We start from the raw sequence: 56,188 nt of genomic DNA, 5'->3' as shown, positions 1-56,188 counted from the left end.
CCGGGTACCGGCGTGATCGCTGGTGGCGCCATGCGCGCGATCTTCGAGGTGATGGGCGTGACGGACGTGGTGGCGAAATCCACCGGCTCGTCGAACCCGTACAACCTGGTGCGCGCTACCCTGGACGGCCTGTCGAAAATCAGTACTGCTGCTGACATCGCTGCGAAACGCGGCAAGTCGGTGGAAGACATCCTGGCTTAAGGGGAAACCACATGAGCACTATCAAAGTACAACTGGTGAAGGGCCTGATCGGCACTCGTCAAGACCACCGCGCCACCGTGCGTGGCCTGGGTCTGCGCCGTGTTAACTCGGTTGCCGAGTTGCAGGACACCCCATCGGTACGCGGCATGATCAACAAGGTCGCCTACCTCGTGAAAGTCGTATCGTAAGCCTTGGCTTATGATCTGGAGAAATCAATGGAACTGAATACCATTCAACCTGCAGAAGGCGCGAAGCACTACAAGCGTCGCGTCGGTCGCGGTATCGGCTCCGGCCTGGGTAAAACCGCCGGCCGTGGCCACAAGGGTCAAAAATCGCGTTCGGGCGGCTTCCACAAAGTCGGCTTCGAAGGCGGTCAAATGCCTCTGCAACGCCGTCTGCCTAAGCGCGGTTTCAAGTCGCTCAACGCCACCTTCAAAGCTGAAGTGCGCCTGTCCGACCTGAACAACCTGCCGACCGGCGAAGTCGACATTCTGGTCCTGAAGCAAGCCGGCGTGCTGGGCGTGCTGGCCCGCGACGTGCGCGTGATCGCCTCCGGCGAAATCACCAAAGCCGTTGTGGTCAAAGGCCTGAAAGTCACCGCGGGCGCGAAAGCGGCCATCGAAGCGGCTGGCGGCTCGGTAGCCTGAGTCAGTAGCTAACAGCTAGATCGGAGCGAAAATTGGCGACCAACCCGCAACTTGCTAAGAGCGCTGCAGCTGGCTTCCCTTGGGGCCGCCTGTGGTTTTTGCTTGGCGCATTGGTGGTGTACCGTATCGGCGCTCACGTTCCTGTGCCGGGTGTAGACCCGGCACAGCTCGCGGCACTGTTCAAGTCGCAGGAAGGCGGCATCCTGGGCATGTTCAACATGTTCTCCGGTGGCGCCCTGTCTCGCTTCACGGTGTTTGCGCTGGGTATCACGCCCTACATCTCGGCCTCGATCATCATGCAGTTGCTGTCGATCGTGTCGCCGCAGATGGAAGCGCTGAAGAAGGAAGGCGAATCCGGCCGCCGCAAGATCACCCAGTACACCCGTTATGCGACGGTGGCACTGGCTCTGTTCCAGGCTCTGGGTGTGTCCGTGGCCCTGGAATCGCAGCCTGGCCTGGTGCTGGATCCTGGCCTGGGCTTCCGCTTCGTGACGATCGTGACGCTGTTGACCGGCACCATGTTCCTGATGTGGCTGGGGGAGCAGATTACCGAGCGCGGTCTCGGTAACGGCATCTCCATCATCATCTTCGCCGGCATCGCCGCCGGTCTGCCGGGCGCGCTGGGTGGCTTGTTCACCCAGGTGTCGACCGGTTCGATCGGCAGCTTCTCGGCGATCCTCATCGTGGCCCTGGTAGCCCTGGTTACCTTCGCCGTGGTGTTCGTGGAGCGTGGACAGCGCAAGATTTTGGTCAACTACGCCAAGCGTCAAGTCGGCAACAAGATCTACGGTGGCCAAACCAGCCACCTGCCGCTGAAGCTGAACATGGCAGGCGTGATCCCGCCGATCTTCGCATCGTCGATTATCTTGTTCCCGGCTACGCTCGTGGACTGGTTCTCGAAGGGGCTCGACAAGTCCAGTCCTGTCGTCAGTTTCATGAAAGACCTGGCGGCATCGCTGGCATCGGGCGAGCCTATCCATGCATTGTTGTACGCCATTGCAATCGTGTTCTTCTGTTTCTTCTATACCGCGCTGGTGTTCAACAGCAAGGAAACAGCGGACAACTTGAAGAAGAGCGGGGCCTTTGTGCCAGGGATACGTCCCGGTGAGCAGACTGCCCGCTACATCGACAAGATCCTGACGCGATTGACCCTGGCCGGCGCCGTCTACATCACGCTGGTGTGTTTGTTGCCGGAGTTTATGAATGCCCAGTGGAAGGTTCCCTTCTACTTTGGCGGCACCTCCCTGTTGATTATTGTGGTTGTGACCATGGATTTCATGGCCCAGGTGCAAAACTATGTGATGTCGCAGCAATATGAATCGCTGCTGCGCAAAGCAAACTTCAAGGGCGGGATTCCGCAGCGATAAGCGCGGCAAACATAACGAAAAATGGCAAAAGACGACGTCATACAGATGCAAGGCGAGATTCTGGAGAATCTCCCCAATGCAACATTTCGAGTGAAGCTGGAAAACGGGCACGTGGTGCTCGGGCATATTTCGGGTAAAATGCGGATGAACTATATCCGCATCCTTCCTGGCGACAAGGTGACGGTCGAACTGACACCTTACGATCTGAGCCGGGCCCGCATCGTGTTCCGGACCAAGTAAATAAACAATCGTACTAGAAGAGAGTGCAAAAATGAAAGTTAACGCTTCAGTCAAGCGCATCTGCCGCAACTGCAAGATCATCAAGCGCAAAGGTGTGGTCCGCGTAATCTGCGTCGAACCGCGTCACAAGCAGCGTCAAGGTTAATAACCGTTATTTATCGAGGAATAACGAATGGCACGTATTGCAGGGGTTAACATCCCAAACCACCAACATACCGTTATCGGCCTGACCGCCATCTACGGTATCGGCCGCCCACGCTCGCAGTTCATCTGCCAGGCGACGGGTGTTCCAACCAACAAGAAGATCAAAGATCTGGACGACAGCGAGCTGGAAAAGCTGCGTGATGAAATCGGCAAGTTCGTAGTGGAAGGCGATCTGCGCCGCGAACTGTCGATGAACATCAAGCGTCTGATGGATCTGGGCTGCTACCGCGGCATGCGTCACCGTAAGGGCCTGCCGGTCCGCGGCCAGCGTACCCGCACCAATGCACGTACCCGCAAGGGCCCGCGCAAAGCCGCTCAATCGCTGAAGAAATAATCTTAGGAAAATATTATGGCTAAGCAACAAAGCAGCGCAGCAGCAGCTCGCGTACGCAAGAAGGTCAAGAAGAACGTTGCCGAAGGTATCGCACACGTTCACGCTTCCTTCAACAACACCATCATCACCATCACCGACCGTCAGGGCAATGCCCTGTCGTGGGCGACCTCCGGTGGCGCTGGCTTCAAGGGTTCGCGTAAATCGACCCCGTTCGCAGCGCAGGTTGCTGCGGAAGCCGCTGGTAAAGTGGCTGTTGAGTGCGGCGTCAAGAATCTGGAAGTGCGTATCAAGGGCCCAGGTCCTGGTCGCGAATCCGCAGTGCGCGCACTGAACAACCTGGGCATCAAGATCACCGAGATCCAGGACGTTACCCCAGTACCGCACAACGGCTGCCGTCCTCCTAAGCGTCGTCGTATCTAATGACGTTGCCGGCGGACCAGTCCGCCGGCGCCGTCCTCTTGGAAGCAAAAAACCGCTGGAACAGTGGGCCGGAAACGGCTATACTGTCCGGCTGTTCTCGCCTGTCGGATCAACTCCGGCGGGTTTTTCGTTTTGAGCCACCGTCCAAGCTGAAAGTGAGCTGGACTAGCGCCTAACCATCCGCACAGCGGCTGGCTGGGGCGTCATTATTTAAAGGAAAGCACCGTGGCACGTTATATCGGACCAAAAGCAAAGCTGTCCCGCCGTGAAGGCACTGATCTGTTCCTGAAGAGCGCACGCCGCTCCCTGGATTCGAAATGCAAACTGGACGTCAAGCCAGGCCAGCACGGCGTGAAATCGGGCGCCCGCACCTCGGACTTCGGCAACCAGCTGCGCGAAAAGCAAAAAGTAAAACGCATGTACGGCATCCTGGAACGCCAGTTCCGCCGCTACTTCGCTGAAGCCGACCGCCGCAAAGGCAACACCGGTGAAACCCTGCTGTCCCTGCTGGAAACCCGCCTGGACAACGTTGCATACCGCATGGGCTTCGGCTCGACCCGCGCCGAAGCGCGCCAGCTGGTATCGCACAAGGCGTTCACCGTGAACGGCAATGTCGTGAACATCGCTTCGTACAACGTGAAAACCGGCGACGTGATCGCTGTGCGCGAAAAAGCCAAAAAGCAAGTGCGTATCGTTGAAGCGCTGTCGCTGGCTGAACAAGTTGGCATGCCAGCTTGGGTGTCGGTAGATTCCAAGAAAATGGAAGGCACCCTGAAATCGCTGCCAGAGCGCAACGAAATCGCCCACGACGTCAACGAATCGCTGATCGTCGAACTGTACTCGCGTTAATCGTAGTCAGTCGTTCCCCGCCCGCTGCCGCAAACGCACAGCGGGCGTTTTCACTAATGCCATCAGCCTTATCGGTGTAATGAGCCGAGGGTATTGAAAAGGACATTTCATGCAAAACAGTTTGTTGAAGCCACGTATTATCGACGTAGAAACCCTGGGCGCCGGCCACGCGAAAGTCGTGATGGAGCCGTTCGAGCGTGGCTACGGCCACACCCTGGGCAACGCGCTGCGCCGCGTGCTGCTGTCGTCCATGATCGGCTACGCGCCGACCGAAGTGACGATCGCCGGCGTGGTGCACGAGTACTCGTCGCTGGACGGCGTCCAGGAAGACGTGGTTGACCTGCTGCTGAACCTGAAGGGCGTGGTCTTCAAAGTCCACAACCGTGACTCCGTCACCCTGACCCTGAAGAAGGAAGGCGAAGGCGCCGTCCTGGCATCGGACATCGACCTGCCGCACGACGTCGAGCTGATCAACCCGGACCACGTGATTGCCCACCTGACCGCAGGCGGCAAGCTGGACATGCAGATCAAAGTGGAAAAAGGCCGCGGCTATGTGCCGGGCAACGTCCGCCGCCTGTCCGAAGACACCAACAAGACCATCGGCCGCATCATCCTGGACGCGTCGTTCTCGCCAGTGCGCCGCGTGTCTTACGCCGTGGAATCGGCCCGTGTGGAACAGCGTACCGACCTGGACAAGCTGATCATCAACATCGAAACCAACGGCGTGATCACGCCGGAAGAAGCGATCCGCCAGTCGGCCCGCGTCCTGGTGGACCAGTTGAATGTGTTCGCCGCCCTGGAAGGCACGGAAGCGGCCGCCGAAGCGCCATCGCGCGCTCCGCTGGTCGATCCTATCCTGCTGCGTCCAGTGGACGACCTGGAGCTGACCGTGCGTTCGGCCAACTGCCTGAAAGCGGAAAACATCTACTACATCGGCGACCTGATCCAGCGTTCGGAAAACGAACTGCTGAAGACGCCGAACCTGGGCCGCAAGTCCTTGAACGAAATCAAGGAAGTGCTGGCTTCGCGTGGTCTGACTCTGGGCATGAAGCTGGAGAACTGGCCGCCTGCAGGTCTGGAGAAGTAATTCTTGTAGCACCCGTCCCCGGCATGTGCCAGGGGCGTTTAACCCTTATGAACCGGTCCGCGCCCTGGTGAGAGCCCTGGCGATCGAAGAACCTGGCATTAAACATCATTGAAAGGAAGTACCATGCGTCACCGTCACGGCCTCCGTAAACTGAATCGTACCTCGTCCCACCGCCTGGCTATGCTGCGCAACATGACCGTTTCCCTGCTGCGTCATGAAGCCATCAAAACCACCGTTCCTAAAGCTAAGGAACTGCGCCGCGTGATCGAGCCGATCCTGACCCTGGGCAAGACCGACACCCTGGCCAACAAGCGTCTGGCCTTCGCTCGCCTGCGCGACCGCGAAATGGTCCTGAAGCTGTTCGCTGAACTGGGCCCACGCTACGCCAACCGCAATGGCGGCTACCTGCGCATCCTGAAAATGGGTTTCCGCGTAGGCGACAACGCTCCTATGGCTTACGTTGAACTGCTGGACCGTCCAGAAGTCACCGAAGCTGTTGAAGTTGCTGACGAAGCGTAATTCACGCCGAGTAAGAAAAAGCCAGGCTCTGCCTGGCTTTTTTTATGCGCCGCTGGTTTGGCGGGTTACGTGGCTGCGCCCCTAACCCGCCCTACGCATCGTCCAGACCCGAGGCGTGGCAAGCGCGTAGGGCGGGTTAGCGGAGCGTAACCCGCCAAGCAGGTGTACCATAGAAAAGTTTTAGTTTTAGAAGGCTGTCATGTTCCGCTTTGCCCACCACCTCGTCCGCCTGCTGCTCCCCTTAACGCTGCTGACGCTGCTGTTCTCCGGCCCGGCCCGCGCCGAAGAGGACTTCCTCGATCCCGCCGTCGCCTTCAAATTCTCGGCCCGCATGCTGGACGCCAAAACCGCCAGCGTCACCTACGAGATCGCGGACGGCTACTATATGTACCGTGAGCGCTTCGCCTTCAAGGCGCAGGGCGCCACGCTGGGCAAGCCGGACATCCCGCCGGGCAAGGTCAAATTCGACGAGACCTTCAACAAGGAAGTCGAAACCTACCGCAAGCACATCACCATCACCATCCCGGTGGACACGGCCGGCCCGTTCACCCTGACCGCCACCTCGCAGGGCTGCTCCGACAAGGGCCTGTGCTACTCGCCGCAGGACGCGCAGGCCAGCCTGATCGGCAGCGGCGGCAGCGGCGCCGCGCCGGCGGCTGACGTGGCTGCGGCATCGCCGCAGGGCGCCGCATCCGGCACCGGCGCCGCCAGCGAGCTGGGCAAGATCGAAGCGGCGCTCAAGGGCGGCCGCCTGCTGGTCATCCTGCCGCTGTTCGCGCTGCTGGGCCTGGGCCTGGCGTTCACGCCCTGCGTGCTGCCCATGGTGCCCATCCTGTCCTCGATTATTGTCGGCGAAGGCCAGCACAGCAGCCGCTCGCGCGGCCTGCTGCTGTCGCTCACCTACGCGCTGGGCATGGCCATCGTCTACACCGCGCTGGGCGTGGCCGCCGGGCTGATCGGCGAAGGACTGGCCGCCGCGCTGCAGAATCCGTGGGTGCTGGGCGCCTTCGGCCTGCTGATGGTGGGCCTGTCGCTGTCCATGTTCGGCGTGTACGAACTGCAGGTGCCGGCCGGCCTGCAAAGCCGCCTGAGCACCGTGTCCAACCGCCAGTCCTCCGGCAAGCTGGCCGGCGTGTTCGCCATGGGCGCCATCTCCGCGCTCATCGTCGGCCCCTGCGTGGCCGCGCCGCTGGCCGGCGCCCTGGTCTACATCAGCCAGACGCGCGACGTGGTTGTCGGCGGCGGCGCGCTGTTCGCCATGGCGGTGGGCATGAGCGTGCCCCTGGTGCTGGTGGGCGTGTCGGCCGGCACCTTGCTGCCGCGCGCGGGCGCCTGGATGGACAATGTGAAGCAATTCTTCGGCGTGCTGCTGCTGGCCATGGCCTTGTGGCTGGTGTCGCCGGTGCTGCCGGCCGCGCTGGCCATGGTGGGCTTCGCGCTGCTGGGCATAGGCTACGGCGTGTATCTGCTGTCCCGCACCGGCCGCAGCCGCGGCATGAACTGGGGCAGCGCGGGCTACGGCTGGCTGGCCAAGGCGGTGGCGGCCGTGTTCATTCTTCTCGGCGGCGTGCAGCTGGTGGGCCTGGCTACCGGGGGCAGGGATGTGCTGGCGCCGCTGGCGCACCTGACCGGCGGCGCGCAGGCGGTGCACTTCACGCGCGTGAAAACCGTGGCCCAGCTGGATGCCGCGCTGGCGCAAACGGGCGGCAAGACCGCCATCCTCGACTTTTATGCCGACTGGTGCGTGTCCTGCAAGGAAATGGAGAAGCTGACCTTCATCGAGCCGGCGGTCAAGGCCAGGCTGGCCAACACCGTGCTGCTGCAGGTGGATGTGACCGCCAATGATGAAGATGATAAGGCTTTGCTGAAGCGTTTCAAGCTGTTTGGTCCGCCGGGCATTATTCTGTTCAATGCGCAAGGGCAGGAGATTCCGGATTCCCGCGTGGTGGGGTTCCAGAATGCGGAAACCTTCCTGAAGTCGCTGGATAAGCTGCAGTAGTTCCGGACGGCGCTTGGCGGGTTACGCAGCGCCGCTGCTAACCCGCCCTACGATATTTTCGCAGGTGCTGAGTCGAGCGTAGGGCGGGTTAGCGCGTGGGCGCGTAACCCGCCTTGCCGGCTTAGCCGTGGCGCATCATCATCCCGCCACCCTGGCCGCCGCGGTGGCCGCCGAAACGGCCGTGGCGGTGCCTGGCTGCCTCGTCGAAGGTCTTTTGCTGCTCAGGCGTCAGCTGCGCGTAGAAGGTCTTCAGCGCGGCCAGGCGGACTTCCTGCTGGGCCAGCATCTGCTTGTGCATTTCCTGGCGTTTTTCCATCAGTTCCGGCGTGCTCAGCTGGGCCAGCGCGGCGCGGTCCGGACGGGCTGCCGGCAGCTTGGGCGCGGTGGCGGCGGTGAAGGCCGCCCAGGCCGGTTCCTGCGCCGCCGTCAGCTTCAGCTTGTCGTGCAGCGCGGCCTGGCGCTTGGCGACCATTTCCTTGAATTTGGCCTGGCGCTCGGCCATTTTGGCGGCGATCTGCTCCTGCGTCAGAGCCTGGCCGTGGCGGCCCGGAGCCGGGGCGTCGGCGGCGTAGGCGGCGCTGCCGGCCACGCCCAGACCGAATACGGTCATGCCGATGATGAGGGATTTGCGTATCGTGTTCATGGTCCATCCTTTGCGTTGGGTTCAGTGGCTTCTGCTTATGTGCACTGCACATGGAACACATCTTGGCAGGGTGGTGTTGCCCCTGCATTGCCCCGCCGGCCGCTTTTGTATCAAACTGTTTCTCCGCCGCCGCTACTTGCTGTGGCGCAGGATATACAAGCCGATACAAACGCTTGTTGGCCTTCCCCCGCCGAACTAAGGATAATTGGAGCATGGAACAAACTTCTACCATCCTGATCGTCGACGACGACCGCGATATCCGCTCCCTGCTGGCCGATTATCTGGAATCCAACGGCTATCGCGCCCAGTGCGCGGCGGACGGCACCGCCATGTGGAAACAGCTCGACGAAGCCCGTCCTGACCTGATCGTGCTGGACCTGAACCTGCCCGGCGACGACGGCCTGAGCCTGTGCCGCAAGCTGCGCGCCACCTCCTCGCTGCCGGTCATCATGCTGACCGCGCGCAACGAGCCGCTGGACCGCATCCTGGGCCTGGAAATGGGCGCCGACGACTACCTGCCGAAACCGTTCGAGCCGCGCGAACTGCTGGCCCGCATCCGCAGCGTGCTGCGCCGCAGCCACGCCATGCCGTCCAATGCCGGCTCCGACAAGGTGCAGCAGATGCGCTTTTCCAACTGGACGCTGGACCTGACCGCGCGCCATCTGGTCAATCCGGACGGCCTGGTCATTATGCTCTCGGGCGCCGAATTCCGCCTGCTGAAAGTGTTCCTGGAACACCCCAACCGCGTGCTCAACCGCGACCAGCTGCTGAACCTGACCCAGGGCCGCGACGCCGACCCCTTCGACCGCTCGATCGACATCCAGATCAGCCGCCTGCGCCAGAAGCTGGGCGAGGACGCGCGCGTGCCGCAAATCATCAAGACCGTGCGCAACGGCGGCTATGTGCTGGCCGGCGCCGTCAGCGTGGAGCCGCTGGCGTGAAAGATTTCCTCAGTTCGATGACGGGCCGTGTTTTTCTGGTGCTGCTGCTGGGCATCGTGGGCTCGGCCGCGCTGACGCATTACCTGGCCGTCACCGAACGCCAGCGCACGCTGGAGCGCTACCGCGACTCCTATGTGCTGGACCGCTCCGATGAAATCATTTCCACCATCAGCGTGGTGGCGCCGGACGCGCGCGCCGCCTACCTGAAAATCGTCAGCCAGGGCGGCCTGCGGCTGGAGGCGAGCGACGCCGCCATCGACACGGCGGCCCAGCCGACGCCGTTTTCCCGCCAGCTGTCCGCCCGCCTGGGCAAGGACTACGTGCTGGCGCCGCAGCCGGGCCGCCCGGCCGCCTGCGACGCGCCGCGCGAGATCAACTCCATCTTCGGCCCGGTCCAGTGGCGCGGCATCTGCGGCGTGGTGCACGTGGGCCTGCACGACGGCCAGGTGCTGCGCCTGACCGTGCTGCCGCCGCGTTCGCCGCCGCCCACCGGCCAGAACGAGCTGTTCAGCATTCTGCCTTTCCTGTTCAGCATAGTCGGCCTGGCCTACCTGGTCACCCGCATGGCCGTGCGCCCGCTGCAGAAGCTGGCGCAGGCCGCGAAAGACCTGGGCAACGACATCAACCATCCGCCGCTGGCCCTGAGCGGCGCCAGCGAAATCCGCCAGGCCAGCGCCGCCTTCAACGCCATGCAGGCGCGCATCCGCCAGCACATTTTCCAGCGCACGCAAATGCTGGCCGCCATCACCCATGACCTGCAGACCCCGCTCACGCGCATGCGCCTGCGGCTGGAAAAAGTCACCGACAGCGACCTGCAGCAAAAGCTGCTGGGCGACCTGTCGGCCACGCAGCAGATGGTGAAAGAGGGCCTGGACCTGGCGCGCAGCATGGACAGCACCGAGAACATGCAGGCGCTGGACCTCGACTCCCTGCTCGACAGCGTGTGCGCCGACGCCGCCGACGCCGGCCAGGACGTGACCCTGAAAGGCCGCGCCGCCATGGCCCTGATGGGCCGCCCGCTGGCGATCCGCCGCTGCCTGGTGAACCTGCTCGACAACGCCGTCAAATACGGCCACAGCGCCAGCGTGACGGTGGAGCGCATGGTGGGCGCGGCGCGCATCCGCATCCACGACGCCGGCCCCGGCATCGCCCCGGACCAGCTGGCCCAGGTGTTTGAACCCTTCTACCGCATCGAAACTTCCCGCTCGCGCGAATCCGGCGGCACCGGCCTCGGCCTGACCATCGCGCGCAACATCGCAGAACAGCACGGCGCCAGCATCGCGCTGGCCAACCACGCCAACGGCGGCCTGGAAGTGACCCTGGTGCTGCCCGAATATTACGCAGGGAAATAATTCCCGCATTGCAATAATCCAAGAAAAACCATGAAAAAGACGACACTGATAGTTCTGGTAGGCGCCGCCGCCGCAATAGGCGCGGGTGGCTGGTATTACGCGCAACCGGCGGCCGAGCCCGCCAAGCAGGCGGCCGGCCAGGGCCAAGGCGCAGGCAAGGGCGGCGGCCAGGGCCAGCAAGGCCCGACCACGGTCAACGTGGTGTCGCCGCAGCGCCAGGACGTGCCGGTGATGCTCACCGCCAACGGCACCGTGTCGCCCATCAGCACCGTGGACCTGCACCCGCAGACCACCAGCACCATCGTCAAGGTGCACATCAAGGAAGGCCAGTTCGTGAAGCAGGGCGAGCTGATGTTCTCGCTCGACAGCCGCAGCGAAAACGCCAATGTGGAAAAAGCCCAGGCCCAGGTGATGCGCGACCGCGCCACGCTGGCCGACCTGGAACGCCAGTACCAGCGCAGCATGGACCTGCTGGCGCAGAAATTCATCGCCCAGGGCGCGGTGGACACCCTGCGCAGCCAGGTCGAACAGGCGCGCGCCGTGCTCAACGCGGACCTCGCGGCCACCCAGGCCGTCAAGGTGGACGCCAGCTACACCAGCATCCGCGCCCCGATGACGGGCCGCGTGGGCGCCATCAACGTCTATCCGGGCAGCCTGGTGCAGCTGTCCACCTCGCTCACCACGGTGACCCAGCTCAACCCGATCAATGTGTCCTTCACCCTGCCGGAGAGCGCGCTGGCCGGGCTGCTGGCGGCCCAGCAGGCCGGCGCGGTGCCGGTGGAAGTGGACTCGGGCGGCAAGCAGTTCAAGGGCAAGCTGAGCTTTATCGACAACGCGGTCGACGCCATGGCCGGCGTGATACGCGTCAAGGCCCAGTTCGACAACAGCCAGACCCAGCTGTGGCCCGGCCAGTACGTCAACACCAGGCTGACCGTGCAAACGCTGAAAGATGCGCTGGTGGTGCCGCAAAACGCTATTATTAGCAATACCCGAGGTACTTTCGTGTACACGGTCGCCCCGGACCAGACCGCCGTGGTGGCCAACGTCAAGCGCCTGCACACCTTCGGCCCGTACGCCGCCGTGTCCGGCCTGAACGGCGACGAAAAGATCATCGTGGAAGGCAAACAGAACCTGCGCCCCGGCGGCAAGGTGCGCATCGCGGAGGCCGCGTCCGAGGGCAAGAAGAAGGGCGGCGGCGACGCAAAAAAGAAGGATAGCGCAGCATGAACCTGTCCGAATTGTGCATCCGCCGCCCGGTGATGGTGGTGCTGCTGTCGCTGAGCCTGATTTTGGCCGGCGTGCTGGCCTACGCCCACATCCCGGTCGCGGCGCTGCCCAGCTATAACACGCCGGTCATCAACGTCGGCGCCGACCTGCCCGGCGCCAGCCCGGAAACCATGGCGTCCTCGGTCGCGCTGCCGCTGGAGAAGCAATTCTCCACGATCGCCGGCCTGAGCATGATCACCTCCACCAGCACGCTGGGCAACACCTCGCTGACCCTGGAGTTCGACCCCAGCGTCAACGTCAACGAAGCGGCGGTCGACGTGCAGGCCGCGCTGCTGCGCGCCCAGCGTTCGCTGCCGCAGGAAATGACGGACTTGCCGTCCTACCGCAAGGTCAACCCGGCCGACGCGCCGGTGCTGTTCATGACCATGACCTCGCCGTCGCTCAGCTTGTCCGAGCTGAACGACTACGCGGAAAACCTGATCGCCCCCAGCCTGTCGACCCTGCCCGGCGTGGCCCAGGTCACCGTCAACGGCCAGAAGCGCTTCGCCGTGCGCGTGCGCGCCAAGGCCGACCTGCTGAACGCCCGCAACATGACGCTGGACGAGCTGGCCGCCGCCATCAAGGCCGCCAACGCCAACACCCCGCTGGGCATCCTGGACGGCCCCAGCCAGACCCTCACCATCCAGGGCAACGCCCAGCTGATGAAGGCGGCCGAGTTCGCGGAACTGATCGTCGCCACCCGCAACGGCCAGCCGGTGCGCCTGAAAGACGTGGCCGACGCCGAGGACAGCTACCAGTCCGTCAAGACCGCCGGCAGCTACAACGGCGAGCGCTCCATCGTGCTGCTGGTGCAGCGCCAGCCGGACGCCAACACCGTGCAGGTGGTGGACGGCGTGCGCCGTTTGCTGCCGCGCTTCCTGGCCCAGGTGCCGGCCTCGGTCAAGATCAACCTGGTCAACGACCGTTCCATTTCCATCCGTGAAGCCATCCACGACGTCAACCTGACGCTGGCGCTCACCGTGGTGCTGGTGGTGCTGGTGATCTTCCTGTTCCTGCGCAAGGCCGCCGCCACCTTCATCCCGGCCATCACCATGCCGATCTCGCTGCTGGGCGCGCTGTCGCTGCTGTACGCCTTCGGCTACAGCCTGGACAACGTGTCCCTGCTCGGCATCACGCTGGCCGTGGGCCTGGTGGTGGACGACGCCATCGTGGTGCTGGAAAACATCGTGCGCCATATCGAGATGGGCAAGAAGCCGCTGCAGGCCGCGCTGGTCGGCTCGCGCGAAATGGGCTTCACCATTATTTCCATTTCGATTTCGCTGGTGGCGGTGTTCATCCCCATCTTCTTCATGCCGGGCGTGATCGGCCTGCTGTTCCATGAATTCGCCGTGGTGGTGGCGCTGTCGGTGCTGGTGTCGGCGGTGGTGTCGCTGACGCTGGTGCCCATGCTGTGCGCGCGCCTGCTGCCGAACGAGGCGCACGAAGCCGAAGGCGACGACACCTTTATCGGCCGCTGGTTCGAAGCCGGCTTCTCGCGCCTGCGCAACGGCTACGCCAGCACGCTGGACATCGCCCTCAAGCACCGCTACGTGGTGCTGGCCCTGGCCATCGGCACCTTCGTGCTGACGGTGATCCTGTACGCCACCATTCCCAAGGGCTTCTTCCCGGAGGAAGACCTGGGCCAGATCCGCGTCACCACCGAAGCGGCCGAAGACATCTCGTCGGCCGCGTTGCTGGAACTGCAGGGCAAGGTGGCCGACGCCATCATGGCCGACCCGAATGTGCAGGACGTCACCTCCTTCGTCAGCGGCGGCAACGGCGGCCGCATGTTCCTGGTGCTCAAGCCGCGCGGCGAACGCGCCAAGATGCCGCAAGTGCTCGACAGCCTGCGCAAGGCCACCCGCAAAGTGCCCGGCATGTCCGTCTACATGAGCCCGGTGCAGAACCTGCAGCTGGGCGGACGCCCCAGCAAGAGCCGCTACCAGTACACCTTGCAGTCGGTCAGCCCGGACGCGCTCAACGACTGGGCCGGCAAGTTCCAGGAACGCATGCGCAACGACAACGACTTCCGCGACGTCACCAGCGACTCCCAGAACAAGGGCCTGCAGGCCTCGCTCAAGATAGACCGCGACAAGGCCAACACCCTGGGCGTGGAAATCAGCGCCATCCGCAGCGCGCTCTACCTTGCGTTCGGCGAGCGCCAGGTGTCCACCATCTACTCGTCCGCCGCCAGTTACTTCGTGATATTGGAAGCGGCCGCCGAGGACCGCCAGTTCGACGACGCGCTGACCAGGATCTCGGTGCGCAACAAGGCCGGCGCGCTGGTGCAGCTGTCCAGCTTTGCCAGCGTGGAACGCACCGTGGGGCCGACCTCGGTCAACCACCAGGGCCAGCTGCAGGCCATTACGCTGTCCTTCAACCTGGCGCCGGACGTGCCGCTGGGCGTGGCCACCAACAAGATCGACAAGATGGCGGTGGACATGGGTCTGCCCGCGTCCATCATCACCACCTACGGCGGCGACGCGGCCGTGTTCCAGAGCTCCCAGGGCAGCCAGCTGATCCTGATCATCGCCGCGCTGGGCGTCATTTATGTGCTGCTGGGCGTGCTCTACGAGAGCTATATCCACCCGCTGACCATCCTGGCCGGCCTGCCGTCGGCGGCGGTGGGGGCCTTGCTGACGCTGCGCATCTTCAACCTCGACCTGACCATGATCGCCATCATCGGCATCCTGATGCTGATCGGTATCGTCAAGAAGAACGCCATCATGATGATCGACTTCGCGCTGCACGCGCAGCGCAACGAAGGCATGCAGCCGGCCGAAGCCATCCGCGAAGCCTGCGTGTTGCGTTTCCGTCCCATCATGATGACCACGCTGGCCGCGTTGATGGGCGCGCTGCCCATCGCGCTCGGCCTGGGCGCCGGCGCCGAGCTGCGCCAGCCGCTGGGCCTGGCCGTGGTGGGCGGGCTGATCTTCTCGCAGGTGATCACGCTCTACATCACCCCGGTGATCTATCTCTTCCTCGACAAATACAGCGGCAGCGGCCCGATGGACGACGCGGCCCTGGTGGACGAGCCCGAACCGGCGAAGGGGCCGGTCGAGCTAAAAGCTGTCAGCCTCGCCAAGCACTGATATCATACTGCGGGCCGGAATAATTCCGGCCCGTTTAGTTTTGGGCGCGTGGCCGTCGCTACGCAAGCGCAACCTTTGTGATACATACGGTAACATCCATCAAGACCGAGTCCGGGTAAGCTGGGTGCTCTCTCTCGGGTGTTTGTACAGAAAGTCCGTTTATCTTGTTCCAGTTTAGCCACACCCACGGGGCCGACCATAGCCACGAATATTGCGAAGCATGCGGCCAGCGCCTGCCCCGTCCCGACGGCTACGGCTTTGGCGGGCCGCGCAAGCACAACCGCGTCGGCGTCGGCATCTCGATCGCGCTGCACCTGCTGATCGTGCTGTACTACCTGTTCCAGCCCAAGGACAAGATCACCATCAAGCCGCCCGCCAAGGAGGGGCAGATGGTGTGGGTGGCGCCGCTGAAGGACAAGCCGGCGCCGAAAGCCAAGCCCGAACCCAAGAAACCGGAAGTCGCGAAAGCGCAGCCGCAGCCGCGCCGGGAGAGCAAGGCCGTGGCCAAGAACGCGCCGCCCAAGCTGGAGACCTATGTGCCGCCGGTGCAGGCCACGATGAAGCCGCCGCCGACCCCGGCGGTGGAAGAGGACATGATGGCGCGCGTGGAAGCGGCCCGCAAGCGCCGCGCCGACGCCAATCCGCAGCCGGCGGCCGAGCCGCAGGAAAGCGATGCCGACCGCGCCAACCGCATCGCGCGCGCCAACATCATGGGCGCCATGGGCCGCAACGCGGCCGGCGAGCGGGAAGACACGGGCGGCATCTTCTCCATCGTCAACAAGTCGGGCCTGAGCGCGGACATCAAATTCCGCGGCTGGAACACGAACTTCAAGCGCCAGTGGTCGCAGCAGGTGCACGTGGAGCTGGGCACGGACATCGACATCGAGACGGCCATCGTGCGCCGCATGATAGATCTGATCCGCAAAGAGAAGCCGGGCGAGTTCCAGTGGGAATCGCACCGCCTGGGCAAGGTCATCACGATGAACGCCGGCAAGCAGTACCAGGGCGAACTGGAAGCCTTCCTGCTCAAGGAATTCTTCCCCAACTACCGCAGATAAAAAACGGGGCGCCTGAAGCGCCCCGTTTTGGTTTATGCCTTGAGCTTGCGCGCGATGTCGAGCGCGAAGTAGGTCAGCACGCCGTCGGCGCCGGCGCGCTTGAAGGCGAGCATGGATTCCATCATCACCTTGTCATGGTCCAGCCAGCCGTTTTGCGCGGCCGCCTTGATCATCGCGTATTCGCCGCTGACCTGGTAGGCGAAGGTCGGCACCTTGAACTCGTCCTTCACGCGCCGCACGATGTCCAGATAGGGCATGCCGGGCTTGACCATCACCATGTCGGCGCCTTCCTGCAGGTCCAGCGCCACTTCGCGCAGGGCTTCGTCGCTGTTGGCCGGGTCCATCTGGTAGGTGTTCTTGTCGCTCTTGCCCAGGTTCTTGGCCGAGCCCACCGCGTCGCGGAAGGGGCCGTAGAAGGCCGAGGCGTATTTGGCCGAGTAGGCCATGATGCGGGTGTGGATGTGGCCCTTGGCCTCCAGCCCGGCGCGGATGGCGCCGATGCGGCCGTCCATCATGTCCGACGGCGCCACGACGTCCACGCCGGCGTCCGCCTGGCACAGGGCCTGGCGCACCAGCATGTCGGTGGTGATGTCGTTGAGCACATAGCCGTGCTCGTCGATCAGGCCGTCCTGGCCGTGGCTGGTGTACGGGTCCAGCGCCACGTCGGTCAAAATGCCCAGCTGGGGGAAGGCTTGCTTGAGCGCGCGCACGGCGCGCGGCACCAGGCCGTCCGGGTTGGTCGCTTCAATGCCGTCCGGCGTTTTCAGCGCGGAATCGATCACCGGGAACAGCGCCAGCACGGGGATGCCCAGCGCCACGCATTCTTCCGCCACCTTCAGCAGCAGGTCCACCGACACGCGCTCCACGCCCGGCATCGACAGCACCGGCTCGCGCTGGTTCGCGCCTTCGAGGATGAAGACCGGGTAGATCAGGTCGGAGGCGGTGATGACGTTTTCGCGCATCAGGGCGCGCGAGAACGGGTCGCGGCGCATGCGGCGCATGCGGATGGCGGGGAAGGGCGTGTTGTGGGCCATGTCTGGTGTTGTCCTTTGCGTAATTAGTCTTCCGATGCGTCGTCCGATTCCTCGTCCGGCGTATCGATGCGTTCAGCTTGCGCGGCGGCGTCGTCCTCGGCCAGGCCGGCCAGTTCGACAATCTTGGCCGTGGCTTCTTCCAGGCCCACGCGCTTGAGCGCCGAGAACAGCTGCACGGTGAAGGGGAAGCCTTCGCCGTCCTCGTCCACGTAGCTGTCCAGCTTGGCTTGCGCCTGGCGCAGCACGGTGGTCGCCTCGCTGCGGGTGAGCTTGTCCACCTTGGTCAGGATGCAGTGGATGGGCTTGCCGGTGGGGGCGAACCATTCCAGCATCTGGATGTCCAGGTCGGTGAACGGGCGGCGCGAGTCCATGATCAGCACCAGCGCGGCGAGCTGCTCGCGCTGCTGCACGTAGTCGCCCAGCAGGCGCTGCCAGTACAGCTTGGTGTTGCCGGACACTTCGGCGTAGCCGTAGCCGGGCAAGTCCACCAGCATGGCCTGGATCTCGTCGACCTTGGTCGGGTCCTTGCGGTGCATCGCCACGTGGGCGCCGCCGATCGAGAAGAAGTTGATGTGCTGGGTGCGGCCCGGTGTCTTGGACGCGAATGCCAGCCCCTTCTGATTGCACAGGATATTGATGGAGGTCGACTTGCCGGCGTTGGAGCGGCCGGCGAAGGCGATTTCGGGCACCGTGGTATTTGGCAGTTCGCGCAAATGGTTCACGGTGGTAAAGAAGCGGGCTTGCCAGAGTTTGGACATGGGGAAGGGGTGGGCAGAAATGCAACAAAGAAAGCTAAAAGCGCGAAAAGCTATTGTACAATAAGGGGTTACGAATTGTTGCTATGCATAAAAGCAAGTAAAAATAATGCATCGCAGTCCCACCATTTTTTTCACTAGTCTCAGGGTGTTTGAATGAATCGTGCGTTTTCACCGTTGGTAAAGTCCTTGCTCCTCGCAGTGTTGGCCGTTTCGGGTGTGGCGTCGGCTGCCGAACATGCTGCTGCTCCTGCCAAAGCCGATCCCGCCAAAGGCGCCACCCTGTATGCCGACGGCGACAACGCCCGCGGCCTGCCGGCTTGCGTGTCCTGCCACGGCGCGTCGGGTAATTCCACCATTGCCGCCAACCCCAAGCTGGCCGGCCAGCCGGAAGCCTACCTGTACAAGCAACTGGTGAATTTCGCCTCGCCGTCGCGCAGCAACCCGGTGATGAGCACCTACGCCAAGATGCTGACCGAGGACGAAAAGAAAAACCTGTCGGCGTATCTGAGCACCCAGGCGCCTAAAGCGGGCGCTGCGAAGAATAAGGACACCATCGAGCTGGGCAAGAAGATCTACCGCGGCGGCATCGCCGAGAAGAACGTGCCTGCCTGCGCCAGCTGCCACGGCCCTGCCGGCGCCGGCATTCCAGCGCTGTACCCGCGCCTGGGCGGCCAGCACCAGGACTACACGGTAGCCCAGCTGACCACCTTCCGCACCGACGCGCGCAAGAACAGCGCCGAGATGAGCACCATCGCCAAGCGCCTGTCGGACGACGAAATGAAAGCCGTGGCCGATTATGTGGCCGGCCTGAAGTAATCTGTGTATTTCCGCGCCGATATGGCGCGTATCAGCTAATGCATATCAGAAAGAGGGCGGCCGCGTGAGCGGGCTGCCCTTTTTGTTGGTATTCTGCTGCCAGTCCATTGAGAGATAGTGTCCGTATGAGCACCACCAGTACCGCCGGTATCAAATTGAAAACAAGCCGGCCAGCGTTCGACGCAAGCGTCGAGCTGCTGTCGTCGATGCGTTTTGCCATCAGCCTGCTCACCATGATCGCCATCGCCTCGGTGATCGGCACCATCATGAAGCAGAACGAGCCGATGTCGAACTATGTGAACCAGTTCGGGCCGTTCTGGTTCGAGGTGTTCAGCAAGGCCGGCCTGTACGCCGTGTATTCGGCCTGGTGGTTCCTGGGCATTATGGGCTTCCTGGTGGTCTCCACCACCCTGTGCATCGTGCGCAACACGCCCAAGATGATGAAGGACATGCGCAGCTGGCGCGAGAACGTGCGCGAGCAGTCGCTGCTCAATTTCCACCACAAGAACGACTGGAACTCGCCGCTGCCGCGCGCCGCGCTGGCGCAGCAGATGGCGCAGCGCCTGGGCCACGCCGGCTACAAGGCCAAGATCGTCGAGAAGGAACACGCCACCCTGGTGACCGCCAAGCGCGGCGCCGGCGCCAAGTTCGGCTACATCTTCGCGCACACCGCCATCGTGGTGATCTGCATCGGCGGCCTGCTCGACTCGGACATGCCGATCCGCTTCCAGGAATGGTTCATGGGCAAGACCCCGTTCGCGGGCAGCGGCGTGATCGCCGACATTCCGGCCCAGCACCGCCTCGGCCTGGGCAATCCCACCTACCGCGCCAACACCGCCATTCCCGAAGGCCAGACCAGCAACACCGCCATCATCCCGCGCGCGGACGGCGTGCTGATCCAGGACCTGCCCTTCACCATCAAGCTCAACAAGTTCAATATCGACTTCTACAGCACCGGCATGCCCAAGCTGTTCGCCAGCGAAGTGGAAGTGCGCGACCATGAAACCGGCAAGATATTCAAGTCCGTGATCGAAGTGAACAAGCCGCTGATCTACAAGGGCCTGGCGGTCTACCAGTCCAGCTTCGAGGACGGCGGCAGCAAGCTCAAGCTCAAGGGCTACCCCATGGCGGGCGCAGGCAAGGACAGCTTCGACGTCGAGGGCGAGGTCAATTCCGCCACGCCGCTGGGCAAGGAATACAGCATAGAGTGGACCGGCTTCCGTCCCTTCAACGTGGAAAACATGGCGAGCCAGGACGCGCGCGGCGTGGCCAAGGGCGAAAAGCTGGAAGAGGGCTTTGCGCGCGGACTGCGCAGTTTGGATCGGCAGCTCGGTTCGGCGGCCAAGAACGCCAACAACAAGGATTTGAAGAACGTTGGCCCCAGCGTGCAGTACAAGCTGCGCGACCAGACCGGCCAGGCGCGCGAGTTCCAGAACTATATGCAGCCGGTGACGGTGGACGGCGCCACGGTGTTCCTGGCCGGCGTGCGCGCCAATCCGGGCGACCCGTTCAGCTATCTGCGCATTCCGGCCGACGACGAGCACACCGTCAAGGAGTGGATGCGCCTGCGCGCCGCGCTGCAGGACCCGGCCCTGCGCGCCGTCGCGGCCGAGCGCTATGCGCGCCGCGCCATGCCGGCCGGCGGCAGCGTTGCCAATTCGGCTGCCAGCCCGGCCGCCAGCGCCGGCGGCGCCGCGCTGCGCGGCCAGCTGGAGCAGTCGTCCGCGCGCAGCCTGAACATGTTTGCCGGCGCCGAAGCCGGGGACGCCAAGGACGGCAGCACGGCAGCAGGCTTCGTGGCCATCTCGCGCTTCCTGGAAAAAGTGCCGCCGGCCGAGCAGGAAAAGGCGGCCGACATCTTCATGAAGATCCTGAACGGCAGCATGTGGGAACTGTGGCAGGCCGCGCGCGAGAAGGACGGCCTGGCGCCGGTGGAGGGCAACGAGCTGCACGGCCGCTTCCTGCAGCTGGCCACCAACGCGCTGTCCGACGCCTCCTTCTACGGCGCCCCGGTCTACCTGCAGCTGGACGAATTCAACGAAGTCAAGGCATCGGTATTCCAGGTGACCAAGTCGCCGGGCAAGAACGTGGTCTATCTGGGCTGCCTGTTCCTGGTGCTGGGTGTGTTCTCCATGTTCTACATCCGCGAGCGCCGCCTGTGGGTATGGATCAAGGATGGCGGGGAGGGCGCGGGCGCCCATGCGCTGATGGCCATGAGCACGCAGCGCAAGACCCTCGATTTCGACAAGGAATTTGCAGACTTGAAGGAAAAACTGCCGCAATCGGCGTAAGCTGCATGGCATAAAGCAGTACTGGAGACCATTATGGAAATGACACAAACCCAAACCTACAGCCAGACGCCGGGCTACTTCAAGCGCCTGGGCATCTTCGACTGGCTGTTCGCGCTGGTGCTGGCCGGCGGCGCGCTGTTCGCGCTGAACCGCTACGGCGCCTATATGGACATCTACGAAAAAGTGATATTGCTGGCGGCCGCGCCCGCCTTCGCTGCGCTGGGCTGGCACTGGAAGCCGGTGCGCTGGTTCATGCCGCTGGCCTTCGCGCTGGCGCTGCTGGCCGTGGCCATGTACGACCACAGCCTGGACGCCGCCAACACCAGATTCTGGCTGAAATACATGCTGTCGAGCCAGTCCGCCATCTTGTGGATGAGCACCTTCTTCTTCCTGTCCACGCTGTTCTACTGGATAGGCCTGGCGGGGCGTTCCTCGATGGGCTTCGTGGTCGGCTCCAAGCTGTGCTGGGCCGCGCTGGTGATCGGCCTGACCGGCATGCTGGTGCGCTGGTACGAGTCCTACCTGATCGGCGCGGACGTGGGCCACATTCCCATTTCCAACCTGTACGAAGTGTTCATCCTGTTCTCGCTGATCACGGCCATGTTCTACCTGTACTACGAAGCCCACTACAAGACGCGCCAGCTGGGCGCCTTCGTGCTGCTGGTGATTTCGGCGGCGGTCGGCTTCCTGCTGTGGTACACCGTCTCGCGCGACGCGGCCGACATCCAGCCCCTGGTGCCGGCGCTGCAAAGCTGGTGGATGAAAATCCACGTGCCCGCCAACTTCATCGGCTACGGCACCTTCGCGCTGGCGTCCATGGTGGGCTGGGCCTACCTGCTCAAGCATGAAAAAATCCGCGTCCTGTGGCAGGCGCTGGTGATTGCGCCGCTGGTGCTGCTGGCGCTGGCATGGTTGATCGCCTTCGTGTCCGGCGCGGGCGACATCGTCATCAAGGGCATGGTCAACGCCAGCCGCTTCACCGCCGTGCTGGTGGTGCTGTTCGCCGTCACCAACCTGATGCGCGACCGCCTGGCAGCGCGCCTGCCGGACGCCGAAACGCTGGAAGACCTGATGTACAAGGCCATCTCGGCCGGCTTCGCCTTCTTCACCATCGCCACCATCCTGGGCGCGCTGTGGGCGGCCGAAGCCTGGGGCGGCTACTGGTCGTGGGACCCGAAAGAGACCTGGGCGCTGATCGTCTGGCTCAACTACGCGGCCTGGCTGCACATGCGGCTGATGTCCGGCCTGCGCGGCAAAGTGGCGGCCTGGTGGGCGCTGGTGGGCTTGCTGGTGACCACCTTCGCCTTCCTGGGCGTGAATATGTTCCTGTCCGGCCTGCATTCCTACGGCAAGCTGTAAGCCGCCGCAGCCCCTCCGCAAGCCCCCGGCCGCGCCTGCGTCCGGGGGCTTTTGTATTCCTGTGTATCCGCCGCGCAGGGCGAAACAGAGCACTACAAATCCCCGCTTCCCCCTTGGGGCCAGCTTCATTAATATCGGGATTAGTGTAAGGTTGTCTCTGTCCCGCCCGACAGAGCTGTCAGAAGCCCATTTACCACGGAGTTGCCATGTTGATCAAACGTAGCCCGAACGGCATAGAGTTGCCGTTTTCGTCAGAAATCACGCCGCGCGAGGTATTCGAGTCGCGCCGCAGTTTCATCAAGCAGCTGGCGGTGGGCTCCATCGCCGGCGGCGCGCTGCTGGAAATGGCCTCGCGGGAAGCGTTCGCCCAGGGCACGCCCGGCAAGCTGGGCGCCAAGCTGAACCCGTCCTACTCCGCGCTCGACAAGCAGACCGCGTTCAAGGACGCCAGCACCTACAACAACTTCTACGAATTCGGCACCGGCAAGGACGACCCGGCGCACAACGCCCACACGCTGAAGCCGCGCCCTTGGACGGTGAGCATCGAAGGCGAGATCAAAAAGCCGCTGACGCTGGACCTGGACCAGCTGCTCAAGCTGGCGCCGCTGGAGGAGCGCGTCTACCGCCTGCGCTGCGTGGAGGGCTGGTCCATGGTGATCCCGTGGGTGGGCTACTCGCTGTCCGAGCTGATCAAGAAGGTGGAGCCGACCGGCAACGCCAAATACGTGGAATTCATTTCGCTGGCCGACAAGGCGCAGATGCCGGGCGTGGGCAGCCGCGTGCTGACCTGGCCCTACCGCGAAGGCCTGCGCATGGACGAGGCCATGCACCCGCTGGCGCTGCTCACCCTGGGCATGTACGGCGACGTGCTGCCCAACCAGAACGGCGCGCCGGTGCGCATCGTCACGCCGTGGAAATACGGCTTCAAGTCGGCCAAGTCCATCGTCAAGATCCGCTTCGTCAAGGAGCAGCCGCGCACCGCGTGGAACGAGGCCGCGCCGTCCGAATACGGCTTCTACTCCAACGTGAATCCGGACGTGGACCACCCGCGCTGGTCGCAGGCGTCCGAGCGCCGCATCGGCGAAGACGGTTTCCTGGTGCGCAAGCGCAAGACGCTGATGTTCAACGGCTACAACGACGTGGCGCCGCTGTACGCCGGCATGGACCTGAAGAAGTTCTTCTGACATGGCCTTCAATCCCACCGCGAAGCAGGTGACCGCGCTGAAGGCCGTGGCCTTCGTGCTGTCGCTGCTGCCGTTTTTCAAGCTGGTCTGGCTCACGGCCAGCGGGCAGCTGGTCGAGCCGCTGCAATACATCACCCGCGCCACCGGCGACTGGACTTTGTACTTCCTGTGCATCACGCTGGCGGTCACGCCGCTGCGGCGGCTGAGCAAGTGGAACTGGCTGCTCAAGCTGCGCCGCATGGTGGGGCTGTACGCCTTCTTCTACGGCCTGCTGCACTTCACCACCTTCCTGTGGTTCGACCATTTCTTCGACGTGCAGGAAATGTTGAAGGACGTGCTGAAGCGGCCCTTCATCACGGTGGGCTTCATCGCCTTCGTGCTGCTGATACCGCTGGCCGTCACCAGCACCAACGGCATGGTGCGCCGCCTGGGCGGCAAGCGCTGGCAATGGCTGCACCGGCTGGTGTACGTGATCGCCCCGCTGGGCATCCTGCACTACTGGTGGATGAAAGCGGCCAAGCACGACTTCTCGCAGCCCATACTGTTCGGCCTGATCGTGCTGGCGCTGCTGGCCGTGCGCGTGTACTGGGCGCGCAGCAAGGCCGCCGCCAATACGCGGGCAGTGGGATCGGTTTAGTCTGTGGCGGCGCTTGGCGGGTTACGCACTGCGTGCTAACCCGCCCTACGAGGGTAGGGGCGGTGGCGATGCGTAGGGCGGGTTAGGCGCATGGCGCCGTAACCCGCCGCAGCGGCATTACTTGATCAGCGATTCCAGCGCGAACAGGTCGGCCGGGTTTTCGCGCTGGCGGACCAGGTGGACCTGGGCGCCGTCCACGATCAGCTCGGCGGCGCGGCCGCGCGTGTTGTAGTTGGACGCCATCGTCATGCCGTAGGCGCCGGCCGTCTTCATCACCAGCAGGTCGCCCGGGGCGATCGCCAGCGCGCGGTCGCGCGCCAGCCAGTCGCCCGATTCGCAGATCGGCCCCACCACGTCGAACGTGCCCACCGGCGCGTCGCCCTGCACCACCGGCTGCATGTCCATCCAGGCCTGGTACAGCGCCGGACGCGCCATGTCGTTCATGGCCGCGTCGACGATGCAGAAGTTCTTCTCTTCGCCGTGCTTGATGAATTCCACCTTGGTCAGCAGCACGCCGGTGTTGCCCACGATGGAGCGGCCCGGCTCGAAAATCACCTTGATGCCCTTGCCGCCATGGCTGGCTGCGCGCCAGGCGTCGATGCGCTTGAACACGCGGCCCAGGTAGTCGCCCACCGGCACCGGCGCGCCGTCTTCCTCGTCGCCGTAGTCGATGCCGATGCCGCCGCCCAGGTCCAGGTGGTGCAGGTGGATGCCTTCCGCGCCCAGCGCGTCGATCAGTTCAATCAGCTTGTCCAGCGCTTCCAGCAGCGGCGCGTCGTCCAGCAGCTGCGAGCCGATGTGGCAGTCGATGCCGGCCACGTTCAGGTGCGGCAGCTGGGCTGCGGCGCGGTAGGTGGCCAGCGCGTCGGTGAAGGCCACGCCGAATTTGTTGGCCTTCAGGCCGGTGGCGATGTAGGGGTGGGTCTTGGCGTCCACGTTGGGGTTCACGCGCAGCGACACGCGCGCCTTCTTGCCCATGCTGCCGGCCACGTCGTTCAGGCGGTGCAGCTCCGGGATCGATTCCACGTTGAAGCACAGGATGTCGTGTTCCAGCGCCAGGCGCATTTCCTCCATGCTCTTGCCCACGCCCGAGAAGATCACCTTCTGCGGGTCGCCGCCGGCCGCGATCACGCGCAGCAGCTCGCCGCCGGACACGATGTCGAAGCCCGCGCCCTGGCGCGCCAGCAGGTCCAGGATGGCCAGGTTGGAATTGGCTTTCATGGCGTAGCACACCAGCGCGTCGCGGCCCTGGCAGGCATCAGCGTATGATGCAAAGTTATCGAGCAGCTGCGCTTTGGAATACACGTAAGCAGGCGTGCCGTACTGTTCGGCGATGGCGCTCAGCGAAACGCCCTCGGCGTGCAGCACGCCGTTCTGGTAAGAAAATTGCGACATGGAGTAGTTTATTGTTGGGATGCGGGGGGAGTCGAAGGCACGGGGGCGGACGGCGGCGCCACGCCGGGCTTGCCCTGGGTATTGGCAGAGGCGGGTTTGGCGGGCTGTTTGGGTAGGTACAGCGGGCCGGTCTGGCCGCAGCCGCCCAGCAGGGCGGCGGTGCAGGCCAGCGCAGTGAATTGCAGCGCTAATGTGGACTTCACGATTAAAATCACAGTTTGACTAGAGAGCTTGGAGTGTAGCATGACCGAAACAGAATTTTTGACCCTGGCCGACGCCACCCTGAACACCATCGAAGCCGCGCTGGACCGCCTGAACGACCAGGACATGGTGGACGTGGAATGCAAGCGCAGCGGGAATGTGCTGGAAATCGAGTTCATCGACAACGGCTCCAAGGTCATCGTCAACAGCCAGGCGCCGATGCAGGAGCTGTGGGTGGCGGCCCGTTCCGGCGGCTTCCACTACAAGCGCATCGACGGCAAATGGATCAACACGCGCGACGGCTCCGAGCTGTTCGCCGCGCTGTCCGAGATCACCACGGCCCAGGGCGGCGCCCCGGTCGTCATCAGCGCAGCGTAGTTTTCAGCAGGCGCGCGGCGGCCGCGTCCAGCACGCTGTCGCCGCCGCCGCTGAGCTGGTCGCTCAGCCGGGCCGGCATCGCCACGTCGGGCTGCACGCCCTTGCCGTCGTACAGCTGTCCAGTGCTGGTGAAGGACGCCATCTGGCACAGCTGCATCTGCAGCCTGGAATGCGGCAAGGTGTAGTCGGCCATGCGGCCGCTGCCGCCGCCGCTGGCCATACCCATCAGCGTCACATTCGGATGGCCCTTGAGCGCGCCCAGGAAGGTGTCGGTGGCGCTGAAGGACGACTCGTCCAGCAGCACGATCACCGGCTTGCCGTAGACCCCGTGCGCGCCGTCCCCGGGCCGCACCGCCATCACATGCCAGTCGCTGAACTTGCCTGCCGGAGGCTGCCACGCGGGCTGCCAGCCGGCCAGGAAGGCGCGTACCTGCTGCGCCTCTTCCGCCGTCCACACCGGGCTGCCGGCCGGATACAGGCCGCGCCCTTCCATGCCCAGGAAGCCGCCCCGGTTGGGCTCGGGCAGGGCCAGCGGCATGCGGTAGGCCGCCACGTTGATGATCTTCATGGGATCGCCCGGCTTCATCAGCCAGGGCAGCAGGGTCTGGATGGCGTCCACGGTGCCGCCGCCGTTGCCGCGCACGTCGACAATCAGGCCGTGCGTGCCGCTGAATTTCTCCATCCAGCCGTCTATCTGCTTGACCATGGCCGGGCCGTGCTCCATGGAAGCCAGGCGCAGATAGCCCAGATTGTCGGCCCGCAGTGCGGATTCGCCGGCCGGCCACTGCGGCGGCGCGGGCGGATTGCTGCGCTCCAGGGCGACCGGCAGGCGCGCTTCGGTGCCGTCGGACGAGGCCAGCGTGAGCTCAAACGCGCCGCCCGGCTGCTGCAGCTGGCGCGCCACCATGCCCAGCCTGCGCAGCTGTTCCAGCGCCAGGACGCGGCGGTATTGCGGCGAAGCCTGTTCGACGACGGCCTCGGCGGCGGCCAGCCAGCGCGCCACCGGCAGGCCGTTGATGGCCGCAACGTAGGGATGGGCCGGGTCGAGCAGGGCGCTGCGGTCGTACTTGAGCGCGGCCACGCGTTCGCCGTCCATGACGAAGCGCACGGCGGCGCGCGGTTCGCTGATGCGCTGCACGCGGCTGTGCGGGTCGCCGAACACGGACAGCACGCGGCCCACGCGGTGCGCGAAGGTGTCCGCGTTGAGGTCGGTGGTGATGCTGGCGCGCAGCGCGTCCAGGGCGCCGCGGTAGTCGGCGCCACGCCGTTCCAGGTAGGAATAGCAGTTTTCCAGTATCAGTTCCAGGTCGTCCACGTCGGCCAGCAGGTCGGCGCGCCGCAGCATGGGGCCGCCGGTGCGCTCCGGCGTGTCGGCAATGAAGCGCCACTGCTCGGCGATGGCCGCCGGCAGCGGGCGCGGCGCCGGGCGGATGGGCAGGTCTTTGCGGGCCGCCACGCGGGCGCGTATCCACGCGTGCACCACGGCCATATCGTCCGGCGCGGCGGCGCGGGTGCGGTCCAGCAGTCGCACGTAGCGCGGGTCGCGCGCGGAACCGCCGCCGGCGAGTAAGGCGGACGCGCCCGCCATGGCCAGCTGCGCATAGCCCGCGCGCGCCGGATCGAGCCGCAGCAGCAGGTTCAGCGCCTTGTCGGCATTGCCTTCGGCCAGCGCCGCGTAGGTGTCGGGGTAGAGGTCGGCGGGCGGCGTTTCGCCCGGCGCGTAGGCGCGCACTTCCAGGTCGAACACGATGTCGCTGCTGGTGGGGCCGGACTGGTGGATTTCCACCGCCAGCACATTGGCGCCCTTGCGGATGGGCAGGGCGGCGGCTGGCGCCAGGTGGCGCCGGTATTCGATTTCGCCGTAGCCGTCGATGGCCTTGAGCGCCGTGGTGCGCGCGCCGACGGGGCCGGGCGGCATATTGCTGCGCTGGATTTCCACGCCGTTCCAGTACACCACGGCGCCGTCGTCGCGCCGCAGGTCCAGCGTCAGCAGGGCCACTTGCGCCGGGTCGGCCACGTTGACCGTGCGGCGGAAGTAGGTGGTGATCGGTTTGGCTTCGGGCGCGGCGCCGAAGGAGACCGTGGTGTTGGCGCTGTCCGTTCGCCCGTAGCCCAGCGGGGCGGCGCCGGTTTTCCAGCCTGCGGCGGCCATGTCCGCCGACGCGCTGTTCCAGTCCGGCGCGGCGGGTTTGCCCGCGTCCAGGTATTGCCAGGCGCTGGCGGCGCCCGCTGCGGCGAGCAGCTCCGCGGCCCCTGCGTGTTGAACGGCCTGCAGCCCGGACAGGGCCAGCAGGGTGGAGGACAACAAGCGGGGCAACTGCTTCATGCGGTGGCGGTCTCCAGTCCGATGTGTTGGAACGATGGTCAGAACAATTCGTTTTTCACTGCGTCCTTGGCTTTTTCCTCGGCCGGGGTGGCGCGCGTGGCGCCTTCCAGGCTGGTCACGCCGGTGCCGGGCGGGTTCTCGGCGTAGTAGTACTCGCCGTCCACCACCATCATGCCTTCCGGTACGGCGCGCTCCTCGATGGGGATGTTCTTCAGCGCCTTGCCCATATAGCCTATCCAGATCGGCAGCGCCAGGCCGCCGCCGGTTTCGCGGTTGCCCAGGTTTTTAGGCTGGTCGTAGCCGATCCAGGCCACGCCCACCAGCTTGGCCTGGTAGCCCGCGAACCAGGCGTCGATGGAATCGTTGGTGGTGCCGGTCTTGCCCGCCAGGTCGGTGCGCTTGAGCGACATGGCCTTGGTGGCCGTGCCGAAACGCACCACGTCTTTCAGCATGCTGTCCATCAGGAAGGCGTTGCGCTCGTCGATGACGCGGTTGGCGTCCACGCCGGCGCGGTCCGGATTGGCCTGCGACAGCACCTTGCCGTTGGCGTCCGTCACCTTGGAGATCAGGTAGGGGGCGATCTTGTAGCCGCCGTTGGCGAACACCGCGTAGGCGCCGGCCATCTGCAGCGGCGTGACCGCGCCCGCGCCCAGCGCCAGGGTCAGGTAGGGCGGATTTTTCTCGGCGTCGAAGCCGAAGCGGGTGGTGTATTCCTGGCCGTACTTGGCGCCGATGCGGTGCAGGATGCGGATCGAGATCATGTTCTTGGACTTGGTCAGGCCGCGCCGCATGGTCATCGGGCCTTCGTACTTGCCGTCGTAGTTCTTCGGCTCCCAGGCCTGGCCGCCGGTCTGGCCGGCGTCGAAGGAGATGGGCGCGTCGTTGATGACGGTGGCCGGCGACAGGCCGCGCTCCAGCGAAGCCGAATAGATGAAGGGCTTGAAGGAGGAGCCCGGCTGGCGCCACGCCTGCGTCACGTGGTTGAACTTGTTGCGGTTGTAGTCGAAGCCGCCCACCATGGCCTTGATGGCGCCGTCTTCGGTGGAGGCCGCCACGAAGGCCGATTCGATTTCCGGCATCTGGGTGATTTCCCAGTCCTTTTCCTCGCGCATGACGCGGATCACGGCGCCGCGGCGGATGCGCTTGTTGGGCGCGGCCTTGTCCGACAGCCAGGACTTGCCCATCTCCAGGCCGGCGCCGGTGATGCTGATTTCCTCGCCGGTGGCGGTCACCGCCGTCACCTTCTGCGGCGTGGCCTGCAGCACCATGGCGGCCACGATGTCGTCGCTGTCCGGGTGGCCGGCCAGTTCGGACTCGATGGCGTCGTCCGCCTCTTCCTTGGTGGTGGGGATATTGATATACGCTTCCGGACCACGGTAGGCGTGGCGCTTCTCGTATTCCATCACGCCCCGGCGCAGCGCCAGGTAGGCCGCGTCCTGGTCGGCCTTGGTGATGGTGGTGAACACGTTCAGGCCGCGCGTGTAGGTGTCCTCCTTGAACTGCTCGTACACCAGCTGGCGCGCCATCTCGGCCACGTACTCGGCGTGCACGCCGAATTCGCTGCTGTCGGTCTTTACTTTCAGCGGCTCGGCCTTGGCGGCCTGGAACTGCGCGTCGGTGATATAGCCCAGCTGCTGCATGCGCACCAGGATGTATTGCTGGCGCGTGCGCGCGCGCTTGGGATTGACCACCGGGTTGTAGGCCGACGGCGCTTTCGGCAGGCCGGCCAGCATGGCGGCCTCGGCCACGCTAATGTCTTTCAGATTCTTGCCGAAATAGATTTGTGCGGCCGAGGAAAAGCCGTAGGCGCGCTGGCCCAGGTAGATCTGGTTCATATACACCTCGAGGATCTGGTCCTTGCTGAGGTTTTTCTCGATCTTCCAGGCCAGCAGGATCTCGTAGATCTTGCGCTTGAAGGTCTGTTCGCTGGACAGGAAGAAGTTGCGGGCCACCTGCTGCGTGATGGTGGAGGCGCCCTGGCGCGCGCCGCCGGTGGCGTTGTGCACCGCCGCGCGCAGGATGCCGGCGTAGTCGATGCCGCCGTGGTCGTAGAAGCGGTCGTCCTCGATGGCCAGCACGGCCTTTTTCATCACGTCGGGGATGTCCTTGATATGGACCAGGTTGCGGCGCTCCTCGCCGAACTCGCCGATCAGCACATTGTCGGCCGAGAAGATGCGCAGCGGCATCTTGGGGCGGTAGTCGGTCAGGGAATCCAGTTCAGGCAGGTTGGGGTAGGCCATGGCCAGGCCGAACACCAGCAGCAGCACCGCGACCATGGCCAGGCCTACCACGGAGGCCAGCACGGTCAGCAGGAGTTTCTTGGAACGGGAAGGGGCGGCGGTACCGGGTTGGGCAGTGCTCATGCGCGTTGTCTTTCGCTGTCATTTTGTCCGGCCCATTATAAGCGAGCGCAGATGGCAGCGGCAGCTTACGGAAGCAGCAGGAACGGAGGAAACATTTACTCTGAGTAACTAAACAACTTAGTTGTTTTTGCGGTCACGCCAGAGGGAAAAAAGTGTGGCGTAGGCCGCACAACCGGGCAATTGTGCACAGTAGAAATACCTTTACACTGGATTCATCTTATTGCTACGATTTAATGTACTGTCTCACTTCCTTCTCCTAAACGCTGGTTTTCAAACGAGTTCCCTTATGCATTCAACCACAGGTGTTGCAATATGAACCTGGATCTCGGCAGCTTGTTCGGTGGCGGCAACCCGCCGCTGATCGGCGTGGACATCAGTACCTCCAGCGTGCGCCTGGTGGAATTGTCGCAGGCCGGCAAGGAAGGCTGGCGGCTGGAGCGCTACGCCGCCGAGCCGCTGCCGCGCGGCGCGGTGGTGGACGGCAATATCGAAAACATGGAGCAGGTGGTCGACACGCTGCGCCGCGTATGGAAAAAAAGCGGCACGCGCGCCAAGCTGGCGGCGTTGGGCATGCCGCCCGCATCCGTCATCACCAAGAAAATCGTGCTGCCCGCCGGCATGGCCGAAGACCAGCTCGAAGTGCAGGTGGAATCCGAAGCGTCCCAGTACATTCCCTTTGCGCTCGACGAAGTCAGCCTGGACTTCGACGTGATCGGCCCCGCGCCCAATTCGCCCGACGACATTGAAGTGATGCTGGCCGCCTCGCGCCGCGAGAAGGTGGAGGACCGCGTCGCCATCGCCGAAGCGTCCGGCCTGAAGGCCACCGTGATGGACGTCGAGTCCTACGCCGCGCGCGCCGCGCTGGACCGCATCCTGATGCAGCTGCCCGAGGGCGGCGCGGGCCAGATCGTGGCGCTGTTCCAGATCGGCGCCCAGGTCACGCATATTTCGGTGCTGCTGGACGGCGCCACCATCTACGAGCGCGAGCAGCCCTTCGGCGGCAACTCGCTGACCCAGGAAATCGTGCGCAGCTACGGCATGGCCTTCGACGAGGCCGAGTCGCGCAAGAAGTCGGGCGAGCTGCCCGACAACTACACCGCCGACATCCTCACGCCTTTCCTGGAAAGCGCCGCGCTGGAAGTCACGCGCGCCATCCAGTTCTTTTACACGTCCACGCCCTACACCCGGGTCGACCAGCTGTTCCTGGCCGGCGGCTGCGCGCTGATCCCGGGCCTGCTCGACATCGTGGCCGCGCGCAGCAAGATCTCCAGCACCGTCATTTCGCCGTTCAAGGGCATGCAGCTGGGGCCGGGCGTGCGCGAACAGGCCCTGCGCGCCGAGGCGCCCGCCTATCTGGTCGCCTGCGGCCTGGCCATGCGGAGGTTCGGCTGATGATCCATATTAATCTGCTGCCGCACCGCGAGGCCAAGCGCAAACAGAAGAAGTCGGCGTTCTACGCGCTGCTGGTGCTGGGCGCGCTGATCGGCGCGGCCGTGGTGCTGGCGGTGGGCGGCTACAACGCGCGCGCCATCTCCATCCAGGAACAGCGCAACAAGGTCATCAAGGACGCCATCGTGGTGCTGGACAAGAAGATCGCCGAGATCGCCACGCTGAAGCAGGAAATCGAGGCGCTGAAGGCGCGCCAGCAGGCGGTGGAGGATTTGCAGGGCGACCGCAACCAGCCGGTCTACCTGCTCGACGAGCTGGTCAAGCAGACCCCGTCCGGCGTGTACCTGAAATCGTTCAAGCAGGAAGGCCAGAAGGTCACGCTGCTGGGCTATGCGCAGTCGCAGGAGCGCGTCTCCGAGCTGCTGCGCAATGTGGCCGGGGTGTCGCCGTGGCTGGAGAAGCCGGACCTGATCGAAGTCAAATCCACCGGTCTGGGCCAGGGCAAGACGGCCAAGAAAGTAGTGGAGTTCAATATGATCGTCAGCATCAAGCGGCCGCGCGACAAGGACCAGCCGGCCGACGGCAAGCCCGGCGCCAAGCCGGGCGCGGCAATGGCTGCGGCCAGCAACTAGGGGCGGACCATGGCGATCGATCTGAAAGAAGCAAGCGCCGCGCTGGCGGACCAGTTCAGGGGACTGAGCGGACGCCATCCCGGCCAATGGCCGCTGGCGCCGCGCCTGATGTGCGCGGTGGGCATGGTGGCGGCGGTGGCCGCGCTGGGCTATTTCGCGTACTGGAGCAGCCAGTTCGAGACCCAGGACACGCTGGCGGCCGAGGAAAACCGGCTGCGCGGCGAGTACATCGCCAAGACCCAGCAGGCGGTCAACCTGGACGCGCTGCGGGCGCAGAAGCTGCAGGTCGACCAGTACGTGGAGCGCCTGCAGAAGCAGCTGCCGAGCAAGGCCGAAATGGCGGCGCTGCTGTCCGACATCAACCAGGCCGGCCTGGGGCGCGGCCTGCAGTTCGAGCTGTTCAAGCCGGGCCAGGTGGTGGTGCGCGATTATTACGCCGAGCTGCCTATCGATATCAAGGTGACCGGCAGCTACCATGACGTGGGCGCCTTCGCCAGCGACATGGCCAATCTGCCGCGCATCGTTACGCTGAACAATATGGCGCTGTCGGCCGGCAAGGACGGCGGCCTGACGCTGGACGCGGTGGCCAAGACCTTCCGCTACCTGGATCCCGACGAAGTGGCGGCGCAGCGCAAGGCCGCCGCCGACAAGAAAAAGGCGGCGAAAAAATGAGCAAGCGCCTATCCCGGTTTTCCCGGTTCTCGTTCGTCCTGGCCGGCCTGCTGGCGCTGGCCGGCTGCGGCGACAGCGACGTGCAGGAAGTGCGGCAGTGGATGAAGCAGGTCGACAATTCGGCCCAGGTGGCTGTCAAGCCCATCGCCGCGCCGAAAAACTTCATCCCCTTCGCCTACGTGGCGCAGGACCAGATCGATCCCTTCAGCGCCAACAAGCTGCTGGCCGAGCTGGCGCGGCTGGACCGCAAGCCCGGCGGCGGCCTCAAGCCGGACCTGGACCGCCGCAAGGAGTTCCTCGAAAGCTTTCCGCTCGACATCGTGAAGATGGTGGGCACCATGGAAAAAGCCAAGGTGATGTACGCCTTGCTGCAAGTGGACAAGGCGGTGTACCAGGTACGCCCCGGCCAGCACGTGGGCCAGAATTTCGGTCTGATCACCAGCATCAGCGACGACGCCGTGAGCGTCAAGGAAATCGTCCAGGACGCCACCGGCGACTGGGTTGAACGCGTGTCCAAGCTGGAACTGCAGGAAAGCAAGGAGAACCAAAAATGAACCGCCTGAATACCGCCGCTTTCCGACAGGCCATGCACGCCATGCTGGCCGTCGCCGCCATGGCGCTGGCCCTGGCTCCGGCCCGCGCCCAGCAGGGCAACGCCATCGAGTCCATCACCACCAACCAGCAGGGCGCCAACGTGATCGTCAAGATCGCGCTCAAGCACGCGCCGGACAAGCTGCCGATCGGCTTTGCCATCACCAACCCGCCGCGCATCGCGCTGGATTTCGGCGCCACCGTCAACGGCACCGGCAAGACCACCCAGGAAGTGAACCAGGGCGAGTTGCGCAGCGTGAACGTGGTGCAGGCCGGCGAACGCTCGCGCCTGGTGTTCAACCTGAAGCGCAGCCTGAACTACGCCACCGTCATCGACGGCAACGCCGTCATCCTGACCATAGACGGCTCCGGCGGCCTGGCCACGGCGGTGGATGCCACCGGCATGCCGGCCAGGACGGCGCAGGCGCCGCAAGCGGCGCCGCCGGGCAAGCAGCAGTTGCGCGACCTGGATTTCCGGCGCGGCGCCAACGGCGAAGGCCGCGTGGTGGTGGACCTGCCGAACAGCCAGGTGGCGGTCGACGTGCGTCCTACCGCCGCCGGCCTGGTGATCGATTTCCTCAAGACCGGCGTGCCGGAATCGCTGCGCCGCCGCCTGGACGTGACGGACTTCGGCACCCCGGTGTCGCAGATCACCACCGTGCCGCAGGGCGACAATGTGCGCATGACCATTGAGGCCAAGGGCCTGTGGGAACAGAGCGTGTACCAGAGCGACACCCAGCTGGTGGTGGACGTCAAGCCGATCAAGGAAGACCCGAACAAGTTGACCCAGGGCACCCAGGGCTACCGCGGCGAGAAGCTGTCCTTCAATTTCCAGAACGTGGAAGTGCGCGCCGCGCTGCAGGCCATTGCCGACATTTCCGGCCTGAACATCATCACCAGCGACAGCGTGAGCGGCAACCTGACCCTGCGCCTGAAGGAAGTGCCGTGGGACCAGGCGCTGGACGTGGTGCTGCAGGCCAAGGGCCTGGACATGCGCAAGAACGGCTCGGTGCTGTGGATCGCGCCCAAGGAAGAACTGCTGACCAAGGAGAAGCTGGAGCTGGAGCAGCGCGCCCAGATCGCCGACCTGGAGCCGCTGAAGTCGGAAATCTTCCAGCTGAACTACCAGAAGGCTGAATCGTTCAAGACCGTGTTCGGCCTGGACGGCGCGTCCGACGTGAAGAACCGCGTGCTGTCCAAGCGCGGCAGCGCCATTATCGAGCCGCGCACCAACCAGCTCTTCGTCACCGACATCGCCTCCAAGCTGGACGATATCCGCAAGCTGATCGCCAAGACCGACATCGCTTCCAAGCAGGTGCTGATCGAGGCCCGCATCGTCGAGGCCAGCGACTCTTTCACCCGCAACCTGGGCGCCAAGCTGGGCTTTGCCGACCTGCGCACGCTGCGCGGCGGCGACACCGGCTACCAGATCGGCGGCGGCAACACCCGCATTGGCATCGGCGGCAATATGACCGGCATCGGCCAGGTCACCGGCCAGACCCCGGACCGGGGCGACGGCTACACCAATTCCCAGTTCATCAACCTGCCGGCCGCGTCCATCAACGGCGCCGCCGCCGGCAGCCTGGCCGTGAGCCTGTTCTCGTCGGCCGCCAACCGCTTCCTGAACCTGGAGCTGTCGGCGCTGGAGGCGGACGGCACCGGCAAGATCGTGTCCAGCCCGCGCGTGGTGACGGCCGACAAGGCGGTGGCCGTGATCGAGCAGGGCCTGGAGCTGCCTTACCAGGTGGCCACCAGCAGCGGCGCCACCTCCATCATCTTCCGCAAGGCCAACCTGCGCCTGGAAGTGACGCCGCAGATCACGCCGGACGGCAACGTGGTGCTGGACGTGGACGTGAACAAGGACAGCGTGGGCCAGGAAACCCGGGCCGGCTTCGCCATCGACACCAAGCACGTGAAAACCCAGGTCATGATAGACAACGGCGGCACGGTCGTGCTGGGCGGCATCTACCAGCAGGTCGAGCGCAACGTCGTGAGCAAGGTGCCGCTGCTGGGCGACGTACCGGTGCTGGGCTATCTGTTCCGCACCGACTCCCGCACCAATGACAAGACGGAATTGCTGGTCTTTATTACGCCCAAGATCGTCGCCGAGCGCCTGTCCGCGCGCTAAGACCCCGGAATACGCAAGAATCCACCTATGATTACTACGGAAAACAGCATGATGAAAAAATTCAAGGATTGGCTGGCGCTGTCGTTATGCGCCACCTTGCTGGCCGCCTGCGGCGGCGGCGGCGGCAACCCCGGCAGCGTCGGCGGCGGCACCGGCACCCCCACCACTCCGGGCACGCCCAAGGTGGCCAGCGTGGTGCTGGTCTCCAGCGCGGACACCATCGCCTCCTCCGGCGCCGACGGCACCGAAGTGACGCTGACCGTGGTGGTCAAGGACGCCAGCAACAACGTCATGGCTGACCAGACCGTTGATTTCAAGGCCAGCTCGGGCGCCATCGCGGCCTTGGCCAAGACCACCGACGCCACCGGCACCGTCACGGCCCGCCTGAGCACCAAGGGCGACAGCTCGCTGCGCACCATCACCATTACCGCCACCGTCGGCACGGTGGTCTCCGCCGAGAAGAAAATCCAGGTGGTGGCCGGCACGCCGGTGCAAATCCCGACCATGACGCTGGCGCTGTTCAGCAGCACCGGCGCGGCCAGCAATTCGCTCAGCAGCATTGCGCCGCTGACGGCGCGCGCCACCATCAAGGACAAGGACGGCAAGCCGGTCCCGAACGCACTGGTGTCCTTCAACGCCGCGGTGTCCAACTCCGCCACGCTGGTGGCGTTCTCGCCATCGGCCGGCACCACCCTGACCGACGCCAACGGCGTGGCCGAAGCCACCGTGCGTCCGGCCAGCCTGGTCGCCAGCGGCGCCGGCACGCTGAACGCCACCGCCATCGTGGACGGCACCGGCCTGACGGCCCAGGCCAACTTCATCGTGGGCGCCACCACCGTCACGCTGAGCAAGCTGACCCTGTCGCCGGCCACCATCGGCGCCTATGGCTCCTCGGTGATCTCGGTCGACGTGCTGGCCGGCAGCAGCAAGTACACCGAGCAGCAGATGACGATCAACTTCTCCTCCGCCTGCGTTACCGCCGGCAAGGCCACCCTGGCGGCGAGCGCGCCCACCAGCAACGGCACCGCGCAAGTGGTGTTCCGCGACCAGGGCTGCGGCAATAACGACGTCATCACCGCCACCCTGAGCAGCGGCGCGTCCACGCCGGTGGCCGCCAGCGCCGCGCTGGCCATCGCCAGCCCGGCCGCCGCCTCGATCCAGTTCGTCGGCGCCAGCCCGGTCAACCAGTCCATCGTGGTCAAGGGCCAAGGCGGCTTCGGCCGTACCGAAACGGCCACGCTGACCTTCAAGGTGGTCGACATCTTCGGCAAGGCGCTGCCGGCCCAGGCGGTCAAATTCGCCGCCTCGACGCCGGACGTCACCGTCAACAAGGCCACCGACAGCACCGATGCGAACGGCGAAGTCATCATGACCGTCAACTCGGGCGCCAAGCCGACCTCGTTCCGCGTGCAGGCCACCCTGGTCAGCAACGCCGCCGTGTCGACCAGCTCGGACTCCATCGTCGTCACCACCGGCCTCCCGGTGCAGCAGGCCTTCTCGCTGAGCGTGGGCAGCCCCAACGTGGAAGGCTGGACTTACGACAGCGGCACCCAGGTGCCGGCCACCACGGTCAACGTGATGGTGGCCGACCAGGCCGGCAATCCGGTGGCCGACGGCCTGCCGGTGGTCTTCCAGAGCAACCTGGCGTCGGTGGGCGCGTCCAGCAAGGGCGCCTGCAACACCGCCAACGGCGGCTGCTCGGTGGACTTCCGCACCCAGAACCCGCGCTCGGCGCCGGCCAACACGCCTAAAACGGCGTGCAACTCGCCCACCGTGCGCAGCGACGGCACCAGCACGTCGGTTGGCATCACCAACGACAGCACCCGCACCGGCCTGGCGACCATCTGCGCCAGCACCACCGACGGCTACAACACGCTGTTCGCCAAGATCGGCATCTTCTTGAGCGGCAGCTTCGCTGAAAACGTGTGGTTCAACGACACCGCCAGCCCGGTTCCCGTGCGCCTGACCGGCGCCGAGTACGACCTGGGCACCGTGGGCGCCAACGACTCGCGCGTGTTCAACCTGCAGCTAAACGACATCAACAACAACCCGATGCCGGCCGGCACCCGCGTGGATATTACCAATGCGGTCAATGCGTCGGCCACCGGCGTGTCGCCGGCCAGCGTGCAGAACGTGTTCGCCCACATTGCCAGCGGCGACGCCAGCAGCGGCACCGGCATCGACAACGCCAGCATCCGCCAGGGTTCTTACCACACCGTAACGGTGGGCAGCGTGCAGCCAAAACCTTGCCTGACGCCATTGAATGCAACATTTAATGTCACGATCACCACGCCGCGCAACAATGTCACCACGTATCCGTTTAAACTGCGGTTCAGCTGCCCGTAAGGAGGCAGTAGCGGACGCCGGCGCCGGCGTCCGCGCATTCTGAAAAGTGGATCAACGTGGCTGATACTTACGGCAGTAATATATTTCTGGTCGGACTGATGGGGGCGGGCAAGACCACCATAGGCCGCCTGCTGGCCCGCAAACTGGGGCTGACCTTCATCGATTCGGACCACGAGATCGAGGCCCGCACCGGCGCCTCCATTCCCTGGATCTTTGAAATCGAAGGCGAACAGAGCTTCCGCCGCCGCGAGGCGGACGTGATCCGCGACCTGAGCGCCCAGCAGGGCGTGGTGCTGGCCACCGGCGGCGGCGCCATCCTCAATCCCGACAGCCGCGCCCTGCTGCGCGAGCGCGGCACGGTGATTTACTTGCGTGCAAGCATCAATTCCATCCTGGCCCGCACCGCCCACGACAAGAACCGGCCGCTGCTGCAGACCGCCGACCCGCGCAAAAAGCTCGAGGAGCTGATGGTGCAGCGCGAACCCTTATACGAGGAAATGGCCCACATCGTCATCGATACCGGCCGACCTAACGTACAATCGATGGTTCACACAATTCTGAACCAGCTGGACGCGCGGGCCTGCCATGCCGCGCCCAACTGCGTCACAACCGCACAACCATCGATGAACGAACAAACCACCATACTCCTGAACGTTGAGCTGGGCGAGCGCAGCTACCCCATTTCCATCGGTCCCTCGCTGCTGGAGGACGGCGCGCTGCTGGCGCGCCACGTCACCGGCAGCAAAGTCGCCATCGTCACCAACACCACGGTGGCGCCGCTGTACCTGGACGGCGTGCGCAGCGCGCTGCAGGCGCACGGCAAGGACGTCATCGAGATCGTGCTGCCCGACGGCGAGGAATACAAGACCTGGGACAGCCTGATGACGGTGTTCGACACGCTGCTGGCGGCCAAGGCCGACCGCAAGACCACCTTGCTGGCGCTGGGCGGCGGCGTGATCGGCGATCTGACCGGCTACGCGGCGGCCAGCTATATGCGCGGCGTGGACTTCATCCAGGTGCCGACCACGCTGCTGAGCCAGGTTGACTCCTCGGTGGGCGGCAAGACCGGCATCAACCATCCGCTGGGCAAGAACATGATAGGCGCGTTCTACCAGCCGCGCGTGGTGATCGCCGACACGTCCACGCTGGAAACCCTGCCGGACCGCGAGCTGTCGGCCGGCCTGGCCGAAGTGATCAAGCACGGCGCCATTATCGACGCCGAGTTCTTCGACTGGATCGAAGCCAACATCGGCCTGCTGGTGGCGCGCGACAAGGGCGCGCTGGCCTACGCCATCGCCCGTTCCTGCGAAATCAAGGCCGACGTGGTGCGCCAGGACGAGCGCGAAGGCGGCCTGCGCGCCATCCTCAACTTCGGCCACACCTTCGGCCACGCCATCGAGAACGGCCTGGGCTACGGCAACTGGCTGCACGGCGAGGCCGTGGGCTGCGGCATGGTGATGGCGGCCGACCTGTCGCACCGCATGGGCCTGGTGGACGGCGAAACCGTCGAGCGCGTGCGCAAGCTGGTGCACGCCGCCGGCCTGCCCACCGTGGCGCCGGACTTGGGCGCGGCGCGCTGGCTGGAGCTGATGGAGGTCGACAAGAAGAACGAAGGCGGCGCCATCAAGTTCATCCTCTTGAAGCCGCTGGGCAGCCCCAGCATCACCAACGCGCCGCAGGAACTGCTGCTGCAAACCCTGGCCGCCTGCGTACAAGCGCCATGATGAGCAGCGAAGCCCACCTCGCCCCCTATGCCGTGCATTCGGACCAGGGCGTGGGGCGCCGCTATCCGGAAACGCCGCACGCCTCGCGCAGCCAGTACCAGCGCGACCGCGACCGCATCATCCATTCGACCGCGTTCCGCCGTCTTGAGTACAAAACCCAGGTCTTCCTCAACCACGAGGGCGACCTGTTCCGCACCCGCCTCACGCACAGCCTGGAAGTGGCCCAAGTGGGCCGCTCGCTGGCGCGCAACCTGCGCCTGAACGAAGACCTGGTGGAAGCGGTGGCGCTGGCGCACGACCTGGGCCACACCCCCTTCGGCCACGTGGGCCAGGACGTGCTCAACGAATGCATGCAGGACCACGGCGGCTTCGAGCACAATCTGCAAAGCCTGCGCGTGGTCGATACGCTGGAGGAGCAGTACGGCGCCTTCGACGGCCTGAACCTGATGTTCGAGACGCGCGAAGGCATACTCAAGCACTGCTCGCTGGCCAATGCCAGGCTGCTGGGGCCGGTGGCGCAGCGTTTTATCGACCGCACCCAGCCCTCGCTGGAAGCGCAGCTGACCAACCTGGCCGACGAGATCGCCTACAACAGCCACGACATCGACGACGGCCTGCGTTCCGGGCTGATCACGATAGAGCAGCTGGAGCAGGTGGAGTTCTTCGCCCGTCTGTGGCACGACGTGCAGCGCGTGCATCCCGGCCTGAGCGGACGGCGCGCCATCTACGAAACCCTGCGCCGCCTGATCACGGCGCTGGCGGACGACTTGCTCGCGACTTCCGGCCAGCTGCTGCTGGACGCCGCGCCGAAAAACCTGGACGAGGTGCGCCACGCGCCGCCGCTGATACGCTTCTCCGACCAGATGCGCAAGGACGCAACCGAGCTCAAGCGCTTCCTGCGGGCGAATCTGTACAAGCACTACAAGGTCAACCGCATGCGGGTCAAGGCCAGCCGCATCCTGCGCGAGCTGTTCGACGCCTTCATCGCCGATCCGGTGCTGCTGCCGCCCGACTATATCGACGCCTCCGGCGACGCCACCGCGCAGGCGCGCAAAATCGCCGACTACATCGCCGGCATGACCGACCGCTACGCCATCCGCGAGCACCGCCGCCTGTTCGCGCTGGAAGAACTGTAGCGTCATCTGAGCTGCATCAAGCCCCCTGCGCGGTCCGCTTGATATCCGTCCTTGCGCGGCGCATGATGAAGGGACGGAGGTGCGCCATGGATGAAGAAACCAAGGAGCGGTTCACAGACGTCGATCGCCGTCTCAGCGAGATTGAAAGCCGGCTGCGGTCACTGGAAATTGATGTCGCAGTGATACGCTCCAGCTACGCCACCAAGGCGGACCTGGAGGCGCTGGAAAAACGCCTCATCAAGTGGTTTGTCGGCACGGCAACTGCAATGTCGCTGGTCACCTTCAGCGCCACGCTGACGGTCGCCAGATTACTCAGTTAGAACATGCGCGCCTGCGCGGCGCCGCTGTCGCCCAGCAGCTCCAGCAGCAGCTTCTTGATGGGCGCTGGCAGGGCGGCGCCGGACACGCGGGAGGCGTCCAGCCAGACGTGGCGGCCGTCGGCGGCGAAGGGCGCGCGGCGCGCCAAGGTCACCAGCAGCGGCGCGATATGCAGCTTGTAGTGCGTGAACACATGCGTCACCGTCACCAGCCGCTCGTGCGACTCCATCTCCCCGAATACACTCACCGCCGCCACCAATGCCGCCTGGTCGGCCGGCGGAATATCGTCATCCTCGGCCAGCGTGTGGCCGTCCAGTTCCGGCAGCGACAGCAGTCCGCCCCAGATGCCGCTGGCGGGGCGCTGCTCCAGCAGCACCTGGCCCTGGTCCATCAGCACCAGCATGGTGGCGTGCTTTTCCGGCGTGGCCTTCTTCGGCTTGCGCACCGGCAGATCCTTGGTGCGCTGGGTGGCGTAGGCCACGCAGCGCGGCTGCATGGGGCAGCGGCCGCAGTCCGGGCTGCTGCGCGTGCACAAGGTGGCGCCCATGTCCATCAGGCCCTGCGTGTAGGCCTCGATGCCCTGCTCGGGCAGCAGCGCCTCGGCGCGCAGCCACATGGCCTGCTCGACCTTTTTCTCGCCCGGATAGGCGTCGATGCCGAACACGCGCGCGAACACGCGCTTGACGTTGCCGTCCATGATGGCCGCGCGCGCGCCGCTGGAAAAGGCCGCGATGGCGGCCGCCGTCGAACGGCCTATGCCGGGCAGCTCGGCCAGCAGCGCCGGGTCGGACGGGAACACGCCGCCGTATTCCGCCACCACGCGCTGCGCGCACTTGTGCAGATTGCGCGCGCGGGTGTAGTAGCCCAGGCCGCTCCACTGCGCCATCACATCCTCCACCGGCGCTTCGGCCAGCGAGCGCAGGGTGGGGAAGCGCTCCAGGAAGCGCGCGTAATAGCCCAGCACGGCTGAGACCTGGGTCTGCTGCAGCATGATCTCGGACAGCCACACCAGGTAGGCGTCGCGCGTGTTCTGCCACGGCAGCGTGTGGCGGCCGTGCTGCTGCTGCCAGGCGATCAGGTCGGCCGAGAAAGTGGGATCGATATAGTCCGCCGCGCCTTCGGGCGCCAGCGGATGGGTCAAACGTTTCATTCTGTTCCTTGGGTTGCGGCGGGTTACGGCCTGCGGCCTAACCCGCCCTACGCAATATCGTAGGGCGGGTTAGGCGCAGCCGTAACCCGCCATTACGCGGCGGCGTCCAGCGCCACATATTCCGCGTTGATGGCGATGCTGATATTGCCGGACAGCTCGGTCAGCTTGGCCCTGAGCTGCTCCAGCTCGGCCTGGCTCTGCTCGAAGGCCTCGATTTTCTGCTCCAGGCTGTCGGTCGCGTCATGGATGCGCTGGATGGACGCCAGCCTGTGCTTGAGCTGGTCCTTGTGCTGCCGGATCTGCGCCTCCAGCGGCGCCATGATCACCTTCAGCCACGCCTCCGCGTCCGCGTTGGCCGCCTTGAAGCAGCGCTTCACGGCCGACGCGATGGAGTCGAAGAAGCGCTCCATCAGCACCACGCGGCTGGTCATCAGCAAGGTCACGGTGCCGAACTGCGCATCGTAGATATCCTCGATGTCGGCGATCTCGTCGCGGTAGCGGTCCAGCGTGAAGGGCATGGGCGGCGGCAGCGTGAGCCCGTGCTCGCTGGAGAACTTGCGGTACATCACCTCCATCATGTCGCGGATCTCGCTGGTCTTGCGTTCGGACGCCTGCAGGTCGCGCTTGATGTCGTCGAAGAAGACCTTGACCGCCTCGCGCATGCCGGTGGAAAAGCGGCTGCGGTCCATGGCGGCGCGCACGCCCAGCACGTGGTCGCGCAGCATGTCCATGCCCAGGCAGGTGTACAGCTCGGTGGACAGCCGCGTGAACACCGCGCGCGTGGCCTGCAGCTTGAACAGGCTGCTGTCGAACTCCTTCTTCTCCACGTCGATGCGGCGCATCATGTGCGCCACCACGCTCTGGTTCTTGCCGCGCAGGCTTTTCAGCTCGTGCAGCTGCTCGACGATGCCGCGCATGCGCGCGCTCACCATGGCCTGCTGCGCGCCGCTCAGCGTGCCCAGCTCGCGCGCCAGCTGCTTGCGGATGATGTCCTTCTTGGCCGGAATCAGTTCGTTGAACAAGGCCCGCTCCAGCAGGCCCAGGCGGCTTTTTTCCAGCAGCGCCGCGTCGCTGTTGATCTTGCCCACCAGCGCCTTCTGCGCCGACACCGGAAACACCTGGCGCGGCTCCAGGGCCAGCATGTGCGCCGCATGCTCCTGCTGGCGCGCGATCTCGGCGTTCACCTCGGTGTCGCTGCGCAGTTCGTCCCACATGCTGTCGATCTTGTTGAGCACCACCAGGCGGCCGGCGCCGGCGCCGATGTGCGTGCGCCAGACTTCGATGTCGCTCTTGGTCACGCCGGTGTCGGCCGCCAGGATGAACAGCACCGCGTGGGCGTGCGGGATCAGATTCAGCGTCAGCTCCGGCTCGGTGCCGATGGCGTTCAGGCCCGGCGTGTCCAGGATCACCAGGCCCTGCTTGAGCAGCGGGTGCGGGAAGTTGATGATGGCGTGGCGCCACAGCGAGATTTCCACCAGGCCGTCGTTGTCCAGCGTAACCGGCATGTCCGGATCGTTCTCGTCGTACAGGCCGTAGCGCTTGGCTTCCTCCACGCCCACGTGGCGCGTCAGGCTCACCTGGCGGAACACCTCGTGCATGGCGGCCGGCGAGTCCAGGTCCAGCGGCAGCATGGTCCAGGCCGAGGCGTTGTCGCGGTAGTCGCTGGTGGACAGGTTGTCGGCCCGGGTTTCGATCGGCAGCAGGCGGATGCAGGCCGGCCACGCCGGGTCGTACATCAGCTCGGTGGGGCACATGGTGGTGCGTCCGGCCGCCGAAGGCAGGATGCGCTGGCCGTAGTCGGCGAAGAAGATGGCGTTGATCAGTTCGGATTTGCCGCGCGAGAATTCGGCCACGAAGGCCACCGACAGCTTGTCGTCCGCCAGCCGGGCCAGGGTGCGCGCCAGGCGCTGCTCGCTGGCCGCGTCGGCCAGCTCGGCGCCGTGCAGCCATGCCTGGTACTGCTGCAGCGCCACCACCACGCCCTGGCGCCACGCACTGTACTGTTCAAGATCCCTGACCATGCTTCCCTCTTATTTCTGGCACTGCACACAATAGAAGGTCGAGCGCTGCCCCTGCTTGACCTGGCGCACCGGCGTCCCGCACACCCGGCACGGCAGGCCGGTACGATCATAGACGAAATAGCTTTGCTGGAAGTAGCCGGACTGGCCATTGACGCTGATAAAGTCGCGCAAGGTGCTGCCGCCCTGGACGATGGCCTCGGCCAGCACGTCGCGGATGGCCTGCGCCAGCTTCTGGTAGCGCGCCAGGCTGATGCGGCGGGCCGGCGTCTTCGGATTGATGCCGGCGCGGAACAGGCTCTCCGAGCAGTAGATATTGCCCACGCCCACCACGATATCGCCCGCCAGCAGCACCTGCTTGATGGCCGAGCCGCGCGTGCGCGTCATGCGGTGCAGCAGCTCGCCGGTGAACGCGCCCTCCAGCGGTTCCACGCCCAGGCCGCGCAGCAGCAGGTGCTGCTCCAGGTCGCCGTCCTCGCTGGGGTGCCACAGCACGGCGCCGAAGCGGCGCGGATCGGTCAGCCGCAGCACCTGCTCGTCGCGGTCGCTGTCGACCACCAGGTCGAAATGGTCGTGCTTCTGCGGCGGTATGCCTTGCGGCAGCACGCGCAAATGGCCGGACATGCCGAGGTGGATGATGAGGGTGCCATTGTCGAAGCGCAGCAGCAGGTATTTGCCGCGCCGCCCCGTGGCCGTCACCACGCGGCCCGCCAGCGCCTGCTCCAGGCCGGCAGGGAAGGGCCAGCGCAGGCCGCTGCGGCGCAGCACCACGCCGCGCACGGTGCGCCCTTCGATATGGGGCGCCACTCCGCGCCGCGTGACTTCAACTTCTGGCAATTCTGGCATAGGCAAAAAACTTCGTTACACCTGCAAACGGACGATAGCGGTGGGTTGGCGTAAAATCAGGGCTAGTTTCCTACCAGTCAGGGCTATCCTTTGAAAAACGCATTCGTCATTGTAACCTTCTCGGCAGTACTGTCCGCTTGCGCTGTTGTACCGCAGCCGGATGCGCCCGAGCAGCCCGCTCCTGCCGCAGAATCTGCTACGTCCCCCGCCGCCGAGGCCGATACGCCCGCCGTGCAGGCGGTGGCGGCCGCAGCCGCAGTGCAAGCCACCGAGCCCCTGCCCAGCGTGGAGCTGACCAGCGATTTGTTCTACAAGCTCACCAAGGCCGAGCTGGACTTCAAGCGCGGCCAGTGGCAAAGCGCCTACGTCACCATGATGGTGCTGGCCCAGCAGACGCGCGATCCGCGCCTGGCCCAGCGCTCGGCTGAAATGGCGCTGGCAGCCAAGCAGGGCGGCGAGGCGATGGCGGCCATCCGCCTGTGGCGGGAACTGGCCCCCGAGTCGGACGAAGCGGCGCAGTATTTCCTCGGTTTCTCCGTGCTGAGCGACGACCTGAGCGAAGCCGAGCAGGTGTTCGCGCAGCGCCTGAAGGCCAGCCCGCCCAACGCGCGCGGCCTGGCCATGTTCCAGATGCAGCAATTCCTGCTGCGCGCCAAGGACAAGGCCGCCGCTTTCGCCCTGATGGAGCGCGTGCTCGCGCCTTACGCCCAGACGCTGGAAGCCCACCTGGTGCTGGCCCAGGGCGCGTTTTCGAATAACGACGTGGAGCGCGCCGGCAAGGAAGCGCAGCAAGCCATGCGCATCAAGCCCGACTCCGAACTGGCGCTGCTGACGATGGCGCAGGTGACGCCCGACGGCGCCGCCGTGACCAGGCTGGTGACCGGTTTCCTGGCCAAGTACCCGAATTCGCGCGAAGTGCGCGCCGCCTACGCCCGCATGCTGGTGGAGCAGAAGCAGTACGACCAGGCCCGCGAGCAGTTCCAGTTCCTGCTGAAAAGCCAGCCGGACAACCCGGCCACGCTGTACGCGCTGGGCATCATGTCCATGCAGGGCAACGACATTGCCGCCGCCGAAGGCTATTTCAAGCACTTCGTGGAGGTGGTGGACAAGGAGGGCAGCGATGACCGCGACCCCACCAAGGCGCTCTTGATCCTGTCGCAGATCGCCGAGGAGCGCGGCGACTTCGCCGGCGCCCAGGCCTGGCTGGAGAAGATAGACAATGGCGAGCCGCGTTTGCTGCTGACCGTGAAGCTCAAGCGTGCCCAGCTGTCCGCCCGCCTGGGCGACCTGGACGGCGCGCGCAAGCAGCTGGCAGACATCAAGAGCGAAGATCCGGCCGAACTGGCCCAGGTGGCCCAGACCGACGCCCAGCTGCTGCGCGACGCCGGCCGCAGCCTGGAGGCCTACGCCGTGCTGCAGGACGGCGTGCTGCGCTACCCGAACAGCCCGGACCTGCTGTACGACTTCGCCCTCGCGGCTGAAAAGCTGGGCAAGGTGGAGCTGATGGAAACCAGCTTGCGCAAGGTGATGGAGATCGCGCCGGACAACCACCACGCCTACAACGCGCTGGGCTATTCGCTGGCGGACCGCAACCAGCGCCTGGACGAGGCCTTCACCCTGGTCGAGAAGGCCATGCAGATGGCGCCGAACGACCCCTTCATCATGGACAGCATGGGCTGGGTGCAATACCGCCAGGGCCGCCTGAAGGAAGCCGAGGCGCTGCTGCGCCAGGCCTACACCCTGCGCAGCGACCCCGAAATCGCCGTGCACCTGGGCGAAGTGCTGTGGGCGCAGGGCGACCAGGGCGGCGCGCACAAGCTGTGGCGCGAAGCGCGCGCCAAGGACCCGCAGAACGACGCGCTGAAAAGCACGCTGGCCCGTTTGAATACCAGCCTATGATGCGCGCACATGTGATGCGCCGCGCCGCCATGGTCTTCGCGCTGGGCAGCGCCGCGCTGCTGTCCGGCTGTGCCACCACCAGCGGGCTGACCGGCGCCGGCTACGACGTGGAGTTGGCGGGCAGGCTGAATGCCGCCTACAGCAAAGAGGGCCGCGACGAGAACATAACGGTGCGCTTCATCTGGCAGCAAAACGCGGAGCGCACCGACATCGCCATCCAGGCCCCGCCGCTGAACCAGACCGTCGCCACCATCAGCGTCACGCCCCGGCTGGCCACGCTGACCGAGAGCGGCAAGGCGCCGCGCAGCGCCACCGATATCGACGCGCTGAGCACGCAGGCGCTGGGCTGGACCCTGCCGGTGTCCGGCATGCGCGACTGGCTGCAGGGCCGCGCCACGGCGGCGGGCGGCAAGCCTTTCGTGGCCAATCCCGCCGCCGACGGCGCCGCCAACAGTGTGACCACCGCCGACGGCTGGCGCGTGAGCTGGGTCTCGTGGCACGATGCGGCGCCGGGCGGCAAGAGCGCCGTCCAGCAGCCCAAGCGCATCGACGCCGAGCGCGGCGCCACCGGCAAGCTGGACCACATGTCCATCCGAGTCATCATAGAAGCACAGAATTAAACCAGCTACATGAACGAACTGAAGAACCTCCCGGCCCCGGCCAAACTGAATCTGTTCCTGCACGTGACCGGCCGCCGGGCGGACGGCTACCACATGCTGCAAACCGCCTTCCAGCTGATAGACCGCGGCGACCTGCTGCACATCCGCGTGCGCGCGGACGGCCAGCTGCGCCGCAGCAACGACATTCCCGGCGTGCCGGAAGAACAGGACCTGGTCATCCGCGCGGCGCGCCTGCTGCAGGCCGAGGCGCGGCGCCGCAGCGGCCAGCTGCACGGCGCCGACATCACGGTGGAGAAGGTGCTGCCCATGGGCGGCGGCCTGGGCGGCGGCTCGTCCGACGCGGCCACCACGCTGATGGCGCTGAACCATTTGTGGAACGCCGGCTTGACGCGGCAGGAGCTGATGGCGCTGGGCCTGCCGCTGGGCGCGGACATCCCTTTCTTCATCTTCGGCCAGACCGCGTTTGCCGAAGGCGTGGGCGAGGCGCTGCAGGCGGTGGCGGCGCCGGACTGCTGGTATGTGGTGATCGAGCCGGGCGTGGCCGTGCCCACGGCGGAAATATTTTGCTCTCCCCATTTGACAAGGGACAGTTCGCCGATCATAATAGCGGACTTTTCCAGCCACTACGAAAATCGAAACGATTTGAAGCAGTATGGCAGGAATGATTTGCAGCAAGTGGCAACCAGTCTTTACCCGCCGGTAGCAAAGGCGATAGAATGGCTGGCAGCTTACGGAGATGCCAGGATGACTGGTTCCGGTGCTTGTGTGTTTTGTGCCTTTGCAGATGAAGGCCAGGCCGATGCGGTACTCGAAAGAGCGCAGGGTGTCTGGACTGCCTGGAAGGCCAAAGCGCTGAAGCAGCATCCGATCTTCGACATGTTGTGAACGAAAAAAAGATTTTGCTTTTCGTTAGTTCGGTAGTATAATAATCGCCGTCGTAACGACAAGCAGCAAGTTACAGCAGGGGAATCGCCAAGCTGGTTAAGGCACTGGATTTTGATTCCAGCATACCAAGGTTCGAATCCTTGTTCCCCTGCCACCTAATTTTTCTTGAGTCTGTCGATGCATCAGCGTCCAGTCAAGATAAAATACAGGTGCCCACGGCACCGAAGCTCGCAGCGCCGGATAGAGGTTTGTCCGGCGATCAATCAAAGATATCAACGCTTACTTCTCTGGGACTCCCCATGGCTTACGAAAACCTGATGGTTTTTACCGGCAACGCTAATCCTGCGCTGGCTGAAGGAGTCGCAAAAAACCTCGGCATTCCTCTCGGCAAAGCAGTCGTCTCGAAATTCTCGGACGGCGAAGTCATGGTCGAAATCAACGAAAACGTTCGTGGTAAAGACGTGTTCGTGCTGCAATCGACCTGCGCACCGACCAACGATAGCCTGATGGAACTGATCCTGATGGTCGATGCACTGAAACGCGCCTCCGCTGGCCGTATCACTGCCGCCATCCCTTACTTCGGCTACGCCCGCCAGGACCGCCGCCCACGCTCGGCGCGTGTTGCGATCTCGGCAAAAGTGGTGGCCAATATGCTGGAAAGCGCCGGCGTTGAGCGCGTCCTGATCATGGATCTGCACGCAGACCAGATCCAGGGCTTCTTCGATATTCCAGTCGACAACATCTACGCTTCCCCTATCCTGCTGGGCGACCTGCAGAAGAAGGACAATGAGGACCTGCTGGTCGTGTCGCCCGACGTTGGCGGCGTGGTCCGTGCCCGCGCCCTGGCGAAACGCCTGGGCTGCGACCTGGCCATTATCGACAAGCGCCGTCCGAAAGCCAACGTTTCCGAAGTGATGAACATCATCGGTGAAGTCGAAGGCCGCAACTGCGTCATCATGGATGACATGGTGGACACCGCCGGCACCCTGGTCAAAGCTGCCGAAGTGCTGAAAGAGCGCGGCGCCAAGAAAGTGGTGGCGTATTGCACCCACGCCGTGCTGTCCGGCCCTGCGATCGACCGCATCTCGAACTCGTCGCTGGACGAGCTGGTGGTGACCGACACGATTCCGCTGTCCGACGCGGCCAAAGCTTGCGGCAAGATCCGCCAGCTGACCTGCGCACCGCTGCTGGCAGAAACGTTCAAACGCATTATCAAGGGCGATTCCGTGATCTCCCTGTTCATCGACTAAGTCGGTCAACACATGGTTTTTAGCGGCGGCGCGACCGGTTTTTGACCGGTTGCGCCGCTGTTTTTCCGGAGCGTCCTGGTCGCGGGGCGCTTCTTCACAACGAGGCGCGAGCCTTGTTACTTTTGGAGTCTCAAATGAAAGTTGTTGCATTCAAACGCGAACTGCAGGGCACGGGTGCGAGCCGCCGCCTGCGTATTTCCGGCCAAACCCCAGGTATCGTGTACGGCGGCGCTGAAGGCCCGCTGAACATCTCCCTGGACCACAACGCGCTGTACCACGCGCTGAAAAAAGAAGTGTTCCACTCGTCCATCCTGGACCTGGAAATCGACGGCAAGACCCAGCAAGTTCTGCTGCGCGACTTCCAGATGCACGCATTCAAGCAACTGGTACTGCACGCTGACTTCCAGCGCGTTGACGCAAACACCAAGCTGCACAAGAAAGTGGCGCTGCACTTCATCAACGCCGACGTATCGCCAGCAGTCAAACTGCACGGCGCAACGATCAGCCACGTGATGTCCGAGCTGGACGTTTCCTGCGTAGCAGGCGACCTGCCGGAATTCGTGAACGTTGACCTGGCAAACATCGACGTTGGCCACTCGATCCACGTGTCGGACCTGGCACTGCCAAAAGGCGTGACCGCAATCACCCACGGCAAAAAGCTGACCATCGCTACCGCTTCGGTACCAGCAGGCCACGTGTCGGCTGAAGCCACCGCAGCTGCTCCAGCCGCTGATGCCAAGCCAGCCGCTAAAGGCAAGAAGTAATCTTTACTTCCCATGAAGTAACACAAAAACCCCGCTAGTCGGGGTTTTTTTACATCCACAGAATAAACCATGTCCATCCGCCTCATCGTCGGCCTCGGCAATCCCGGTCCCGACTACGAACAAACCCGTCACAACGCCGGCTTCTGGCTGGTCGACAACCTGGCCAACAGCCTGGGCGCGCGCCTGCAGCGCGAAACCCGCTTCAACGCGCTGATGGCCAAGACCTCCGTCGCCGGCAGCGAGCTGTGGCTGCTGGAACCGCAAACCTATATGAACCGTTCCGGCCAGTCGGTGGGCGGCCTGGCGCGCTTCTACAAGATCAACCCGGACGAAGTGCTGGTGGTGCACGACGAACTGGACATGATGCCCGGCGTGGCCAAGCTGAAGAAGGGCGGCTCCTCGGGCGGCCACAACGGCCTGAAGGACATCACCGCCGCGCTCGGCACGCAGGACTACTGGCGCCTGCGCATCGGCATCGGCCATCCGCGCACCCTGAGCCTGCAGCAGGCCGTGGCCGACTTCGTGCTGCACCGCCCGCGCCGCGACGAGCAGCTGCTGATCGATGAAGCCATCGAGAAAAGCCTGAAAATCATCCCGCTGGTATGCGAGGGCAAGTTCCCGCTCGCCACCACCCAGCTGCACACGGCCTAAGCCAGCGCCGCCGTCTCCGGCAATGGCTTGCTGGCGTCGAAGTAGTAGCTGATGCGCTTGCGCGGGCTGAGGTAGACGTAGACTTCCATCGGCACCTGGCTGGGCCGCAGCGCCTTGACGATGTTCAGGTCCGTTTCCCGCTCCAGGTCCACCATCAGGGCCTCCAGGCGCGGCACATCCTTGTCGTACACCACCAGCATGGGCTTCATGGGCCGCTCGGTGTTCACGGTGGCCACCATGCCGGTCATGCCGTTGGACAGCTGCACCACCGTGCCCGGCGGGTACACGCCCAGGCAGCGGATGAACATTTGCAGCAGGCGCGGATCGAACTTGGCGCGGTGCTTGGCGAACATCATGGACAGCGCCTCGTGCGGCGTGAGCGCGTGCGCCAGATTGAATGGGTTGCACAGCTCGTCGTAGTAATTGGCGATGGTCACGATGCGCGCCAGCACCCCTATGCCTTCCCCCTTCAGCTTGCGCGGATAGCCGCTGCCGTCGAACAGCTCGTGATGGTCATGGATCAGCGCGCTCACCGCCGGCAGGCATTGCAGGCGCTGCGCCATTTCGGCGCCGTATTGCGCGTGCATCTCATACAGGTTTTGTTCGGCAGTGGTGTAGGCGTCCGGCTTGGTGAGGATTTTGTCCGGAATATTCTTGCGGCCGATGTCGTGCAGCAGCGCGCCCAGGCCCAGCACCGTTGCCACCTCGGGCGGCAAGCCCATTTCGCGCGCGATCATCATGGACAGCATGGTCACGTTCAGCGAATGGAAGTAAAGCTCCTCGTTGCCGGCGGTGTCGCCCATCACGTGGATCGCCAGTTCCGGCGCGGACAGGATGGAGTCGGTAATCTGCGTCACCAGCGCGGTGGCCTGGCCGACCGATTCTTCCGGCCGCGAGAACAGGTTTTTCTCGATTTCCCGGATGGCGCGCGCGGTGCTGGTGAAAGCGCGTTCGACGCGCTCGGCGTCGTCGCGGCGCTGCTGCATCTGCGCCATCATGGCGCGCTTGGCTTGCAGCGCAGGGGAGTCCGGGATGGCCGCCGGCGCCGCCTGCGTGGCGGTGGCCTCCGGCAGCGGCACGGCACTTTCCGGCGGCGCGACGTCGCTCAGTTCCGGCTTGTAGCGCACCTGGCGCAGCCCCAGGCTGCGCAGTACGCCGATCTGTTCCTCGGACTTGATCTTGAAACGGCTGAACGCAAACGGGTGCTCGAACCACTTCAGGTCCAGCTCGACATATAGCCCGACGCGCAGCTGATCCATCGTCACCGTCAACTCATCCAAGTCGGCTCCCCCTACAGGCTTGCAACGCAAAAGTTGTGGCTGTGCAAATTTCTAATTTCAAGTGTATACGAGAAGTAATGCTGCGGGTGCGTATGCCCATGCTCAGCGAGGAAATTCATGTCCCAGCGCCGCTGGATATCACGCGGTTTGCTGCGATTTCCAGTACTCCAGCGGCGGCTTGCCCACCAGTTGCGTGAAGCTGCGCGTGAAATGGGCCTGGTCGAAGAAGCCCAGCCGTGCCGCCAGCTCGGCCAGGTCCGGCGCCGCCGCCTGGCCCAGCCGCCAGGTGGCCTCTTGCAGCCGGAATCGCTGGATTACCCACTTTGGCGACACGCCCACATAGTTGCTGAACAGCCGCTGCAGCGTGCGCTCCTCGATACCCAGCTGCGCCGACAAGGCCGCCACGCTGACCGGCCCGTTTGCCGCGGCGGCTGCCTCCACCGCCTGCTGCGCCAGCAGCGCGCGCTCGTCCACCGGCGGCAGCGCAACTGCCAGCAAGGCATCCGCTGCTGTCACCATGTCCGCATCGCTGCGTCCACGCTCGTCGCCCAGCACGCGCAGTTCCGCCTCGGCGCCCGCAACGCCCAGCACCTCGTCCACCGGCATGGTGCGGTCCGCCAGACGGGACAAGGGATGCGGCAGGAAAGGCCGCAGCCCGCCCGGCTTGAAGCGCACGCCGAGCACCTTGCCGGCGCCTTCCACCTTGCGCTCGAACGCGCCGCGCACCACGCCGTGGATGGCGGTCTGGCCCCGGTCGAGCACCAGATGGGCGTTCGGATACGGCAGCACACGCTGCGTCTCCGGCGGCCGCCCGCCCAGATCCCACTCCACCACCCAGTGATAGTCAACAAACGGCTGCAGCGCCGCCGAGGGCGGATACGTGGCCAGCCGGATGCGGCGCGCCGCGCCCGCCGGATCGACCACGCCCTTGGGCATCAGTGTCTGCGCGCTGTCGGTTTTTTCCAATCTTTTCTCCCGTCCCAACATTACAGTGAAGCTCCACCTTCCAAGAAAGCGCGCCATGAAACCAGTCCTCGCCATCCTCGCCGCCCTCGCTTGCCTGTCCGCCCGCGCGGAGCGTGTGGAAGGCACGTTCGAGATCAAGATGTCGCCGGCGTCCGCGCCGCAGCACGAAGGCCGCACGGCCACCGGGCGCATGTTACTTGAAAAACAATACTCCGGCGACCTGCAAGCTGCCGGCACAGGCGAAATGCTGACGGCCGTGACCGACACCAAAGGCTCCGCCGCCTACGTCGCCATCGAGCGCATCACCGGCACGCTGAAGGGGAAGACCGGCAGCTTTGTCGTGCAGCACGCCGGCACCATGCACGGCGGCGACAGCCAGCTCGCGGTGACCATCGTGCCCGACTCCGGCACCGGAGAACTGGCCGGCATCAGCGGCCGGATGTCGCTGAAGCAGGTGGACCGCAAGCACCAGTACGAACTGGACTACGTGCTGCCCTGACAGCGCATCGGCCGGACACAGATGTACTTGACTTCTTACACCTGTCAGATATTATTGACATATCAAATCAATAACCAGGAGAGGTCTATGAAAGAAGTGTCTTTGTTCCGGCTGTATGCGCTGCGGGCGGTGTACCTGCTGATCGTTGTGGGACTGGCGCTGCTGGTCTGGCCCGGCATCCTGCACCACAGCAAGCCGTGGGAGCTGATGGAAGGCGTGGTGGTGTGCATGCTGGCCGCGTTCTCGCTGCTGTGCGCGCTGGGCCTGCGCTATCCGCTGCAAATGCTGCCCGTGTTGCTGTGGGAGCTGGTCTGGAAAGTGCTGTGGCTGTCGCTGGTTGCGCTGCCCGCCTGGCGCTCCGGAAACATGAGCCAGGCCGTGCTGGAAAACACCATCGCCTGCATGGTGGTGATCGTGGTGCCGCTGGCCATGCCCTGGCGCTACGTGTTCGACCACTACCTGAAAAAATCCGGCGACCGCTGGCGCCTTGCGGCCAATTAACATGCGAATATAGGGGCTATGAAAAAATCCCTCGCATACTTTCCCCTGGCGCTGGCGGCAGCGCTGACAACGATGGCCGCCACGGCGCAGGATGGCGCGCCGCTCAAGACGCAGGTCGCAAAGCGCATCGACAGCATGTATCCGCAGCTGGAAATGGTCTACAAGGACTTGCATGCCCATCCCGAAATCGCCTTCCAGGAAGTGCGCACCGCCGCCAAGCTGGCGGCCGAGATGCGCGCGCTCGGCTTTGAAGTCACCGAAGGCGTGGGCAAGACCGGGCTGGTGGCGATCTACAAAAACGGCCCTGGCCCAACCGTCATGGTGCGCACCGAACTGGACGCGCTGCCGATGGAGGAAAAGACCGGCCTGCCTTACGCCAGCAAGGCGCGCACCCAGTCCGGCGGCGCGGAAACCTACGTCATGCACAGCTGCGGCCACGACATCCACATGGCCAGCTGGCTGGGCGCGGCGCGCACCCTGGTCGAGCTGAAATCGCAATGGCAGGGCAGCCTGATGTTCATTGCCCAGCCGGCCGAAGAAACCGTATCCGGGGCCAAGGCCATGCTGGCGGATGGCCTGTTCAAGCGCTTCCCCAAGCCGGACCTGGCGTTCGCCCTGCATTCCTGGCCCACCGCGCACGGCACGGTCGGCTACAACGTCGGGCCGGTGTCGTCCAACTCCGACTCCATCGAGATCGTGTTCAAGGGCCGTGGCGGCCACGGTTCCGCGCCGGACAAGGCGCTGGACCCTATCGCCATCGCCGCGCGCTTCGTGGTGGACGTGCAGACCGTGGTCAGCCGCGAGAAAGACCCCAAGGAATTCGGCGTCGTCACCATAGGCGCGATCCAGGGCGGCACCGTGGGCAACATTATTCCGGACAGCGTGCTGGTGCGCGGCACCATCCGCTCCTACAGCCCTGGCGTGCGCGCCAAGCTGCTGGAAGGCGTGCGGCGCGTCGCCAA

Annotated in this window: 53 protein-coding genes and 1 tRNA gene (2 of these 54 running past the window's edge); 42 read left to right on the top strand and 12 right to left on the bottom strand. The window is 64.7% G+C overall.

The annotated features are described in order from the left end of the window. From rpsE to dsbD, 12 genes are all read left to right on the top strand, one after another. Positions 1 to 201, top strand: partial view of a 30S ribosomal protein S5 gene (gene rpsE / locus GTP77_RS06850; protein WP_049817602.1) — the 3' portion only. Its footprint begins 318 nt before the window's first position; 201 of the gene's 519 nt are visible here — the last part of the coding sequence; its start codon lies off the left edge, out of view; it ends in the stop codon at positions 199 to 201. Positions 202 to 212: 11 nt separating this feature from the next. Continuing rightward, a complete protein-coding gene (gene rpmD, locus GTP77_RS06845; protein WP_161071427.1) occupies positions 213 to 389 on the top strand; it encodes a 50S ribosomal protein L30 in 177 nt (58 codons plus the stop codon). 27 nt (positions 390 to 416) lie between these two features. Beyond that, positions 417 to 848, top strand: coding sequence for a 50S ribosomal protein L15 (rplO, locus tag GTP77_RS06840; protein ID WP_161071426.1), 432 nt, complete (start codon positions 417 to 419; stop codon positions 846 to 848). A gap of 32 nt (positions 849 to 880) precedes the next feature. After that, positions 881 to 2,215, top strand: coding sequence for a preprotein translocase subunit SecY (secY, locus tag GTP77_RS06835; protein WP_161071425.1), 1,335 nt, complete (start codon positions 881 to 883; stop codon positions 2,213 to 2,215). Positions 2,216 to 2,236: 21 nt separating this feature from the next. After that, complete coding sequence (gene infA / locus GTP77_RS06830) at positions 2,237 to 2,455, top strand: translation initiation factor IF-1 (protein ID WP_005663428.1); 219 nt, start codon at positions 2,237 to 2,239, stop codon at positions 2,453 to 2,455. Between the two features lie 31 nt (positions 2,456 to 2,486). Then, positions 2,487 to 2,600 (top strand): 50S ribosomal protein L36, encoded by a 114-nt coding sequence (gene rpmJ / locus GTP77_RS06825; protein ID WP_005663407.1) that lies wholly within the window; start codon positions 2,487 to 2,489, stop codon positions 2,598 to 2,600. Positions 2,601 to 2,627: 27 nt separating this feature from the next. Further along, complete coding sequence (rpsM, locus tag GTP77_RS06820) at positions 2,628 to 2,993, top strand: 30S ribosomal protein S13 (protein ID WP_028833790.1); 366 nt, start codon at positions 2,628 to 2,630, stop codon at positions 2,991 to 2,993. A gap of 15 nt (positions 2,994 to 3,008) precedes the next feature. Beyond that, positions 3,009 to 3,413 (top strand): 30S ribosomal protein S11, encoded by a 405-nt coding sequence (gene rpsK / locus GTP77_RS06815; RefSeq protein ID WP_008444339.1) that lies wholly within the window; start codon positions 3,009 to 3,011, stop codon positions 3,411 to 3,413. A gap of 225 nt (positions 3,414 to 3,638) precedes the next feature. Beyond that, complete coding sequence (gene rpsD, locus GTP77_RS06810) at positions 3,639 to 4,262, top strand: 30S ribosomal protein S4 (protein WP_161071424.1); 624 nt, start codon at positions 3,639 to 3,641, stop codon at positions 4,260 to 4,262. 109 nt (positions 4,263 to 4,371) lie between these two features. After that, positions 4,372 to 5,349: a DNA-directed RNA polymerase subunit alpha gene (locus tag GTP77_RS06805; protein ID WP_145878057.1), complete on the top strand. Its 978-nt coding sequence runs from the start codon at positions 4,372 to 4,374 to the stop codon at positions 5,347 to 5,349. A gap of 123 nt (positions 5,350 to 5,472) precedes the next feature. Further along, positions 5,473 to 5,868, top strand: coding sequence for a 50S ribosomal protein L17 (gene rplQ, locus GTP77_RS06800; RefSeq protein WP_161071423.1), 396 nt, complete (start codon positions 5,473 to 5,475; stop codon positions 5,866 to 5,868). A gap of 199 nt (positions 5,869 to 6,067) precedes the next feature. Then, on the top strand, positions 6,068 to 7,867 hold the full coding sequence (gene dsbD, locus GTP77_RS06795; RefSeq protein WP_161071422.1) for a protein-disulfide reductase DsbD: 1,800 nt from the start codon (positions 6,068 to 6,070) through the stop codon (positions 7,865 to 7,867). Between the two features lie 121 nt (positions 7,868 to 7,988). Here the strand turns inward: dsbD and GTP77_RS06790 are convergent, their stop codons facing one another. Further along, complete coding sequence (locus GTP77_RS06790; RefSeq protein WP_161071421.1) at positions 7,989 to 8,510, bottom strand: Spy/CpxP family protein refolding chaperone; 522 nt, start codon at positions 8,508 to 8,510, stop codon at positions 7,989 to 7,991. A 212-nt stretch (positions 8,511 to 8,722) separates the two neighbouring features. Here GTP77_RS06790 and GTP77_RS06785 point away from each other — a divergent pair, with 212 nt between their 5' ends. The 5 genes from GTP77_RS06785 (at position 8,723) to GTP77_RS06765 (ending at position 16,219) form a co-directional block, all read left to right on the top strand. Next, positions 8,723 to 9,451 carry a response regulator gene (locus GTP77_RS06785; protein ID WP_161071420.1) on the top strand — a complete coding sequence of 243 codons (729 nt, stop codon included), beginning with the start codon at positions 8,723 to 8,725 and terminating at the stop codon, positions 9,449 to 9,451. Beyond that, the gene (locus GTP77_RS06780; protein WP_228894526.1) at positions 9,448 to 10,803 is read left to right on the top strand and encodes an ATP-binding protein; all 1,356 of its coding nucleotides are present in this window, start codon (positions 9,448 to 9,450) and stop codon (positions 10,801 to 10,803) included. The genes GTP77_RS06785 and GTP77_RS06780 overlap by 4 nt, the downstream gene beginning before the upstream one ends. 30 nt (positions 10,804 to 10,833) lie before the next feature. Then, positions 10,834 to 12,030: an efflux RND transporter periplasmic adaptor subunit gene (locus GTP77_RS06775; RefSeq protein ID WP_161071419.1), complete on the top strand. Its 1,197-nt coding sequence runs from the start codon at positions 10,834 to 10,836 to the stop codon at positions 12,028 to 12,030. Further along, positions 12,027 to 15,161, top strand: a complete 3,135-nt coding sequence (locus GTP77_RS06770; RefSeq protein WP_161071418.1) for an efflux RND transporter permease subunit — start codon at positions 12,027 to 12,029, stop codon at positions 15,159 to 15,161. Before GTP77_RS06775 ends, GTP77_RS06770 begins: the two co-directional genes overlap by 4 nt. 164 nt (positions 15,162 to 15,325) lie before the next feature. After that, positions 15,326 to 16,219: a cell envelope integrity TolA family protein gene (locus GTP77_RS06765; protein WP_228894527.1), complete on the top strand. Its 894-nt coding sequence runs from the start codon at positions 15,326 to 15,328 to the stop codon at positions 16,217 to 16,219. Between the two features lie 32 nt (positions 16,220 to 16,251). Here GTP77_RS06765 and hemB read toward each other — a convergent pair whose 3' ends face one another. Continuing rightward, positions 16,252 to 17,253 (bottom strand): porphobilinogen synthase, encoded by a 1,002-nt coding sequence (hemB, locus tag GTP77_RS06760; protein ID WP_161071417.1) that lies wholly within the window; start codon positions 17,251 to 17,253, stop codon positions 16,252 to 16,254. Between the two features lie 23 nt (positions 17,254 to 17,276). Then, positions 17,277 to 18,011 (bottom strand): ribosome biogenesis GTP-binding protein YihA/YsxC, encoded by a 735-nt coding sequence (yihA, locus tag GTP77_RS06755; protein WP_161071416.1) that lies wholly within the window; start codon positions 18,009 to 18,011, stop codon positions 17,277 to 17,279. 153 nt (positions 18,012 to 18,164) lie between these two features. Between yihA and GTP77_RS06750 the strand changes: the two genes are divergently transcribed. The 5 genes from GTP77_RS06750 to msrQ all read left to right on the top strand — a co-directional run bounded on the left by GTP77_RS06750 (position 18,165) and on the right by msrQ (position 24,298). After that, positions 18,165 to 18,827: a c-type cytochrome gene (locus tag GTP77_RS06750; RefSeq protein WP_161071415.1), complete on the top strand. Its 663-nt coding sequence runs from the start codon at positions 18,165 to 18,167 to the stop codon at positions 18,825 to 18,827. A 125-nt stretch (positions 18,828 to 18,952) separates the two neighbouring features. Next, positions 18,953 to 21,118: a cytochrome c biogenesis protein ResB gene (locus tag GTP77_RS06745; RefSeq protein WP_161071414.1), complete on the top strand. Its 2,166-nt coding sequence runs from the start codon at positions 18,953 to 18,955 to the stop codon at positions 21,116 to 21,118. Between the two features lie 33 nt (positions 21,119 to 21,151). After that, complete coding sequence (gene ccsB / locus GTP77_RS06740) at positions 21,152 to 22,477, top strand: c-type cytochrome biogenesis protein CcsB (protein ID WP_161071413.1); 1,326 nt, start codon at positions 21,152 to 21,154, stop codon at positions 22,475 to 22,477. A 206-nt stretch (positions 22,478 to 22,683) separates the two neighbouring features. After that, positions 22,684 to 23,661: a protein-methionine-sulfoxide reductase catalytic subunit MsrP gene (gene msrP / locus GTP77_RS06735; protein WP_161071412.1), complete on the top strand. Its 978-nt coding sequence runs from the start codon at positions 22,684 to 22,686 to the stop codon at positions 23,659 to 23,661. A gap of 1 nt (position 23,662) precedes the next feature. Then, complete coding sequence (gene msrQ, locus GTP77_RS06730; protein WP_161071411.1) at positions 23,663 to 24,298, top strand: protein-methionine-sulfoxide reductase heme-binding subunit MsrQ; 636 nt, start codon at positions 23,663 to 23,665, stop codon at positions 24,296 to 24,298. A gap of 117 nt (positions 24,299 to 24,415) precedes the next feature. Here msrQ and lysA read toward each other — a convergent pair whose 3' ends face one another. Then, positions 24,416 to 25,693 carry a diaminopimelate decarboxylase gene (gene lysA, locus GTP77_RS06725; protein ID WP_161071410.1) on the bottom strand — a complete coding sequence of 426 codons (1,278 nt, stop codon included), beginning with the start codon at positions 25,691 to 25,693 and terminating at the stop codon, positions 24,416 to 24,418. A gap of 8 nt (positions 25,694 to 25,701) precedes the next feature. Continuing rightward, positions 25,702 to 25,896 (bottom strand): LPS translocon maturation chaperone LptM, encoded by a 195-nt coding sequence (lptM, locus tag GTP77_RS30560; protein WP_228894532.1) that lies wholly within the window; start codon positions 25,894 to 25,896, stop codon positions 25,702 to 25,704. A gap of 40 nt (positions 25,897 to 25,936) precedes the next feature. Here lptM and cyaY point away from each other — a divergent pair, with 40 nt between their 5' ends. Further along, positions 25,937 to 26,272 (top strand): iron donor protein CyaY, encoded by a 336-nt coding sequence (cyaY, locus tag GTP77_RS06715; protein WP_161071408.1) that lies wholly within the window; start codon positions 25,937 to 25,939, stop codon positions 26,270 to 26,272. Here the strand turns inward: cyaY and GTP77_RS06710 are convergent. After that, positions 26,259 to 28,598, bottom strand: a complete 2,340-nt coding sequence (locus GTP77_RS06710; RefSeq protein ID WP_161071407.1) for a S41 family peptidase — start codon at positions 28,596 to 28,598, stop codon at positions 26,259 to 26,261. The two genes, cyaY and GTP77_RS06710, sit on opposite strands and share 14 nt — an antisense overlap. Positions 28,599 to 28,636: 38 nt before the next feature. Beyond that, positions 28,637 to 30,961, bottom strand: coding sequence for a penicillin-binding protein 1A (locus tag GTP77_RS06705; protein ID WP_161071406.1), 2,325 nt, complete (start codon positions 30,959 to 30,961; stop codon positions 28,637 to 28,639). Positions 30,962 to 31,273: 312 nt separating this feature from the next. On the opposite strand from GTP77_RS06705, the gene GTP77_RS06700 reads away from it, so the two are divergent. From GTP77_RS06700 to GTP77_RS06660, 9 genes are all read left to right on the top strand, one after another. Beyond that, positions 31,274 to 32,353, top strand: a complete 1,080-nt coding sequence (locus tag GTP77_RS06700) for a pilus assembly protein PilM (RefSeq protein ID WP_161071405.1) — start codon at positions 31,274 to 31,276, stop codon at positions 32,351 to 32,353. Then, the gene (locus GTP77_RS06695; protein ID WP_161071404.1) at positions 32,353 to 32,982 is read left to right on the top strand and encodes a PilN domain-containing protein; all 630 of its coding nucleotides are present in this window, start codon (positions 32,353 to 32,355) and stop codon (positions 32,980 to 32,982) included. Before GTP77_RS06700 ends, GTP77_RS06695 begins: the two co-directional genes overlap by 1 nt. Positions 32,983 to 32,991: 9 nt before the next feature. Further along, positions 32,992 to 33,654, top strand: a complete 663-nt coding sequence (locus GTP77_RS06690) for a type IV pilus inner membrane component PilO (RefSeq protein ID WP_161071403.1) — start codon at positions 32,992 to 32,994, stop codon at positions 33,652 to 33,654. Further along, positions 33,651 to 34,208 carry a pilus assembly protein PilP gene (locus tag GTP77_RS06685; protein ID WP_161071402.1) on the top strand — a complete coding sequence of 186 codons (558 nt, stop codon included), beginning with the start codon at positions 33,651 to 33,653 and terminating at the stop codon, positions 34,206 to 34,208. The genes GTP77_RS06690 and GTP77_RS06685 overlap by 4 nt, the downstream gene beginning before the upstream one ends. A gap of 32 nt (positions 34,209 to 34,240) precedes the next feature. Further along, positions 34,241 to 36,373: a type IV pilus secretin PilQ gene (locus tag GTP77_RS06680; protein WP_161071544.1), complete on the top strand. Its 2,133-nt coding sequence runs from the start codon at positions 34,241 to 34,243 to the stop codon at positions 36,371 to 36,373. Positions 36,374 to 36,421: 48 nt separating this feature from the next. Beyond that, positions 36,422 to 38,719: an Ig-like domain-containing protein gene (locus GTP77_RS06675; protein ID WP_161071401.1), complete on the top strand. Its 2,298-nt coding sequence runs from the start codon at positions 36,422 to 36,424 to the stop codon at positions 38,717 to 38,719. 98 nt (positions 38,720 to 38,817) lie between these two features. Next, positions 38,818 to 40,443, top strand: a complete 1,626-nt coding sequence (aroKB, locus tag GTP77_RS06670; protein ID WP_161071542.1) for a bifunctional shikimate kinase/3-dehydroquinate synthase AroKB — start codon at positions 38,818 to 38,820, stop codon at positions 40,441 to 40,443. Then, positions 40,443 to 41,579 carry a deoxyguanosinetriphosphate triphosphohydrolase gene (locus tag GTP77_RS06665; protein ID WP_161071543.1) on the top strand — a complete coding sequence of 379 codons (1,137 nt, stop codon included), beginning with the start codon at positions 40,443 to 40,445 and terminating at the stop codon, positions 41,577 to 41,579. Before aroKB ends, GTP77_RS06665 begins: the two co-directional genes overlap by 1 nt. An 86-nt stretch (positions 41,580 to 41,665) precedes the next feature. Further along, entirely contained in the window at positions 41,666 to 41,899 is a 234-nt protein-coding gene (locus GTP77_RS06660) for a hypothetical protein (RefSeq protein WP_161071400.1), read from the top strand. On the opposite strand, the gene mutY is transcribed toward GTP77_RS06660, so the two are convergent. The 3 genes from mutY to mutM form a co-directional block, all read right to left on the bottom strand. Then, a complete protein-coding gene (gene mutY, locus GTP77_RS06655; RefSeq protein ID WP_161071399.1) occupies positions 41,896 to 43,047 on the bottom strand; it encodes an A/G-specific adenine glycosylase in 1,152 nt (383 codons plus the stop codon). The two genes, GTP77_RS06660 and mutY, sit on opposite strands and share 4 nt — an antisense overlap. A 92-nt stretch (positions 43,048 to 43,139) precedes the next feature. After that, on the bottom strand, positions 43,140 to 45,068 hold the full coding sequence (locus tag GTP77_RS06650) for a dynamin family protein (RefSeq protein ID WP_161071398.1): 1,929 nt from the start codon (positions 45,066 to 45,068) through the stop codon (positions 43,140 to 43,142). Between the two features lie 9 nt (positions 45,069 to 45,077). Continuing rightward, positions 45,078 to 45,911, bottom strand: coding sequence for a bifunctional DNA-formamidopyrimidine glycosylase/DNA-(apurinic or apyrimidinic site) lyase (gene mutM / locus GTP77_RS06645; RefSeq protein WP_161071397.1), 834 nt, complete (start codon positions 45,909 to 45,911; stop codon positions 45,078 to 45,080). A 90-nt stretch (positions 45,912 to 46,001) separates the two neighbouring features. On the opposite strand from mutM, the gene GTP77_RS06640 reads away from it, so the two are divergent. The 7 genes from GTP77_RS06640 to pth all read left to right on the top strand — a co-directional run bounded on the left by GTP77_RS06640 (position 46,002) and on the right by pth (position 51,980). After that, a complete protein-coding gene (locus GTP77_RS06640; protein WP_161071396.1) occupies positions 46,002 to 47,810 on the top strand; it encodes a tetratricopeptide repeat protein in 1,809 nt (602 codons plus the stop codon). Next, positions 47,807 to 48,430, top strand: coding sequence for an outer membrane lipoprotein LolB (locus GTP77_RS06635; protein ID WP_228894548.1), 624 nt, complete (start codon positions 47,807 to 47,809; stop codon positions 48,428 to 48,430). Before GTP77_RS06640 ends, GTP77_RS06635 begins: the two co-directional genes overlap by 4 nt. 9 nt (positions 48,431 to 48,439) lie before the next feature. Next, positions 48,440 to 49,315, top strand: a complete 876-nt coding sequence (gene ispE / locus GTP77_RS06630) for a 4-(cytidine 5'-diphospho)-2-C-methyl-D-erythritol kinase (RefSeq protein ID WP_161071395.1) — start codon at positions 48,440 to 48,442, stop codon at positions 49,313 to 49,315. A 77-nt stretch (positions 49,316 to 49,392) separates the two neighbouring features. Then, a tRNA-Gln gene (locus GTP77_RS06625) sits at positions 49,393 to 49,469 on the top strand. A 145-nt stretch (positions 49,470 to 49,614) separates the two neighbouring features. Further along, a complete protein-coding gene (locus tag GTP77_RS06620; RefSeq protein WP_161071394.1) occupies positions 49,615 to 50,565 on the top strand; it encodes a ribose-phosphate pyrophosphokinase in 951 nt (316 codons plus the stop codon). A 134-nt stretch (positions 50,566 to 50,699) separates the two neighbouring features. Further along, positions 50,700 to 51,329 carry a 50S ribosomal protein L25/general stress protein Ctc gene (locus tag GTP77_RS06615; RefSeq protein WP_161071393.1) on the top strand — a complete coding sequence of 210 codons (630 nt, stop codon included), beginning with the start codon at positions 50,700 to 50,702 and terminating at the stop codon, positions 51,327 to 51,329. A 69-nt stretch (positions 51,330 to 51,398) separates the two neighbouring features. Further along, positions 51,399 to 51,980: an aminoacyl-tRNA hydrolase gene (pth, locus tag GTP77_RS06610; protein ID WP_161071392.1), complete on the top strand. Its 582-nt coding sequence runs from the start codon at positions 51,399 to 51,401 to the stop codon at positions 51,978 to 51,980. Here the strand turns inward: pth and GTP77_RS06605 are convergent. After that, the gene (locus GTP77_RS06605) at positions 51,977 to 53,260 is read right to left on the bottom strand and encodes an HD-GYP domain-containing protein (RefSeq protein WP_229202107.1); all 1,284 of its coding nucleotides are present in this window, start codon (positions 53,258 to 53,260) and stop codon (positions 51,977 to 51,979) included. The genes pth and GTP77_RS06605 overlap by 4 nt on opposite strands. Before the next feature lie 138 nt (positions 53,261 to 53,398). After that, on the bottom strand, positions 53,399 to 54,226 hold the full coding sequence (locus tag GTP77_RS06600; RefSeq protein ID WP_228894550.1) for a helix-turn-helix domain-containing protein: 828 nt from the start codon (positions 54,224 to 54,226) through the stop codon (positions 53,399 to 53,401). A gap of 55 nt (positions 54,227 to 54,281) precedes the next feature. Here GTP77_RS06600 and GTP77_RS06595 point away from each other — a divergent pair, with 55 nt between their 5' ends. From GTP77_RS06595 to GTP77_RS06585, 3 genes are all read left to right on the top strand, one after another. Continuing rightward, positions 54,282 to 54,725: a DUF3224 domain-containing protein gene (locus GTP77_RS06595; RefSeq protein ID WP_161071391.1), complete on the top strand. Its 444-nt coding sequence runs from the start codon at positions 54,282 to 54,284 to the stop codon at positions 54,723 to 54,725. 87 nt (positions 54,726 to 54,812) lie between these two features. Continuing rightward, positions 54,813 to 55,226 carry a hypothetical protein gene (locus GTP77_RS06590; RefSeq protein ID WP_161071390.1) on the top strand — a complete coding sequence of 138 codons (414 nt, stop codon included), beginning with the start codon at positions 54,813 to 54,815 and terminating at the stop codon, positions 55,224 to 55,226. Positions 55,227 to 55,244: 18 nt separating this feature from the next. Beyond that, a protein-coding gene (locus tag GTP77_RS06585) for an amidohydrolase (RefSeq protein ID WP_161071389.1) crosses the window boundary here: on the top strand, positions 55,245 to 56,188 show its 5' portion. It continues 376 nt past the right edge of the window; only the first 944 of its 1,320 coding nucleotides appear in the window; it begins with the start codon at positions 55,245 to 55,247; its stop codon lies beyond the right edge, outside the window.

This window comes from Pseudoduganella aquatica, from assembly GCF_009857595.1.
Classification (GTDB): domain Bacteria; phylum Pseudomonadota; class Gammaproteobacteria; order Burkholderiales; family Burkholderiaceae_D; genus Rugamonas; species Rugamonas aquatica_A.
The sequence above is the reverse complement of the archived record's forward strand: the minus strand, read 5'-3'. Positions and strand labels throughout refer to the sequence as shown.

What these genes read in the sequence shown, in the direction of transcription:
- GTP77_RS06680 (WP_161071544.1), top strand. Translation starts at nt 34,241, where the DNA reads ATGCACGCCATGCTGGCCGTCGCCGCCATGGCGCTGGCCCTGGCTCCG.
- GTP77_RS06665 (WP_161071543.1), top strand. Translation starts at nt 40,443, where the DNA reads ATGAGCAGCGAAGCCCACCTCGCCCCCTATGCCGTGCATTCGGACCAG.
- GTP77_RS06675 (WP_161071401.1), top strand. Translation starts at nt 36,422, where the DNA reads ATGATGAAAAAATTCAAGGATTGGCTGGCGCTGTCGTTATGCGCCACC.
- GTP77_RS06705 (WP_161071406.1), bottom strand. Translation starts at nt 30,961, where the DNA reads ATGAGCACTGCCCAACCCGGTACCGCCGCCCCTTCCCGTTCCAAGAAA.
- rplO (WP_161071426.1), top strand. Translation starts at nt 417, where the DNA reads ATGGAACTGAATACCATTCAACCTGCAGAAGGCGCGAAGCACTACAAG.
- GTP77_RS06770 (WP_161071418.1), top strand. Translation starts at nt 12,027, where the DNA reads ATGAACCTGTCCGAATTGTGCATCCGCCGCCCGGTGATGGTGGTGCTG.
- GTP77_RS06775 (WP_161071419.1), top strand. Translation starts at nt 10,834, where the DNA reads ATGAAAAAGACGACACTGATAGTTCTGGTAGGCGCCGCCGCCGCAATA.
- GTP77_RS06590 (WP_161071390.1), top strand. Translation starts at nt 54,813, where the DNA reads ATGAAAGAAGTGTCTTTGTTCCGGCTGTATGCGCTGCGGGCGGTGTAC.
- GTP77_RS06745 (WP_161071414.1), top strand. Translation starts at nt 18,953, where the DNA reads ATGAGCACCACCAGTACCGCCGGTATCAAATTGAAAACAAGCCGGCCA.
- GTP77_RS06700 (WP_161071405.1), top strand. Translation starts at nt 31,274, where the DNA reads ATGAACCTGGATCTCGGCAGCTTGTTCGGTGGCGGCAACCCGCCGCTG.
- GTP77_RS06790 (WP_161071421.1), bottom strand. Translation starts at nt 8,510, where the DNA reads ATGAACACGATACGCAAATCCCTCATCATCGGCATGACCGTATTCGGT.
- aroKB (WP_161071542.1), top strand. Translation starts at nt 38,818, where the DNA reads ATGGGGGCGGGCAAGACCACCATAGGCCGCCTGCTGGCCCGCAAACTG.
- GTP77_RS06620 (WP_161071394.1), top strand. Translation starts at nt 49,615, where the DNA reads ATGGCTTACGAAAACCTGATGGTTTTTACCGGCAACGCTAATCCTGCG.
- GTP77_RS06685 (WP_161071402.1), top strand. Translation starts at nt 33,651, where the DNA reads ATGAGCAAGCGCCTATCCCGGTTTTCCCGGTTCTCGTTCGTCCTGGCC.
- cyaY (WP_161071408.1), top strand. Translation starts at nt 25,937, where the DNA reads ATGACCGAAACAGAATTTTTGACCCTGGCCGACGCCACCCTGAACACC.
- ccsB (WP_161071413.1), top strand. Translation starts at nt 21,152, where the DNA reads ATGGAAATGACACAAACCCAAACCTACAGCCAGACGCCGGGCTACTTC.
- GTP77_RS06690 (WP_161071403.1), top strand. Translation starts at nt 32,992, where the DNA reads ATGGCGATCGATCTGAAAGAAGCAAGCGCCGCGCTGGCGGACCAGTTC.
- pth (WP_161071392.1), top strand. Translation starts at nt 51,399, where the DNA reads ATGTCCATCCGCCTCATCGTCGGCCTCGGCAATCCCGGTCCCGACTAC.
- GTP77_RS06785 (WP_161071420.1), top strand. Translation starts at nt 8,723, where the DNA reads ATGGAACAAACTTCTACCATCCTGATCGTCGACGACGACCGCGATATC.
- GTP77_RS06615 (WP_161071393.1), top strand. Translation starts at nt 50,700, where the DNA reads ATGAAAGTTGTTGCATTCAAACGCGAACTGCAGGGCACGGGTGCGAGC.
- rpsK (WP_008444339.1), top strand. Translation starts at nt 3,009, where the DNA reads ATGGCTAAGCAACAAAGCAGCGCAGCAGCAGCTCGCGTACGCAAGAAG.
- GTP77_RS06595 (WP_161071391.1), top strand. Translation starts at nt 54,282, where the DNA reads ATGAAACCAGTCCTCGCCATCCTCGCCGCCCTCGCTTGCCTGTCCGCC.
- yihA (WP_161071416.1), bottom strand. Translation starts at nt 18,011, where the DNA reads ATGTCCAAACTCTGGCAAGCCCGCTTCTTTACCACCGTGAACCATTTG.
- mutY (WP_161071399.1), bottom strand. Translation starts at nt 43,047, where the DNA reads ATGAAACGTTTGACCCATCCGCTGGCGCCCGAAGGCGCGGCGGACTAT.
- GTP77_RS06805 (WP_145878057.1), top strand. Translation starts at nt 4,372, where the DNA reads ATGCAAAACAGTTTGTTGAAGCCACGTATTATCGACGTAGAAACCCTG.
- hemB (WP_161071417.1), bottom strand. Translation starts at nt 17,253, where the DNA reads ATGGCCCACAACACGCCCTTCCCCGCCATCCGCATGCGCCGCATGCGC.
- GTP77_RS06635 (WP_228894548.1), top strand. Translation starts at nt 47,807, where the DNA reads ATGATGCGCGCACATGTGATGCGCCGCGCCGCCATGGTCTTCGCGCTG.
- rplQ (WP_161071423.1), top strand. Translation starts at nt 5,473, where the DNA reads ATGCGTCACCGTCACGGCCTCCGTAAACTGAATCGTACCTCGTCCCAC.
- rpmJ (WP_005663407.1), top strand. Translation starts at nt 2,487, where the DNA reads ATGAAAGTTAACGCTTCAGTCAAGCGCATCTGCCGCAACTGCAAGATC.
- mutM (WP_161071397.1), bottom strand. Translation starts at nt 45,911, where the DNA reads ATGCCAGAATTGCCAGAAGTTGAAGTCACGCGGCGCGGAGTGGCGCCC.
- GTP77_RS06695 (WP_161071404.1), top strand. Translation starts at nt 32,353, where the DNA reads ATGATCCATATTAATCTGCTGCCGCACCGCGAGGCCAAGCGCAAACAG.
- msrQ (WP_161071411.1), top strand. Translation starts at nt 23,663, where the DNA reads ATGGCCTTCAATCCCACCGCGAAGCAGGTGACCGCGCTGAAGGCCGTG.
- GTP77_RS06710 (WP_161071407.1), bottom strand. Translation starts at nt 28,598, where the DNA reads ATGAAGCAGTTGCCCCGCTTGTTGTCCTCCACCCTGCTGGCCCTGTCC.
- lysA (WP_161071410.1), bottom strand. Translation starts at nt 25,693, where the DNA reads ATGTCGCAATTTTCTTACCAGAACGGCGTGCTGCACGCCGAGGGCGTT.
- rpsM (WP_028833790.1), top strand. Translation starts at nt 2,628, where the DNA reads ATGGCACGTATTGCAGGGGTTAACATCCCAAACCACCAACATACCGTT.
- GTP77_RS06660 (WP_161071400.1), top strand. Translation starts at nt 41,666, where the DNA reads ATGGATGAAGAAACCAAGGAGCGGTTCACAGACGTCGATCGCCGTCTC.
- dsbD (WP_161071422.1), top strand. Translation starts at nt 6,068, where the DNA reads ATGTTCCGCTTTGCCCACCACCTCGTCCGCCTGCTGCTCCCCTTAACG.
- GTP77_RS06650 (WP_161071398.1), bottom strand. Translation starts at nt 45,068, where the DNA reads ATGGTCAGGGATCTTGAACAGTACAGTGCGTGGCGCCAGGGCGTGGTG.
- infA (WP_005663428.1), top strand. Translation starts at nt 2,237, where the DNA reads ATGGCAAAAGACGACGTCATACAGATGCAAGGCGAGATTCTGGAGAAT.
- ispE (WP_161071395.1), top strand. Translation starts at nt 48,440, where the DNA reads ATGAACGAACTGAAGAACCTCCCGGCCCCGGCCAAACTGAATCTGTTC.
- GTP77_RS06750 (WP_161071415.1), top strand. Translation starts at nt 18,165, where the DNA reads ATGAATCGTGCGTTTTCACCGTTGGTAAAGTCCTTGCTCCTCGCAGTG.
- rpmD (WP_161071427.1), top strand. Translation starts at nt 213, where the DNA reads ATGAGCACTATCAAAGTACAACTGGTGAAGGGCCTGATCGGCACTCGT.
- msrP (WP_161071412.1), top strand. Translation starts at nt 22,684, where the DNA reads ATGTTGATCAAACGTAGCCCGAACGGCATAGAGTTGCCGTTTTCGTCA.